The 48,865-nt window shown below is 42.1% G+C and carries 44 protein-coding genes; 16 read left to right on the plus strand and 28 right to left on the minus strand.

Features of this window, described 5'->3' with window-relative positions; translation table 11 throughout:
• The first annotated feature begins 13 nt into the window (after positions 1-13).
• From dhbC to MKZ05_RS18710, 10 genes are all read left to right on the plus strand, one after another.
• Entirely contained in the window at positions 14-1,195 is a 1,182-nt protein-coding gene (gene dhbC, locus MKZ05_RS18665; RefSeq protein WP_137054101.1) for an isochorismate synthase DhbC, read from the plus strand.
• Positions 1,196-1,219: 24 nt separating this feature from the next.
• A complete protein-coding gene (locus MKZ05_RS18670; RefSeq protein WP_137054100.1) occupies positions 1,220-2,839 on the plus strand; it encodes a (2,3-dihydroxybenzoyl)adenylate synthase in 1,620 nt (539 codons plus the stop codon).
• A gap of 19 nt (positions 2,840-2,858) precedes the next feature.
• Positions 2,859-3,767: an isochorismatase family protein gene (locus tag MKZ05_RS18675; protein WP_113387537.1), complete on the plus strand. Its 909-nt coding sequence runs from the start codon at positions 2,859-2,861 to the stop codon at positions 3,765-3,767.
• 15 nt (positions 3,768-3,782) lie between these two features.
• A complete protein-coding gene (locus tag MKZ05_RS18680; protein ID WP_339160856.1) occupies positions 3,783-10,931 on the plus strand; it encodes an amino acid adenylation domain-containing protein in 7,149 nt (2,382 codons plus the stop codon).
• Positions 10,932-10,951: 20 nt separating this feature from the next.
• The gene (locus MKZ05_RS18685) at positions 10,952-11,179 is read left to right on the plus strand and encodes an MbtH family protein (protein WP_003215360.1); all 228 of its coding nucleotides are present in this window, start codon (positions 10,952-10,954) and stop codon (positions 11,177-11,179) included.
• A 124-nt stretch (positions 11,180-11,303) separates the two neighbouring features.
• Entirely contained in the window at positions 11,304-12,926 is a 1,623-nt protein-coding gene (locus MKZ05_RS18690; protein ID WP_339160858.1) for a helix-turn-helix domain-containing protein, read from the plus strand.
• A 98-nt stretch (positions 12,927-13,024) separates the two neighbouring features.
• Positions 13,025-13,990 carry an ABC transporter substrate-binding protein gene (locus MKZ05_RS18695; RefSeq protein WP_003215121.1) on the plus strand — a complete coding sequence of 322 codons (966 nt, stop codon included), beginning with the start codon at positions 13,025-13,027 and terminating at the stop codon, positions 13,988-13,990.
• A 78-nt stretch (positions 13,991-14,068) separates the two neighbouring features.
• Positions 14,069-14,803 (plus strand): alpha/beta hydrolase-fold protein, encoded by a 735-nt coding sequence (locus MKZ05_RS18700; protein WP_137054095.1) that lies wholly within the window; start codon positions 14,069-14,071, stop codon positions 14,801-14,803.
• Between the two features lie 72 nt (positions 14,804-14,875).
• A complete protein-coding gene (locus tag MKZ05_RS18705; protein ID WP_003214589.1) occupies positions 14,876-15,022 on the plus strand; it encodes a YycC family protein in 147 nt (48 codons plus the stop codon).
• A gap of 22 nt (positions 15,023-15,044) precedes the next feature.
• Positions 15,045-16,259, plus strand: coding sequence for an MFS transporter (locus tag MKZ05_RS18710; RefSeq protein WP_339160860.1), 1,215 nt, complete (start codon positions 15,045-15,047; stop codon positions 16,257-16,259).
• A 40-nt stretch (positions 16,260-16,299) separates the two neighbouring features.
• Here MKZ05_RS18710 and rplI read toward each other — a convergent pair whose 3' ends face one another.
• Genes rplI through MKZ05_RS18725 form a run of 3 tightly spaced genes read right to left on the minus strand, consistent with a single transcriptional unit; the run spans position 16,300 to position 19,694 of the window.
• Positions 16,300-16,749: a 50S ribosomal protein L9 gene (gene rplI, locus MKZ05_RS18715; RefSeq protein ID WP_044139055.1), complete on the minus strand. Its 450-nt coding sequence runs from the start codon at positions 16,747-16,749 to the stop codon at positions 16,300-16,302.
• Complete coding sequence (locus tag MKZ05_RS18720) at positions 16,746-18,725, minus strand: DHH family phosphoesterase (RefSeq protein ID WP_003214961.1); 1,980 nt, start codon at positions 18,723-18,725, stop codon at positions 16,746-16,748. The genes rplI and MKZ05_RS18720 overlap by 4 nt, the downstream gene beginning before the upstream one ends.
• 30 nt (positions 18,726-18,755) lie before the next feature.
• Complete coding sequence (locus tag MKZ05_RS18725; RefSeq protein WP_339160862.1) at positions 18,756-19,694, minus strand: YybS family protein; 939 nt, start codon at positions 19,692-19,694, stop codon at positions 18,756-18,758.
• 302 nt (positions 19,695-19,996) lie between these two features.
• Here MKZ05_RS18725 and MKZ05_RS18730 point away from each other — a divergent pair, with 302 nt between their 5' ends.
• A complete protein-coding gene (locus tag MKZ05_RS18730; RefSeq protein WP_212046510.1) occupies positions 19,997-20,926 on the plus strand; it encodes a manganese-dependent inorganic pyrophosphatase in 930 nt (309 codons plus the stop codon).
• 44 nt (positions 20,927-20,970) lie between these two features.
• Here MKZ05_RS18730 and MKZ05_RS18735 read toward each other — a convergent pair whose 3' ends face one another.
• The 3 genes from MKZ05_RS18735 to MKZ05_RS18745 all read right to left on the minus strand — a co-directional run bounded on the left by MKZ05_RS18735 (position 20,971) and on the right by MKZ05_RS18745 (position 23,128).
• On the minus strand, positions 20,971-21,828 hold the full coding sequence (locus tag MKZ05_RS18735) for a DUF3298 and DUF4163 domain-containing protein (RefSeq protein WP_050944665.1): 858 nt from the start codon (positions 21,826-21,828) through the stop codon (positions 20,971-20,973).
• Entirely contained in the window at positions 21,829-22,323 is a 495-nt protein-coding gene (locus MKZ05_RS18740; protein ID WP_050944666.1) for an RNA polymerase sigma factor, read from the minus strand. It abuts the gene before it with no gap.
• 148 nt (positions 22,324-22,471) lie between these two features.
• Positions 22,472-23,128 carry a hypothetical protein gene (locus tag MKZ05_RS18745; RefSeq protein ID WP_339160865.1) on the minus strand — a complete coding sequence of 219 codons (657 nt, stop codon included), beginning with the start codon at positions 23,126-23,128 and terminating at the stop codon, positions 22,472-22,474.
• Positions 23,129-23,232: 104 nt separating this feature from the next.
• On the opposite strand from MKZ05_RS18745, the gene katX reads away from it, so the two are divergent.
• A complete protein-coding gene (gene katX / locus MKZ05_RS18750) occupies positions 23,233-24,822 on the plus strand; it encodes a catalase KatX (protein WP_335353059.1) in 1,590 nt (529 codons plus the stop codon).
• 48 nt (positions 24,823-24,870) lie between these two features.
• Here katX and wrbA read toward each other — a convergent pair whose 3' ends face one another.
• The 10 genes from wrbA to MKZ05_RS18800 form a co-directional block, all read right to left on the minus strand.
• A complete protein-coding gene (wrbA, locus tag MKZ05_RS18755; protein WP_339160868.1) occupies positions 24,871-25,539 on the minus strand; it encodes an NAD(P)H:quinone oxidoreductase in 669 nt (222 codons plus the stop codon).
• An 18-nt stretch (positions 25,540-25,557) separates the two neighbouring features.
• Positions 25,558-26,166, minus strand: coding sequence for an alpha/beta hydrolase (locus tag MKZ05_RS18760; RefSeq protein ID WP_339160870.1), 609 nt, complete (start codon positions 26,164-26,166; stop codon positions 25,558-25,560).
• Positions 26,163-27,134, minus strand: coding sequence for a ring-cleaving dioxygenase (locus tag MKZ05_RS18765; RefSeq protein WP_339160872.1), 972 nt, complete (start codon positions 27,132-27,134; stop codon positions 26,163-26,165). The genes MKZ05_RS18760 and MKZ05_RS18765 overlap by 4 nt, the downstream gene beginning before the upstream one ends.
• Before the next feature lie 191 nt (positions 27,135-27,325).
• A complete protein-coding gene (locus tag MKZ05_RS18770) occupies positions 27,326-28,843 on the minus strand; it encodes an ABC transporter permease/substrate-binding protein (RefSeq protein WP_339160875.1) in 1,518 nt (505 codons plus the stop codon).
• Complete coding sequence (locus MKZ05_RS18775) at positions 28,836-29,801, minus strand: ABC transporter ATP-binding protein (RefSeq protein WP_339160878.1); 966 nt, start codon at positions 29,799-29,801, stop codon at positions 28,836-28,838. The genes MKZ05_RS18770 and MKZ05_RS18775 overlap by 8 nt, the downstream gene beginning before the upstream one ends.
• A gap of 211 nt (positions 29,802-30,012) precedes the next feature.
• Positions 30,013-30,252 carry a 30S ribosomal protein S18 gene (rpsR, locus tag MKZ05_RS18780; RefSeq protein ID WP_008347556.1) on the minus strand — a complete coding sequence of 80 codons (240 nt, stop codon included), beginning with the start codon at positions 30,250-30,252 and terminating at the stop codon, positions 30,013-30,015.
• A gap of 40 nt (positions 30,253-30,292) precedes the next feature.
• The gene (gene ssbA / locus MKZ05_RS18785) at positions 30,293-30,838 is read right to left on the minus strand and encodes a single-stranded DNA-binding protein SsbA (protein WP_003215157.1); all 546 of its coding nucleotides are present in this window, start codon (positions 30,836-30,838) and stop codon (positions 30,293-30,295) included.
• A gap of 36 nt (positions 30,839-30,874) precedes the next feature.
• Positions 30,875-31,162 carry a 30S ribosomal protein S6 gene (gene rpsF, locus MKZ05_RS18790; RefSeq protein WP_003215073.1) on the minus strand — a complete coding sequence of 96 codons (288 nt, stop codon included), beginning with the start codon at positions 31,160-31,162 and terminating at the stop codon, positions 30,875-30,877.
• A 108-nt stretch (positions 31,163-31,270) separates the two neighbouring features.
• Positions 31,271-32,371 (minus strand): redox-regulated ATPase YchF, encoded by a 1,101-nt coding sequence (gene ychF / locus MKZ05_RS18795; RefSeq protein ID WP_268459986.1) that lies wholly within the window; start codon positions 32,369-32,371, stop codon positions 31,271-31,273.
• Positions 32,372-32,587: 216 nt separating this feature from the next.
• The gene (locus MKZ05_RS18800) at positions 32,588-32,794 is read right to left on the minus strand and encodes a DUF951 domain-containing protein (protein WP_012011910.1); all 207 of its coding nucleotides are present in this window, start codon (positions 32,792-32,794) and stop codon (positions 32,588-32,590) included.
• Positions 32,795-33,088: 294 nt separating this feature from the next.
• Between MKZ05_RS18800 and MKZ05_RS18805 the strand changes: the two genes are divergently transcribed.
• Together MKZ05_RS18805 and MKZ05_RS18810 are read left to right on the plus strand one after the other, a co-directional pair.
• Positions 33,089-34,408 carry a hydrolase gene (locus MKZ05_RS18805; protein ID WP_339160885.1) on the plus strand — a complete coding sequence of 440 codons (1,320 nt, stop codon included), beginning with the start codon at positions 33,089-33,091 and terminating at the stop codon, positions 34,406-34,408.
• A gap of 15 nt (positions 34,409-34,423) precedes the next feature.
• A complete protein-coding gene (locus MKZ05_RS18810) occupies positions 34,424-34,828 on the plus strand; it encodes a hypothetical protein (RefSeq protein ID WP_339160887.1) in 405 nt (134 codons plus the stop codon).
• 25 nt (positions 34,829-34,853) lie between these two features.
• Here MKZ05_RS18810 and MKZ05_RS18815 read toward each other — a convergent pair whose 3' ends face one another.
• Positions 34,854-35,909, minus strand: coding sequence for a hypothetical protein (locus MKZ05_RS18815; RefSeq protein WP_339160890.1), 1,056 nt, complete (start codon positions 35,907-35,909; stop codon positions 34,854-34,856).
• A 72-nt stretch (positions 35,910-35,981) separates the two neighbouring features.
• On the opposite strand from MKZ05_RS18815, the gene yyaC reads away from it, so the two are divergent.
• The gene (gene yyaC / locus MKZ05_RS18820; protein WP_003215235.1) at positions 35,982-36,608 is read left to right on the plus strand and encodes a spore protease YyaC; all 627 of its coding nucleotides are present in this window, start codon (positions 35,982-35,984) and stop codon (positions 36,606-36,608) included.
• Between the two features lie 25 nt (positions 36,609-36,633).
• Here the strand turns inward: yyaC and MKZ05_RS18825 are convergent, their stop codons facing one another.
• The 3 genes from MKZ05_RS18825 to MKZ05_RS18835 all read right to left on the minus strand — a co-directional run bounded on the left by MKZ05_RS18825 (position 36,634) and on the right by MKZ05_RS18835 (position 39,303).
• A complete protein-coding gene (locus MKZ05_RS18825; RefSeq protein ID WP_003214953.1) occupies positions 36,634-37,488 on the minus strand; it encodes a ParB/RepB/Spo0J family partition protein in 855 nt (284 codons plus the stop codon).
• Entirely contained in the window at positions 37,481-38,242 is a 762-nt protein-coding gene (gene soj / locus MKZ05_RS18830) for a sporulation initiation inhibitor protein Soj (protein ID WP_034620351.1), read from the minus strand. Before soj ends, MKZ05_RS18825 begins: the two co-directional genes overlap by 8 nt.
• Positions 38,243-38,478: 236 nt before the next feature.
• A complete protein-coding gene (locus MKZ05_RS18835; protein ID WP_339160893.1) occupies positions 38,479-39,303 on the minus strand; it encodes an orthopoxovirus pf05708 family protein in 825 nt (274 codons plus the stop codon).
• 200 nt (positions 39,304-39,503) lie between these two features.
• On the opposite strand from MKZ05_RS18835, the gene MKZ05_RS18840 reads away from it, so the two are divergent.
• A protein-coding gene (locus tag MKZ05_RS18840) for an IS3 family transposase (RefSeq protein ID WP_339160451.1) occupies positions 39,504-40,654 on the plus strand; the annotation gives its coding sequence in 2 pieces (ribosomal slippage) (positions 39,504-39,777 and positions 39,777-40,654; 1,152 coding nt in all).
• A gap of 57 nt (positions 40,655-40,711) precedes the next feature.
• Here MKZ05_RS18840 and noc read toward each other — a convergent pair.
• The 8 genes from noc to rpmH form a co-directional block, all read right to left on the minus strand.
• Complete coding sequence (gene noc / locus MKZ05_RS18845) at positions 40,712-41,587, minus strand: nucleoid occlusion protein (RefSeq protein ID WP_003214896.1); 876 nt, start codon at positions 41,585-41,587, stop codon at positions 40,712-40,714.
• Positions 41,588-41,692: 105 nt separating this feature from the next.
• The gene (gene rsmG / locus MKZ05_RS18850; RefSeq protein ID WP_003215161.1) at positions 41,693-42,412 is read right to left on the minus strand and encodes a 16S rRNA (guanine(527)-N(7))-methyltransferase RsmG; all 720 of its coding nucleotides are present in this window, start codon (positions 42,410-42,412) and stop codon (positions 41,693-41,695) included.
• Positions 42,413-42,425: 13 nt separating this feature from the next.
• Entirely contained in the window at positions 42,426-44,312 is a 1,887-nt protein-coding gene (gene mnmG / locus MKZ05_RS18855) for a tRNA uridine-5-carboxymethylaminomethyl(34) synthesis enzyme MnmG (RefSeq protein ID WP_003215396.1), read from the minus strand.
• 17 nt (positions 44,313-44,329) lie between these two features.
• Positions 44,330-45,709: a tRNA uridine-5-carboxymethylaminomethyl(34) synthesis GTPase MnmE gene (mnmE, locus tag MKZ05_RS18860; protein ID WP_253621942.1), complete on the minus strand. Its 1,380-nt coding sequence runs from the start codon at positions 45,707-45,709 to the stop codon at positions 44,330-44,332.
• A 402-nt stretch (positions 45,710-46,111) separates the two neighbouring features.
• Positions 46,112-46,735: an RNA-binding cell elongation regulator Jag/EloR gene (jag, locus tag MKZ05_RS18865; RefSeq protein WP_212046500.1), complete on the minus strand. Its 624-nt coding sequence runs from the start codon at positions 46,733-46,735 to the stop codon at positions 46,112-46,114.
• A complete protein-coding gene (gene spoIIIJ / locus MKZ05_RS18870) occupies positions 46,732-47,514 on the minus strand; it encodes a YidC family membrane integrase SpoIIIJ (protein ID WP_095117972.1) in 783 nt (260 codons plus the stop codon). The genes jag and spoIIIJ overlap by 4 nt, the downstream gene beginning before the upstream one ends.
• A 158-nt stretch (positions 47,515-47,672) precedes the next feature.
• Complete coding sequence (rnpA, locus tag MKZ05_RS18875) at positions 47,673-48,032, minus strand: ribonuclease P protein component (protein ID WP_003214983.1); 360 nt, start codon at positions 48,030-48,032, stop codon at positions 47,673-47,675.
• A gap of 78 nt (positions 48,033-48,110) precedes the next feature.
• Complete coding sequence (gene rpmH, locus MKZ05_RS18880; RefSeq protein ID WP_008360908.1) at positions 48,111-48,245, minus strand: 50S ribosomal protein L34; 135 nt, start codon at positions 48,243-48,245, stop codon at positions 48,111-48,113.
• Positions 48,246-48,865: the final 620 nt, after the last annotated feature.

Genomic DNA, 48,865 nt, shown 5'->3' on the forward strand with positions numbered 1-48,865 from the left:
AGGAGGCCTTTTCATGAAACATTCATTATTGCCGTCAGAAGAAAAAGTACAGTTGATTCAAGACTATCAGCCAGGCGCTTTTTTCCTTGCTTCCCCTAAACGTACAATACTTGCAGAAGGGATTTTCCAGCATATTGAAACCAATCAGCTCAATGAACTCTCCACAAGGGTAGCGCACGTATTTGACACTGCCAAACAAGCTGGTATTCAATCACCAATTATTGCTGGTGCTGTTCCGTTTGATCCGGCGCAACCCGTTCGTTTAAATGTGCCAATCCATGTACAGTTTAGTGATCCACTCGAATTTCATCAAGGTGATGAGGAATCGGAAGTGACATCGCCATCCTATGAGGTGACACCTGTCCCTTCTCCTGAAGTCTACATGAATGGTGTGAACGAAGGGTTAGCTAAAATTGAAAAAGGAGAGCTTAGCAAAATCGTCATTTCTCGATCTCTCCATCTCAAATCAAATCAAGACATTCATACGAAAGCAATACTCGAACGGCTGGCTCGTCACAATACGACTGGCTATACGTTTGCTGCAAATGTAGCTGATCCGAAATCTCCCCAAAAGCGCACACTTCTTGGGGCAAGTCCTGAGCTGCTTCTTTCAAAAATGGGCTCATCTGTGATTTCCAATCCACTCGCTGGTTCTCGGCCGCGTAGTTCAGATCCAGTAGAAGACCAGCGCCGTCACGATGAACTCCTTACTTCAGCGAAGGATTTACACGAGCATGCAGTGGTTGTCGACGCTGTCACTAAAGCGCTTGCTCCTTACTGTCGTAAGTTAGATGTGCCTGTATCACCATCCGTCATACAAACAGAAACGATGTGGCATTTATCTACTGTCGTAAAAGGTGAATTAGCAGATTCCAGTGTATCCTCAATTGATTTAGCGCTGAGCCTTCATCCAACACCCGCAGTATGCGGAACACCTACAGCAGATGCACGTGAAGCAATCCAAGCAATTGAACCCTTCGATCGAGGATTTTTCACAGGAATGATCGGCTGGGCAGATGCAAATGGTGATGGTGATTGGATTGTCACCATTCGTTGTGCAGAAGCTGAGGGTCAATCCCTTCGCCTCTTTGCTGGTGCAGGAGTGGTCAAAGGATCTAAGGCAGAAGAAGAGCTAGCCGAAACATCTGCAAAATTTAACACGATGCTTCGTGCGATGGGCATCCATCAGCTATAAAAATACATAGGAGATGACAAAAACATGTTTGTTCAACCACCTACATGGCCAGAAGAATTTGCAAAACGCTACCGTGAAAACGGCTGTTGGCGTGGAGAAACCTTTGGCGGTATGCTTCGTGAACGCGCCGTATCGTTAAGGAATAAAACTGCGATTACATACGCTGATACGCACATGAGCTACCAAGAACTTGATGAGCGCGTCAGCAGTCTTGCCGCCGGTTTCCATCAGCTTGGAATTCAAAAGGGCAGTCGAGTTGTCGTGCAGCTTCCTAACATTCCTGCTTTTTTTGAAGTCATTTTCGCTTTATTTCGAATCGGTGCTTTACCCGTCTTCTCACTGCCATCTCATAGAAGCAGCGAAATCACTTATTTTATTGAGTTTGCCGAAGCAGACGCATATGTCATACCAGATATCCATGATGGCTTTGATTATCGATCACTCGCACGTCAAGTGAAAGAAAAGCTTCCCTCATTACCTCATGTCATTGTTGCAGGGAAGGCTGAGGAATTCCTTGACTTGGATGATCTGCGCAAGGACCCAGCACTTGATCCTCAAATTCATGTAGAGGCAAGTGATATTGCATTTCTTCAGTTATCAGGAGGTAGCACAGGCCTTTCTAAGCTCATACCTCGTACACATGATGACTATATGTATAGTCTTTGGAAAAGCAATGAGGTGTGCGAGCTCACAAAAGATAGTGTGTATTTAGCTACACTTCCAGTTGCGCACAACTATCCATTAAGCTCGCCTGGAGTCCTTGGGACGTTATACGCAGGTGGAAGAGTCGTTCTTGCACCGGGATCAAGTCCTGATGTCGTCTTTCCACTCATTGAAAAAGAACGGGCAACAATTACCGCAGTCGTTCCGCCTATTGCATTGATCTGGCTAGAAGCCGCTCCACATCGATCAGATGACTTATCGAGTCTTGAGGTTTTACAAGTCGGTGGTGCTAAATTAAGCGCCGAGGCAGCAAAACGAGTGATGCCTGCCCTTGGGTGTAAGTTACAGCAAGTTTTTGGCATGGCAGAAGGTCTGGTCAACTATACCAGATTGAATGATCCTGAACATGTCATTATTCACACACAAGGACGCCCGATGTCTGAATATGATGAGGTACTAGTGGTAGATGAGGAGGACAAGCCCGTCCCGAATGAAGTGGCTGGACACCTTTTAACAAGAGGACCTTATACGATTCGCGGCTACTATAAAGCCGATGAACAAAACAAGAAAGCATTTACAGCCGATGGCTTTTACAGAACAGGTGACATCGTGCGATTAACAAAAGAAGGCAATGTGGTAGTAGAAGGCAGAGACAAGGATCAAATCAATCGTGGCGGCGAAAAGGTTGCCGCTGAAGAAGTTGAAAATCATTTACTTGCGCATCCTGACATTCATGATGCCGCCATGGTGTCCATGCCAGATCCGTTTCTTGGCGAACGCTCATGTGCCTTTGTTATTGCGAAAGGAAACAACAAGCCAGCACCACACGCCTTAAAGTCATTTCTAAGAGAACGCGGGCTCGCTGCCTATAAAATTCCCGACCGCATTGAATGGATCGATGCGTTCCCACAAACAGGTGTAGGCAAAGTCAGTAAAAAAGCATTAAGAGAATTAGCTTCAATCCATACTGCCAACGTATAAAAAAAGAGGAGTGAAAACCATGGCAATCCCTACTATTCCTGCGTATCCAATGCCAAGCATACAAGATTTACCCGAAAATAAAGTGAACTGGATCCCTGATCCGAAACGTGCTGTCCTGCTAATACATGACATGCAGCAATATTTTTTAAATGCATTTCAACAAGATACATCACCGATCACAGAGTTAGTGCAGCATATTGAACAATTACGTGATACATGCAAAGAACTTGGCATTCCTGTCGTCTATACAGCTCAACCTGGTGACCAAGACCCGAAGGATCGGGCCTTATTAACAGATTTTTGGGGGCCTGGACTTGGTGATGATGAAGCATTGACAAAAATCATTGATCAGCTTGCTCCATCTGAAGCAGATACAATGCTGACAAAATGGCGTTATAGCGCATTCAAAAAATCCAATTTTTTAGATATTCTTCACGAAGGCGGGCGTGATCAACTGATCATTACTGGCGTATATGCACATATTGGCTGTATGCTGACAGCCGCAGAAGCATTCATGCTCGATATTGAAACCTTTTTTGTCGCCGATGCCGTCGCTGACTTTTCACTTAAGCATCACAAAATGGCAATGACCTATGCAGCTGAACGCTGTGCGGTGACCACAACGACAAGCCAAATCATTAGTCGTTTAACAGGACAGGAAGCAGACGGTGATGATCTATCCTTTGATGCTATCGTTCACCAAGTAGCTGAGTATATCCAAATCGAGCCGAATGAAATACCGTTTGACGAGAATCTCGTCTATCTTGGACTTGATTCTATTCGAATGATGAGTCTAGCGGAAAAATGGAGACAGCAAGGAGCGACAGTCAATTTCGTTGAGCTTGCAGCTAATCCAACGCTCACGTCTTGGCGAGCTCTTCTTTTCCCAGAAAAACAGCCATCTATCCCAAATATCGATTACTTGTAAAGGAGGTATAGACCCTTGTCGATCCAGTCAGTCGATTCATTCCCACTAACCGGTGCCCAATCAGGCATTTGGTATGCGCAGCAGCTTGATCCATCTAATCCTATTTTCAATACAGCTGAGTATATAGATATTAAAGGTCCTATTGATCCCGTACACTTTGAAGCAGCCATTAGAAAAACTGTCTTAGAAGCAGATTCCTTGTATATGCGCTTCGTTGAGGATACTGACGGTCCAAAGCAATGGTTGATATCTAAGAAAGAGATTCCATTTCAATCTATCAATTTACAAAATGAAAAACAGCCGCTTGATGCGGCTATAGCATGGATGAAGACAGACCTTGCAACACCAGTCTCTTTAGAGAAAGATGTATTATTCCGTGAAGTACTTTTTCAACTTGCTGACGACCGTTTTATCTGGTATCAGCGCATTCATCACATTGCCATTGATGGATTCGCCTTTTCGCTCATTGCACGTCGTGTTGCTGAGGTCTATTCAGCCCTATCGAAAGGGACACCTGTGCCTCCTCAAACATTTGGATCCTTACATGACGTAGTCCAAGAGGAGATCACCTATCAACAGTCCAATCGGTATGAAGATGATCGAGTTTTTTGGAAAAATCGCTTTGCTGATCAACCTGAAATTGTCAGCCTTGCTGAGCTTGCCCCAAGAACGTCGGATCATTTTATCCGCAAAACGGCTAGCTTCGATGCCGAAAAGGTAAGCAAAATGAAAAAAAATGCTCAATTTTTCGGTGGTACGTGGCATGAAATGATTCTTGCGGCATCCGCTCTATATATGCATCGTATGATTGGTGCACATGATATTGTTTTAGGATTACCTGTTATGATGCGCCTTGGATCGTGCGCCTTGCAAACACCCGGAATGGTCATGAACCTGGTACCGCTTCGTTTAACATGCAAACCAGAAATGACGCTCTCAGCACTTGTTCGCCAAGTATCTGATGAACTGAAAGCCATTCGTCCTCATCAAAGATATCGTCATGAAGACATGCGGAGAGACTTTAAACTCATCGGAAGAAATCAACGATTATTCGGCCCGCAGATCAATATCATGCCATTTGATTATGATCTCATGTTCGATCAGAGCATTGGTCAAGCACATAATCTTTCAGCAGGACCCGTAGATGATATATCGATCAACATATACGACCGCGCAGATGGGAACGGATTTCAAATCGACTTTGATGCAAACCCTGCCGTTTACAAAGAGCAAACAGTTGACGCTCATCAGCAGCGTTTTCTTCAATTGCTGGAGGAAATAACCGGACTAGAGCAAGATCAGACGATCAGTCAATTCAACCTTCTTTTGTCTGAAGAAAAAGAGAACATTCTCAAGCACTGGAATGATACAAAACGAGAATTACCAAAAGAATCTTTACGGGAACTATTTGAAAAACAAGTCAGCAAAACACCACAAGCAAAAGCATTACAGTTTGAAGAAATCACTTTGACCTACGAAGAGTTGAATCAGCGGGCAAATCAATTGGCTCATTATTTGAAAAAGCGCGGCATTGGACCAGAACAATTTGTCGCAATTGCTCTGCCTCGTTCCATCGATATGGTCGTAAGTCTATTAGCCGTTATCAAGACAGGAGCCGCATATCTGCCACTAGACCCTGATTACCCTAACGATCGTGTCGCCTATATGCTAGAAGATGCCAAACCGGCGTGCTTGCTCACAGTCAAAGAGACAGCAGACGGTTTGGAGCATCCGCACATCGTTCAACTGGATGATTCAATTGTTCATCAGGAGATAGCAGGCAGCCCGCATCTCAATCCGACTTGGAGCGAAGGCTCCCCGCATCACCCGGCTTACATCCTCTACACGTCAGGATCGACAGGCAAACCAAAGGGTGTTGTTGTAACAAAACGAAATGTGATCAACTTTATATTGTCCATGCAAGATTCATTTTTATTAGATCAAGGGGACCAGCTTTTAGCGGTAACGACCATTGCCTTTGATATTTCCGGGCTAGAAATGTTCCTCCCGCTTTTACATGGTGCCGCTATATTATTAGCAAAAAAAGAAACGATACAAGAACCAGCAAAGCTTTCAGACATGATTCGTTCTCATCATGTCACAATCATGCAGGCAACACCAACGTTGTGGCATGCGTTAGCAGATGATTACCCTGACGTGATAACAGGTATGCGTGTTCTTGTTGGAGGAGAAGCACTCCCTGCCTCCCTTTTGCACACATTACAATCTCTTCAATGCGACATTACCAATTTGTACGGACCTACAGAAACGACGATTTGGTCTACCATGGAAAATGTCACAGCACATCGAGAGAATAGTGGACCGGCGATTGGCAAACCCATTTGGAATACGAGCATTTACATTTTAGATGAAGGACTAAACCCAGTCCCAGCAGGATCAATCGGTGAACTTTATATTGCAGGTGAAGGAGTATCCAGAGGATATCTTGGACGATATGACTTAACGGCTGAACGATTTGTCGCTGATCCATTCGGCACAAAAGGCACGAGAATGTATCGCACTGGTGATTTAGCCAGATGGCGTGAGAATGGCTCGATTGATTATATTAGCCGTGCTGATCATCAAATTAAAATTCGCGGCTTCCGTATTGAACTAGGTGAAATTGAAACAGTTATTATGCAGCACCCAGCCATAAAGCATACATCCGTTATCGTTCGGGAGGATCAACCTGGACAACAGCTGCTTTGTGCGTATGTTGTGCTGACAGACGACTCTTCTCTTCACCCTTCAGAGCTTAGGCAGTTTGTGGCTGCGTTACTTCCAGACTACATGGTGCCTTCTGCTGTTGTCTTTTTGCCGGAACTTCCACTTACACCAAACGGCAAAATCGATCGCAAAGCATTGCCAGTGCCAAATATGTCTTTAGTTAGTTCTGAGCGTACACCTAGAACACCCCAAGAAGACATGTTATGTAGTTTATTTGCAGAAACCCTTGGCGTATCTCAAATTGGCATAGATGATAGTTTCTTTGATTTAGGCGGACATTCTTTACTTGCCGCTCGTCTGCTTAGACGTATACGCGATACATTCGGTGCAGACCTAAGCATGAGCACCATTTTTGAATCACCTCGAGTCGCTGAACTTGCACAGCACTTAGACAAAGCAAAGGACATTCGGCCGCCGCTTCAGGTAGAAAAAAAGCCCGATGAAATTCCATTATCCTTTGCCCAAAAACGGCTCTGGTTCCTTCATTGCCTTGAAGGGCCAAGTCCAACTTACAATATTCCACTTGTCATTCAGCTGACAGGTACATTAGATCAAAAAGCTCTCATTGGTGCTTTAGCAGATATCACTGAAAAACATGAAACCCTTAGAACCATCTTTCCAAATAAGAACGGCATGCCAAGACAGGTTATTTTACACCCGAAAAGTGTTCAGCCTGAACTCCACGTCACAGCTTCAAGTGATCAACAAATTGATAATCAGTTAAACGAAGCCATTCGCTATAGCTTTAATATTGAAGAAGAGCCTGCACTTCGAGCTGAATTATTCATACTTGATGCAAATCGATCCGTGCTGCTTCTATTGCTGCATCATATCGCTGGTGACGGCTGGTCACTTGCACCATTGACACGTGACTTAGCTGCTGCTTACGAAGCCCGTATACAAGGAAAATCAATCTCCTTGCCAGCCGAACCTGTTCAATATGCTGACTATGCTATTTGGCAGCAGAAGCTGTTGGGCAGTGAAGAAGAGACGGATAGTCTATTTGCCAAGCAGCTTACCTATTGGACAGGTGCCTTACATGACCTGCCTGAAGAACTGGAGCTTCCCTATGACTACCCGCGTCCACAGGAAGGAAGCTTCAACGGTGCTACGATCGACTTTACGATTGAGCCCGCTTTACACCAGCTGCTCCTTGAACTTGCAAAGCAGCATCAGGTGAGCTTGTTCATGGTGCTTCAAGCATCACTTGCAGCATTACTGACACGTCTTGGAGCGGGAACAGATATCCCTATTGGCAGTCCAATTGCTGGGCGGAATGACGATGCACTTGACGACATTGTGGGATTGTTTGTGAATACACTAGTATTACGTACAAATACAGCTGGTAATCCAACCTTTAGTGAGCTATTGAAGCGAGTGCGAGACGTTGACTTAGCAGCCTATGAGCATCAGGATCTGCCATTTGAACGGCTAGTGGAAATTCTAAATCCAAACCGCTCCAGATCACGCAATCCATTGTTCCAGGTCATGCTTGCCTTCCAAAATACACCGAAGGCGGAAATGAAGCTGACACAACTTGACTCAGACCTCTACGTGAAACCAGTAGGATCAGCTAAATTTGATCTGACCATCGAATTAACAGAACAAAGAACTGAAACTGGGTCAGCAGCAGGATTAACAGGATTGTTTGAATTCAGCACAGATGTATTTAAACAAAGTACCATTCAAGCAATCGCTGCCAGAATGAAGCGCTTTTTAACAGAGATAGCTGAGCGCCCACATCTGCCGATTGGTCATGTGAACATTTTATCAGATAAAGAGCGGCAAACATTTCTACCTGACAAAAAGACATTCGCTCAGTTAGACCAAGCACTTCGTCTCCCGACCTTATTTGAAAAAACGGTGCAGCAATATCCTGATCGAGTGGCAGTAACGGATGGCAAGTGGCAGCTTACCTATGAAGAGTTAAACAACAAAGCCAATCGTCTTGCTCATTTATTAATAGAAAGAGGCGTTGGACCAGAACAGTTCGTTGCACTTGCCCTGCCTAGATCAATCGATATGCTCGTCAGCCTATTAGCCGTTCATAAAGCAGGCGCAGCCTATGTTCCGCTTGATCCTGATTATCCAGCAGACAGGCTGGCATACATGATACAAGATGCCAAACCAGTTTGCAGCATCACAACAAAAGCAGCTGCATTGCATCTCCCTGCTGATTGCGATTTGATTTTGTTAGACGAAAAAGAAACAAATGATCAATTACAGATTACGCCAAATCACAATCCGGCTGATATAGACAGAATTGAGCCGCTATCTCCTCTGCATCCGGCCTATATTATTTATACATCCGGATCTACAGGGAAACCAAAAGGAGTGGTCATCCCACACCAAAATGTCATCCGTCTTCTGACATCTACTGAACATTGGTTCCATTTCGATGAAGAGGATGTTTGGACAATGTTCCATTCGTATGCCTTTGACTTTTCAGTTTGGGAAATATGGGGGCCCCTTTTATATGGCGGTCGGCTTGTCATTGTTCCTCATACCATCTCTCGTTCTCCAGAAGAGATGCTGCAGCTTCTAGTCGATGAAGGTGTGACTGTGCTTAATCAAACACCTTCTGCCTTCTATCAGCTCATGCAGATAGACAAGGAACAACAAACACTTGGTCAAGCATTATCACTCCGCTATGTCATCTTTGGCGGTGAAGCATTAGAGCTTAGCAGATTAGAAGATTGGTACAGCCGTCACTCAGACTGCAAGCCAAAGCTAATTAACATGTACGGCATTACAGAAACCACCGTACACGTTACGTACAATGTACTCAATCGAGACATGATCGCAAAGAAATCCAGCAGCTTAATAGGCAAACCGATTCCTGATTTACACGTGTACGTACTTGATGAATACCTACAGCCTGTTCCACCTGGGACGACAGGTGAAATGTATGTAGCTGGAGCTGGTTTGGCTAGAGGTTATCTAGGCAGGCCTGACCTGACATCAGATCGATTCCCTGCCGATCCTTATGGAGCACCTGGCACAAGGATGTATCGAACTGGCGACCTCGCTCGCTGGACAGAAGAAGGGGCACTTGATTACATTGGCAGAGCAGATCATCAAATTAAAATACGCGGGTTTAGAATTGAACTTGGAGAAATCGAAGCCGTTCTATCACGCCACGACGCAGTTGCACAAGTTGCCGTGATTATGAGAGAGGATCAGCCTGGTGACAAACGCTTAGTCGCATACATCGTCACAACTGAAGAAGACCGTTTCGATACAGAGACCCTTCGCCATTTTGCGTCAGCCAGTCTTCCTGATTACATGGTGCCTGCGGCTTATGTACAGATTGATACGATGCCACTTACAGCAAACGGGAAGCTTGATCAAAAATCACTACCGGCACCTCAATTGCATATACAGCAAACGGATGGCCGCGGCCCAAGAAACCCGAAAGAGGAAGTTCTATGCCACCTCTTTGAAGAGGTGCTTGATTTGCCAAAAATCAGCATTGACGATCGCTTTTTTGATATTGGCGGGCACTCATTACTTGCGGTTCGTTTAATCAGCCGCATTCGTGATGCACTTGGTGTCAAACTAAGCATCGGAACGTTGTTTGAAGCACCAAATGTTGCAAGTTTGGCAGAGAAACTAGAAACAGGAAGCGATGAAAACGCACTAGAAATCCTGCTGCCGCTACGAACAAATGGAGAAAGATATCCTCTCTTCTGTGTTCACCCAGCTGGTGGTCTTAGCTGGTGCTATGCAGGTCTCTTGAATACATTAGAGAAAGACATCCCTATTTATGGATTACAGGCAAGGGGAATCGCAAGAAAAGATGACTACCCGCACACACTAGATGATATGGCTGCGGATTACATCAAGCACATCCAAACGATTCAGCCAAAAGGCCCTTATCATCTTCTTGGCTGGTCACTAGGCGGAAACGTTGTACAGGCAATGGCTACACAGCTCCAGCAGCAAGGTGAAGAAATCGCTCTCGTTGCGATGCTCGATGCCTATCCAAACCATTTCTTACCGATTAAAGAAGCACCCGATGAAGAAGAAGCACTAATCGCTCTTCTTGCACTCGGGGGTTATGATCCAGATACCTTAACAGGTGAACCGCTCACGATGAAAAGTGCTGTCGACATCTTGAAGAAAGACGGCAGTGCACTAGCAAGCTTAAATGAAGATGCCATTAGAAATCTAAAGGAAACCTATGTCAATTCAGTTCGATTGCTCGGAGAATATCAGCCAAAAACTTATCATGGGGACATATTATTCTTTAGATCTACCATTATCCCAGATTGGTTTACACCAATTGATCCCGAAGCATGGGCACCTTATATCAACGGAACCATTGAACAGCACGACATTCATTGCCGGCACAAAGACATGTGCCAGCCTAAACCCCTAGCAGAAATTGGTGTCATCTTAGACAACTCTCTGCATCGGGTCAAACAAAAGCACTAAGAATAAAGGAGAGATGACAAATGACAAATCCCTTTGATCGTGAAGACGGTGTATTTCTTGTGCTTGTCAATGAACAAGGACAGCATTCACTTTGGCCATCATTTGCACCAGTGCCAGATGGGTGGGAAAAGGTCTTTGGTGAAGACACTAGAAATGCCTGCATCGATTATATCCAGACACACTGGCAGGACTTACGGCCATTAAGCTTAACAAAAGAACCTGCGCTAGCACATGGAAAAACAGACTAAATCATCGCGCCCTGATCTGAATCAGGGTGCTTTTTTGACAGAATAAACATCACCATCTTTCCAGCTCTTTCTGCTACAATTTAATTGAGAATGTTTATCAACAAATAAGAGATCAGGTGGTTTTATGGGAAACAATCAATTACGTACAATGGCAAATGCCGAACAATTCATCTATCGATTGACATTTGCTGAAAAAATAAAGAATGCAGAGCTTCCGCATAAGGAGCAGCAATTATCAGATACATTTTGCCTCCTCGTTAGCATAAGCAGCAGCGGCTTACTCACGCTGAACGATCAAAAATGGCGATTGAAAAATCTAACGCTCTATACAATTCTGTCTGATGAGACATTTATGTTAAAAACAAAGCCTTATCAAAAACACGAGCTCTATCTGCTTCGCTTTCAAATGTACACGCCGCAAGGTCAACACATAGAAGAAGTATCAACTGAACATGCCCGGTCTTTACTGAATGTATGGCAATTTATCGATATTAGCTCAATTGAACAAATTCATTCTTTACTGTCCGAAATGACAGAGGAATGGAAAAGACATGAATCCGTTAGCTTTTTTAGAAGCCAAACCCTTTTTCAACAGCTCATCCTGCAGCTTTTCACACTGCATAATGAAGATATTTGTGACACGACACATGCCCTTTTCAAAACAAAACAATATATTGATCAACATTCCGAAGAACCCCTCAGCCTTACAAGTCTATCTCAAATGGCTGGCATCAGCGCCAATCATTACAGTGAGCTATTTAAAAAGCATTTTAATGTGAGTGTCACTGATTATATCACCAAGAAAAGGATGGCTAGAGCCAAACAGCTAATGGCAAAAGGCAACGCAAAGCTCAAAGACATTGCACTGGAAATCGGCTATCAAGATCCCTATTACTTTAGCCGCATCTTTAAGAAAAAAACGGGCATGACCCCTTCTACTTATATGAAAAGCCGTCAGCGGAAAATTGCAGCCTATGGCCATTCCATACTCGGTCAGCTCACACCCATTCATATCATCCCGTATGCTGCCCCTCTTCACCCTAAATGGACAGCACATGATTTTGAGCATCATGCAGAAGAAATCCCGATTCACCTGAGTGCACATCGGATCAATGAGCACGCTGAAGCCAATTTACAGCAATTAAAGGAAACAAAACCTGAGCTGATCATTGCCAATGATCATGTGACAGAGGAAGAAAAACAAGTGTTGAAAACCATCTGTCCTGTTCACTTTGTTCCATTCACCCATTTGGATTGGCGCACTCAATTCAGACAAACAGCTATGTTCCTAAACGAAGCGAAGGATGCAGAAGAATGGTTGATTCATTATGAGGAGCTCGTCATTCAGGCGAAAAAGACATGCCTTTTTGATCATTCACCAAAAACCGTCCTGCCTCTTCGTATCTTTCAAGATCAACTCTACTTGTCTGTAAATCGCACCATGTCAGAAGTGATTTTTCATGATATTGGTCTTCTGCCAGCTTTTCAGAATGATGGACAGCTAATAGAAAAGAAAATCACCATTCACTCCATACAACAGCTAGATCCAGACGCCATCTTCCTCTACTTGCATAAGGAGCCAAAAACCCTTGCTTTTTATCAAAAGTTAAAGCAACAGGAAGATTGGCAAAATCTCAAAGCTGTGACGCAACAAGCAGTCTATCCACTAGCATCTGACCCTTGGCGTGAATACACAGCAGCCAGTCATAAACGAGTCATTCAGGACCTTTTATCTTTTTTTCCGTAAAAAGTCCATCATTTGACAGAGAATTGTCTATGGATAAAAGGACAAAAGCCTAATACAATCTTTAATTGAGAACAATTATCAGTTAAAGGAGAAAACAAATGAAAAAATGGTTAGCATTGCTTATCCTTTGTATCATGACGATCACCACAGCTGCCTGTGGTGCTGCAGAAAATAAACCTGCTTCAAACACAACCAAAAGCAAGTCAGCTGAAATAGCAGAAACAAACATCAATTACTTAGATCAAACGTACAAACTCAAAACGCCAGTGAAACGAATTGTCATTGCTGGAAGCCTAGAATCAATGGAAGATGCCAAATTACTTAATATCGAGCCTATTGGTGCTTCTACAGTAGGCGGCACATTCCCTGAATTATTTAAAGACATCACAGCGAAAACAGAAGGCATCGGTGAAAAAACAGAACCGAATCTAGAAAAAATCTTAAAACTAAAACCAGACGTGATACTCGGATCAACAAAGTTTCCACCTGCAACAATTAAAAAATTGGATAAAGTCCAAACAACGATCCCAGTATCCCATGTCTCTTCTGACTGGGAAAGCAATCTTTTATTGCTCGGTACACTTACTGGAAAAAGTGAAGAAGCGAAAAACATCATTTCTGATTATCAGAAAGACCTCAAACAAGCGAAAGAAACCCTGAAAGACAAAAGCAGCAACAAAACAGCTGTCATTTTACGCATTAGACAAGGCGACCTGTACGTGTACCCTGAAGACGTATACTTCAACTCTACCTTATATGGGGACTTAGGATTTACAGCACCAAGTGATATCAAAAAAGCCAAAGCACAAGCATTGATTTCATTGGAGCGCCTGGGCGAACTCAATCCTGACTATATTTTCGTTCAGTTCTCTAAAGAGGAAAACTCATCGAAACCTAACGCATTAAAGGACTTAGAGGAAAATAAAATTTGGACAAGCCTAAAAGCTGTGAAAAATGGGCACATCAATGAAAATGTCGTTGATCCTATGCTTCAAGGAGGAACTGCACTAAGCAAAACAACCTTCCTTGATAAGGCCGTCAAATGGTTAGAGAAAAACAACTAAAAAAAGAAGACAAAGGGTTAATGTTTAGCCCTTTGTCTTCTTTTCAGCTTATTTGAGAATCTTGAGGAGTGAATACATATGAACGGAACGTTTCTATATGACGAGTTTAACGGGCGTCAGCTTGATATTTACGTTCCACAGGACACCTCTATTAATGTTCCAGCTGTCTTTGTACAAGATGGCTCTTCTTTGTTTAGAACACACCTGCTAGAGATCGAAAGACTGATCGAAGCCAAAACCATCTCTCCAATCATCATTGTCGGCATACACCCCTTCAATCGACTTGACGAGTATACACCATGGAAGGCGTCATCACTGCACTCTGGGTTTCCTGACTTTAAAGGCGAGGCACAGACGTATGTGTCATTTTTAGCGAATGACTTGCTCCCATATATCAAAAGAAAATATCCAGTCAAACAGACCTGTCATGAACATAGTCACATAGGTGCTTCATTAGGTGGGCTATTTGCAATTTATACTTTATTGATGTACCCTGCTCTTTTTAAAAACATCGCATCTATCTCTGGGTCATTTTGGTATCAAGATTTTCTGCCGTTTGCTAAACAACAAAGCATTCAGTATGTGGATCACCTTATTTATTTGTCTGTGGGCAGTGAAGAAGGTAAAGGCAAAACATCTGCTCAACAGCACATGTCTTTATTCAATAAACAACTACATGATCTTTTATTACAGAAAGGGATGCAGGAATGGCAGCTGCACTATCACATCGAACAAGGGGAGGGCCATCATCTGAAACAATTTCAAAAAAATTTCTTATCAGCCCTAAAGTGGTTTTATCAAAGAGAACTCTAATTTTTTATCTGCAAGGCACAAAGCCGATATGATATATTGGAACCTATAGATTGAAAGAGGAGGGATTTGCGTATGAGACCTTTACAAATCTCAGCCGATACAGCACAAAAACTTGCGGCATCACTTAATGTACCCATTGAACAAATCATGCATATGCCGCAGCATATCTTAATCGCTAAACTAGCAGAACTTGAACAGAAGAAAGATCGTTCTTCTTAAAGAAATAAAGGAGTTTACATTCATGGAACAACAACTAGAACAACCAACATCACATCCCCGCAGCAAGGGACAAACCATCCTGCTGATTGCTGGGATTTTACTCATTGCATTTAACCTGCGGCCTGCCATTACGTCCGTCGGCCCTCTCATCGGCGCCATTCGTTCCGATTTGCAGCTTTCAAATGGACTTGCGGGTTTTCTCACCACTTTACCACTGCTCTCATTCGCATTGCTTTCTCCAATTGCACCTAAAATCGGAAAGCGTCTTGGCAATGAACGAACCCTTTGGCTTGGGCTTGCTGTCCTTCTATTTGGGATTGTGATTCGCTCGTTTGGCTCGATCACCTTCTTAATGGTGGGAACCGCGCTTGTCGGTGTCGGGATTGCGATATGTAATGTGCTTTTACCGGGGCTTGTGAAGCATAAATTTCCTGCACATGCTGGTTTGATGACGAGCGTGTATACGACTTCGATGTCCGTCTTTGCGGCACTTGCATCAGGTGTCAGTGTTCCGCTCAGCCATGCAATGCCTGGCGGCTGGAATACTTCATTCCTCGTATGGGCTGGCCTTGCACTTCTCGCGATGATGGGCTGGGCGCCGCAGCTTCTTCATCAGAACACAGCGGCCGTCAAAAGCATTTCGCTCACAGAGCAGCCGATATGGCGTTCGCGTGTCGCATGGCAGGTGACCTTTTTTATGGGCTTGCAGTCATTCCTTTTTTATAGCAGCATCGCCTGGTTTCCTGATATTTTAACATCACATGGAATGAACCTGTCGACAGCCGGCTGGATGCTGTCCATTATGCAGTTTGCTGGGCTGCCATCCACCTTTTTAACGCCTGTTTTCGCGGAAAAATTAAAAACACAAAGACCGCTTGTCTTCGGTCTTGTCCTTGTGTATTTACTTGGCATGATCGGGCTTCTTCTCGGAGGATCGACGCCTATTCTTGTGATCTCTGTTTTATTGATCGGCATTGGACAAGGTGCCAGCATCAGTCTGGCGCTCACTTTTATCGGATTACGGACGACCAATATGGAGCAAGCCGCTGCCCTTTCCGGAATGGCGCAGTCTCTCGGTTATTTATTAGCCGCCGTTGGTCCTTTCATGATCGGTATCCTTTTTGATCTCACACATACATGGACGCCATCCATTATCATCTTTATCATCATCCTATTTTTCATGTTTATATCCGGTATGCGAGCCGGACGAAGCGTCTATATTTCAGATCCATCATAAAAAAAGAACCCGCCTCCTCATGAGACGGGTTCTTTTCGGTTTATGCTTGTTCTGTCACGTGTACCTTTAATGTTGCTTGTACCTCTGGATGAAGCTTCACCGGTACATTTGTGTAACCTAATGCACGGATGGCGTCATTCAGCTCGATTTTGCGCTTATCGACTTTGATTTGATGATCTTTTTGCAATTTATCAGCAATTTGTTTGCTTGTAATAGATCCAAACAGACGGCCGCCTTCACCTGATTTTGCTGTTAGTTCCACTGTTAGCGCCTCAAGTGTTTCTTTTAATTGTTTCGCTTGTTCAAGCTCTTGGATGGCATTCTTTTTCTCTTTGTTCTTCTGCCCTTCCAATGCGCTTAGGTTCGTTGGGTTTGCTTCAACTGCTAACCCTTGTTTGATGAGAAAGTTGTGAGCGTATCCGTCAGCTACATTCTTGACTTCGCCTTTTTTCCCTTTGCCTTTTACGTCTTTTAGAAAGATGACTTTCATCTTTGAACCCCTCCTTCGAAATATTCATCAATGGCAGCTTTTAACTGCTCTACCGCTTCTTCAATGGTTATACCATACATTTGGGTGGCAGCGTTAGTTAAATGACCGCCGCCATCTAACGCTTCCATGATAATTTGGACGTTGATATCTCCTAATGATCTCGCACTAATGCACACCGTGTTGTCATCTCGTCTAGCGACAGCAAAGGACGCTTCTACCTCACTCATTGACAACAGGGAATCTGCCGTCTGGGCAATCGTGATTTGATCATAATACTCCGAGCTGTCTGACGGTAATGAAGCAATCGCCACCTGATTTTGATACAGATCTGTATGCTGAATGAGCTTTGCCCGTTTGATGTAATGATCGACGGTCTCTTTTAGGAATTTTTGCACAAGGACAGGATCTGCCCCCTTCGCACGAAGATAGGATGCTGCATCAAACGTTCTTGATCCCGTTCTCAGCGAGAAACTCTTCGTATCAACGATGATCCCTGCGAGAAGCGCAGTAGCTTCAATCATGTTAATGCGCAATTTCTTCGGCTGATACTCTAAAAGCTCTGTCACAAGCTCTGCTGTGGATGAAGCATACGGCTCCATATAGACAAGTAATGGGTCACGGATAAACTCCTCGCCGCGTCTATGATGGTCAATGACCACGATATTTTCAATTTTATTGAGTAGTCGTTCTTCCATGACGAGAGACGGTTTATGTGTATCCACGACCACAAGCAGCGTGTCGTCCTTCGCAAGCTCCATGGCTTCCTCTGGGGTGATAAAACGTGACCAAAGATCTTCATAATTCTTAATTTCACTAATCAAACGTTGAACACTGTCCCCAATCTGGTTGGCATCAATGACAATATAGCCTTCTTTCCCATTAGCCTGGGCGACCTTTAAAATCCCAATGGATGCACCGATTGAGTCCATGTCTGGGAACTTATGCCCCATAATCATGACATTTCCGCTTTCAGAAACAATTTCTTTTAAAGCATGAGAAATGACTCGTGCGCGTACACGTGTCCGTTTCTCCATTGGATTCGTTTTCCCGCCGTAGAATTTCACTTTTCCATTCGGCTGCTTAATGGCTACCTGATCCCCGCCTCGTCCGAGGGCAAGATCAAGACTCGACTGCGCAAGTGCCCCAAGCTCTTTTAAAGAAGGTACGGATGCACCGATCCCGATACTCAAGGTAAGCGTCGCACTATGCGCTCCTGTTTTCTCACGGACCTCGTCTAGAATAGAGAATTTCGACGCTTCCAGCTCTGCTAAAATGCTCTCATTTAGAACCGCCATAAATCGTTCGGACGAAATTCGCTTCAGGAAAATGCCATATTCCTGTGCCCAATTGTTTAAAAGAGACGTCACTTCACTATTAATGGTGCTGCGCACCTGATCGTCAAGACCCTGCGTGACATCATCGTAATTGTCTAAAAAGATATAAGATAACACCGTTCGTTCATTTTCGTACTGTCTTTCAATTTGTACCTGTTCTGTGACATCAAAGAAATATAAAAGGCGCTCTGACCGTTTAATAATGACTTTGAATTTTCGGTCATTCAGCGTCACATTTTCTGTCTCGACCTCTTGTTTAATAAGAGGCACAATGGACTCGAATGTATCATACAAGGATCTGCCGACAAGCGTGCTTTCATGAAAACACGAAGCGAGAAATGGATTTGTCCATTCGATATAATACTGGTCATTAAACAGCATAATACCAATTGGCATTTCCATTAATGCTTCTTCTCCAACCTTTTTGACTCGATAGGATAATGTTGAAATATATGAATCAATCTCTTTTTGCACTTGCGTATCTGCCCACTTTAAGAAGTAGAGCACACCTGCAAGGACTAAAAGACCAACCGCTCCTATGATCCAATTATAATAAAGGTTGAGGAGGACTGTGACCACCGCAAGGAAAATCAAAGCGATGATCGGATACTTGATGACAGGTTTTCTATAGAAGCTTGGCACTGATATCAACTCCTCAACATTCAGAGTGAATTATTTGTTTTTTACTTTTTCTCTTAAATCAAAGCCTATGTCAGCAATCCCTATAATACGCACAATCACAGCGACTGGCGGATAGAGAACCCCTAACACGATAGCGAAAATGGGCACCGCTTTTGAGATGCTTTTTTCGTGGCAATAATAGAAGATAAAAGAAAATCCCTGAATAAGCACCAGTATATATAAAATTTGAAACGCACTCGTTTGAACGAGCGATAAAAAGCTGCCTTTTTCCGTCTGAATCAGCATCAAAAGCAGTGTGAGTAAATAATACCATACCATGCTTTTTGGCAGCCGCATATCCTTAAATTTCTTCAAGGCTGGCATGTCTTTGACAAACCGTTTGATCAGAGGCTTCACAAACCAGTGGTTCACGAACGCCGTCAGCGTAACTAACATCAACAGCGCGACAGGTAAAGCACTCAATGCAGTATCCTGCATCTCTCTGAACTGCTTCAGCTGCTTCGCAATGTCCTGCTCAGAAGCGCCGGATTGCTTTAAGACACTCTCTAACATCGGAATCATTTGCTCAATCGACTCTTTCGCGATACCCATGATATCGACTTGAAAAAGCTGAACACTGACAACAAAGGAGATAAGGAAACTGAATAAATAGATCAGCGCACCTGCAATGATGGCATTCCCAGGCTGCCGTCTGCTGTAGAAAACACCCATGCCTAATCCGACAGCAATCAGAATTGGTGCCGTCATGAGTCCATTAATAGATCCAATTAAAAAGCTGATCACTATCCCAATAGCGCCAGCAGCAATTCCTTTTTTCAAGCCGTGCCTGATTGTATAGAGGATGATCGGAATCGGAGCAGCTAGAAAGAAAATAATGGATAATAGCGGCACATACAAATAAAACAGCGTCATGACAGAGAAAATACTGATCATGATAGCGCCCTCTACTAACGCTTTTGTTTGTTTCACACCTTCACCTCTATCTAATCCTTTTACTATATCTTGCTCAATGTGTCCTTCTATGTATACGTACGATGTAAGCTACACCATGTCTTACCCCAACCTTTATTTTACCATAGCGGTAAATCGCAAGTAAAATGCAGGCTATCTTAGGAGCGTTTCACGTGGAACACTGATATCGATTCGTACATGCAACTTTTCAAACAGCATGTTACAATTTTTTAGATTATTCTTAGCTATAAACCCTGAATTCAAGGTCAAAAGCTGTTAGAATAGAAACATCATCAATAAATGTAAGAAGGAGAATTCACATGGGAAAAACACTCGTATTCGGACACAAAAACCCTGACACAGACACGATTTGCTCTGCTATCGCTTACGCTGATCTAAAAAACAAAATCGGCGTCGAAGCAGAAGCCGTCAGACTTGGAGAAATCAATGGAGAAACACAATACGCATTAGATTTCTTTAAACAAGAAGCACCTCGTTTCATTGAAACGGCTGCAAACGAAACAAAGCAAGTCATTCTTGTCGATCATAACGAATTCCAACAAAGTGTAAGCGATATTGATCAAGTACAAGTGACTGAGGTCATTGACCATCACCGTATTGCCAACTTTGAAACAAGTGAACCTCTATACTATCGCGCTGAGCCTGTTGGCTGTACAGCAACAATCTTAAACAAAATGTACAAAGAGAACCAAGTGAAGATTGAAAAAGAAATCGCTGGTTTACTTTTATCTGCAATCATTTCTGATTCCTTGCTATTCAAATCACCAACATGCACACAACAAGACATTGATGCTGCGCATGAGCTCGCAAAAATCGCAGGGGTAGATCCAGAAGTTTACGGCCTAGACATGCTAAAAGCTGGCGCTGACCTAAGCCAAAAAACGGTTCAAGAACTAATTACAATTGATGCAAAAGAATTCGCACTAGGAAATAGCAAAGTGGAAATTGCGCAAGTCAATACAGTAGATATCGCAGAAGTTACAGCAAGACAGGCTGATATTGAAGCGAAAATCAATGAAGTCATCGCAGCGAAAGGTCTTGATCTATTCGTTCTAGTGATCACAGACATCCTAGAAAATGACTCTCTTGCACTTGCACTCGGTGCCGAAGCTGCAAAAGTAGAAAAAGCATTTAACGTCACACTTGAAAACAACACCGCTTTACTAAAAGGTGTTGTATCAAGAAAGAAACAAGTCGTACCTGCACTGACAGACGCACTTTCTTCATAAACACAACAAGACTGCTGACATGTTCAGCAGTCTTGTTTCTTCTTTTAATGAATGTACATATCACTTACAAGGACATCCTTTAACACACTTGTTGGAATCGTAAATTCCACTACACCCATGTAACCAGGCGCCACATCATATTCATTAAAGGAAATCACCAGTTTGCCTTTTGAATTGATATAGAAGCTTTGATCTGGCTGAATCTTCTTAAACGGATCAACCGTATCTTGCTTGGTAATCCAATAAATCTTATTTGAATCCTCTTTCATCTGTTTCTTCATTTGGTCTTTAATATTTTCACTAATCACATCAATATAACGGTCATCTTTAAACAAGCTTGGTAATGTAATGAGTACATGATTTTTCTTATCCACCGTATCATACGTCATTTCCTCTGCCGCAGAAGCTTGAGTCGTCACCTTGTATCGACCTAGTGAAAGAATTTGATCATTGTTTGTTCTCACTTCATATCCGCTCTCTACACTTAAATGACCATTTTTATAACCCTTTGTTTCCTTCTCAAAATCTTGATACAGCTTTTTATTTTCAGCTAAATATTTTTGATTCAGGCTGTCTTGTAATTTTCCGTCCCCAAGCCCTGAAACGTGTGGTGTTTTAAGGTCAATATTCGTTCCTTGATCGCTCTTTTTAAATTCTGTGAATGTCACGACTTTCACCAGCTCGCCAATGACAGGTATTTCCGAAATCGCTCTTGCCGCCTGTGGACTGACATTCACAGTCGTGACAAATAGAGCAGCCGCAGCAACAAGTCCGATCGTCCATTGCTGAAAATGAGGTTTTTTGTTTTTTCGTTTTAATGTCCGTTCAACCATAGCATCATATTCCGGCGGAATAGGGATTTCTAAATATTCCTCTTTTAACTGTTCCAAATGCTTATCCATTTATATTTCCTCCTGCGATAATTCTACTTTTAAAAGCCGCAACGCCTTATATAATCTTGTTTTGATGGTGTTTTCGTTTTCTTCGAGAATGTGGGCGATGTCCTCTAGTTTTAAATCTTCAAAGAATCTCAAGATAATGATGACCCGGTACATGTCGGGCAAATCCTCTATGGCTCGTCTGACATCTTGATCTTCATATACATCTGATTCACCCTGTGATAAGAATTCAAGCGTGTCATCATCTGTCACCTGCACCCGCTTCTTCTTTCGTAAAAAGTCAAGGGCAGCATTCACCACGATTTTATAAAACCAGCTATGCATCTTGGTCGCATCCTCTAATCGGTGAACAGATTTGAGTGCTTTATGAATCGCCTCTTGAACGACATCCATCGCATCTTCTGGGTTTTTGACATAACTATAGGACAATCGATAAAAACTGTGTTTATGCTCCATTACGTAATCAGCAAATTGATCCTCTATTTTTCGTTTCTTCATTTTACAAAGAGCTCCTTTATCTTAAATGCGCATCGGTTATTTCTTACAATGGATAGACGCGCACCTTTTGAAAATAGTTTGCGCTCGATTATTTTTTAACATGTCATCCCATTTCCGTTTCTATACAAAAAGAGCGAACCAGACAGGTTCACTCCTTCAAAGCGGATATTGTTTGATGGACAAACTGTTTAAGTGGGGAAAGCGGATGAATGATCGGAATGCCTGTCTCCTTTTCCATCTGCTGTGCCGCATAAACCATCGATAGCTGCATCACGCAAATGTCTCCACTTTTTTTCATACATCTTCTGAGCTGCTTTTTAATTTGCTCCTCATAAGCATGCATGTCACCGTTTAGGCAAAGGTGAAAGATATCCTCCATCACCATAACCTCTGCATCAATCTGTTTGCCGTGCTCTTTTGCATATGATTCAAGCCGCTCCATTGTCCCATCCACTGTATCCGGGTTTGAAAACACAAGTTGAAGAGGCCCTTTTCTCTGACAAATCAGTTCAAATAACGGTTCATCAATCGGAACAATCGGTTGCTTAAAGAGATGCTGCTGATCACCCAAGGCGGCAATGTATTGTGTACACGTGAGCAGAATGATGTCGGCTTCATCTTCTTTCATCAATTTGTTGATGGCATAGGTTTGCTGCTTGTGAGGATTAAAATCGGGATCTTGTGTAGCACGTTCTATAAATGATGAATCGACCGTGTGATGCAACTCAATATCTGTATCACCAAACACCTCTTCTATATAGGACTGATTAGACGGATGGGCATGAAGGCAGTGTAATCGAATCATCAGGTTCGCTCCTCGTGAAAGTTTTCAATCATTATATCAATCCTTGTATGAAATAGGGAGAAAGATGACCATATTGTTAGGGAGATATTGAAGGAGGGATTTAATTGAAAGAAGATCAACACCCTAAACCATCTTCAGAGTCAGAAGACACTTTAACAAATCGTCAAGGTCATCCCGTAACAGACAATCAAAATATGAGAACCGTTGGGAATAGAGGGCCCACTACGCTTGAAAACTACGATTTCCTAGAGAAAATCAGTCATTTTGATCGCGAACGTATTCCTGAACGTGTCGTCCATGCGCGCGGGGCCGGAGCTCACGGTTATTTTGAAGCCTATGGCACATTCGGTGACGAGCCCATTTCCACTTATACAAGAGCGAAGTTATTTCAGGAAAAAGGAAAAAAGACTCCTGTTTTCGTTCGTTTTTCTTCTGTCATTCACGGCGGTCATTCGCCAGAAACGTTGCGCGATCCGAGAGGGTTTGCGATTAAATTTTATACAGAAGAAGGCAACTGGGACCTCGTTGGAAACAACCTGAAAATTTTCTTTATTCGAGATGCTTTGAAGTTTCCAGATTTGGTTCATGCCTTTAAGCCTGATCCTGTCACCAATCGGCAGGACGGCGAGCGTATTTTCGACTTCGTTTCGCAATCTCCTGAAGCGACGCATATGGTGACATTTCTCTTCTCACCTTGGGGCATCCCAGCAACCTATCGCCACATGCAAGGCTCAGGTGTCCATGCGTACAAATGGGTGAACCATGAAGGAAAAGCAGTGCTGGTCAAATATCACTTTGAACCGAAGCAAGGGATTCGCAACCTGACGCAAGAACAGGCTCAAGCGATACAAGGTGAAAACTTTAATCATGCCACACAGGATTTATATGAAGCCATTGAGCAAGGAGATCATCCTGAATGGGAGGTCTATGCGCAGATCATGGAAGATGATGCCCACCCTCACCTCGATTTTGATCCGCTTGATCCGACAAAGCTTTGGTACAAGGATGACTATCCATGGAAACCGATCGGACGGATGGTATTAAATAAAAATCCAGAAAATTATTTCGCAGAAGTTGAGCAGGTTGCCTTTGGGACTGGCGTTCTCGTAGACGGTTTGGATTTCTCAGATGATAAGTTGCTTCAAGGGCGCACCTTCTCTTACTCTGATACGCAGCGATATCGTGTGGGACCGAACTATTTACAGCTGCCGATCAATGCACCGAAAAAGCATGTCGCCACGAATCAAAGAGATGGGCAAATGGAATACCAGGTCGATCAAGGCAAAGGACAAAATCCTCATGTGAATTATGAACCATCGATCCTCGGCGGATTAAAAGAAGCAAAGCAGGCTGGAGAGGATCATACGCCTTTTGTAGAGGGTGACGTCAAACGGGAAGCCATTGACCGCCCGAACAACTTCGGACAAGCCGGAGAAACGTATCGCCGCTTCAATGATTGGGAACGTGAAGAATTGATTAAGAACTTAGTCAACACCCTTGCGACCTGTCAAAAAGACATTCAAGAGCAAATGATCGAAAACTTTACAAAGGCTGACCCTGATTACGGAAAGCGTGTCGCTGACGGCTTAAAAGCCTTCAAACAAGAACAGCCAAGCGGACCTATAGGATCTACAGGCGCCGCACAAGCTGTAGACGAAGCGATCAACAACAGCACACCATCAGATCCTTATTAAATAAAAAAGAATGCAGCGCCTAGGCTGCATTCTTTTTGTATTCATTGATTAAGCGTTTTGACCTTTTTTGATCCATTCTGCTACATTGACTGTACGTTTTGCTTGATGTTTTGCAGCAGCTTCTGCGTCCTCTTGGATCTTTCCATTTTGATCAACAGTGACACTCACGCCGTAAGGGTTGCCCCCTGCACCGTATAATGAGTCATCTGTGTATCCAGGAGCGGCAATAATCGCTCCCCAGTGGAACATCGTTGTGTAAAGACTGAGAATGGTCTGCTCCTGCCCACCATTTGGGTTTTGTGCAGAGGTCATCGCACTCACTGCTTTGTTTGCCAATTTCCCTTGGAACCATAAGCCACCAGTTGTGTCTAAGAATTGCTTCATTTGAGCCGGTAGGTTACCAAAACGTGTTGGCATGCTAAAGATGATGGCATCTGCCCACTCTAAATCACTTAATTGAACCTCTGGGACATCCTTTGTTTCGTCTAAATGTGCTTTCCATGCTGGATTTGATGCTACAACTGCTTCTGGTGCCAATTCAGCAACCTTTAATACTTTCACTTCAGCGCCAGCTTCTTTCGCTCCAGCCTCTGCCCATTTTGCCATCTGATAGTTTGTACCTGTTGAACTATAATAAATAATTGCTACTTTTACGTTTTCCATTTGTTCCATCTCCTTTTGTTTGGTTTGCCCAAAAAGCTTCTGTAAAAATCCCATCTATATTCCCTACCTTCATTAAAATTGACGACGATACCATAATGCCGCAGCATCGACTTCTTCTCTCGTTAGCTGATGTCCGCGTTTTTCCCAATGTAGTGTGACCGAAGCGCCTGCGCCTTGCAGCAATTGCTCAAGCTCCTGTGATTCCTCTGGACGGCACATTGGGTCATTTTCACCAGCTGCGATAAAGACTTGTTTCCCCGCCAATGAAGGCAATGAAACTCCGCGTCTTGGAACCATTGGATGATGCAGGATCGCTCCTTTTAACGCATCCTTGTAATGGAATAAAAGACTTCCTGCAATGTTCGCCCCATTGGAATATCCGAGAGCGACGACATTGTGACGATCGAACCCATATTCATCTGCTGCTTCTCCGATAAATGTATACAGTTCCTCTGTCCGCTCAATTAAATCCTGCTCATCGAAAACACCCTCTGCTAAACGTCTGAAAAAGCGCGGCATACCGTTTTCCAACACATTCCCTCTCACACTAAGAACGGATGCGTCAGCATCTACTAAATCGGCAAGCGGCAATAAATCTTCTTCCGTCCCGCCAGTACCATGCAGTAATAACAAAACAGGTCTTTGTTCATTCTTTCCTTTTCGAAAAAGATGTTTCATCATAAATCTCCTTTCCCTTTGATTTCTCTTACCTCAATAGGCAGCACAATTTGTTCAATCTGACTGCGCTGCGCCTCATATTGCGGTGGCAGTTTCAATGCTTCACCCATAGTTTCCACTGATTCATCGTGTGCAAACCCTGGAGGATCAGTCGCAATTTCAAATAATATACCGCCAAGCTCTCTAAAATAAATGGCATTGAAGTAATTTCGATCTTGCACAGGTGTCACTTGATACCCGCTTTGCGCAATATGTCTTTGCCAATCTAATTGATCCTGATCATCTGTCGCTCTCCATGCAATATGATGCACAACCCCAACACCCATACGTCCGCGTGCAACAGGTGTCTTGTTCACATCAATGACATTGCCGATCTCACCAAACGAACGGAATCTCACATAGTCCTCTTCTTCTCCAACGCGTTCAAAACCCATTGTTTGTTCGAGCAGCTGCATCGTTTGCTCTGGCTGTGATGTTAATAAAACAGCTCCCCCAAACCCTTTTATCGCAACATCTGGCGTAACGCCGTTAAATGTCCAATCATTTTGTTTCCCTTCCGCACGCTCTACAAGCTCAATCAACAAGCCGTGTGGATCTTCAAGTGAGAGAAAGGCTTCACCAAAGCGTTCAACCATTTCATAAGAAATATCAAATTGCTCAAGACGTTCCTTCCAGAAAGAGAAAGCGCCTGGCGGTACGACATATGTCGTCACGCCCACTTGACCTGCGCCAATTTGTCCCTTTTGAGCACCTGGCCAAGGGAAAAACGTGATAATCGTTCCCGGAGATCCTCCTTCATTTCCAAAATATAAATGGTAAGTACCTGGATCATCAAAATTCACGGTCTTCTTCACGAGACGAAGTCCTAAAACACCTGCATAAAAATCAACGTTCTCCTGAGGATGCCCTACAATTGCAGTGATATGGTGAATTCCTTCTGTTTTCTTCACTTCTAATGACCTCCTAATCATGAAGTAACAAGCCTCTATTCATTATGTCTTTACTGACGTCTTTATATTATCTCGAATTCGAGATATTAAAACGAAAAAATATATTTATCTCGAATTAAGGATATGATGTTTTTAAATAAAAGTCAACGATTTTTGTTTTTCCTTTTAAAAAAGCAGGTCTGCTTTTACATAACAGACCTGCTCTTCCATGATTATCGCAGTAATTTTTTCTTTTTTAAATAGGCTTTCGCTACCTGAAATGCATCCTTACCTTTCACATTCACTTCATAATTCATTTCTCTCATTTCATCGTCTGTGATTTGACCACCAAGCTTATTGAGAGAAGCCTCAATCTCAGGGTACTCCGTTAAAGTCTCCTGCCTTAACATCGGTGCTCCTTGATATGGCGGGAAAACATGCTGATCATCATCAAGCACCTTTAATTTGTATTGCCTCAATTCACTGTCTGTCGAATACGCATCGACTAAATTGATATCTCCTTTTTGAATCGCTCGATACCGAAGCTTCGGTTCCATCGTCACTACATCATCAAAGGAAAATTGATAGGTTTTTTGAATACCTCGATACCCGTCCTGTCGATCAGAAAATTCTAAGGTGAATCCAGCCTTTATGCGATTCTTGATTTTAGCTAGATCAGAAATATTGGATACATCATATTGATCAGCCAGCGACTGAGGCACGGCTAAAGCATACGTATTGTTGTAAGCCATCGGCTCAAGAAGGCGGAGCTGAAAGGATGATTCCAAACCGCGCCGCGCTTGCTCATACACTTTTTCTTTATCTGTGCTTTTCGCTGTTTGTTTAAGGAACTCAGAAATTGCAGTACCCGTAAACTCAGGATAAATGTCAATATCACCAGAACGTAAAGCTTGAAAAACAAAAGACGTCTTGCCAAGACCAGGCTTAAGATTGACTTGAATATCCGTATCCTGTTCAATTAAAAGCTTATACATCGAGATCAGAATTTCAGGCTCTGATCCTAGCTTTCCACCGATGGTGATTTCTTTTTTTTCTTGTTGAAAAAGTGCTGGGCCCGCGACAATAGCTCCTGCAATCACAGCAAAAACCGTCACAGAAATCACAGTCTTTTTAAAAGAAATTTTCTCAAATGTACGCAGCACCACATCAAATAAGAGTGCGAGTAAGGCTGCTGGTATAGCGCCAATGACAATGAGTGACATATCATTTCGGTCAATTCCCAGCAAAATCAGACTTCCTAATCCCCCAGCTCCGATCAGTGCGGCAAGAGTGGCAGTTCCCACAATGAGAACCATCCCGGTTCGGATACCTGCCATGATAACTGGCATGGCCAGAGGCAGTTCCACCTTTAATAACCGTTTACGATGATTCATTCCCATGGCAAGCGCCGCTTCCCTCAGGGAAGGATCGACCTCCTGAATACCTGTATATGTATTTCTTAAAATAGGGAGTAGGGCATAAACGACAAGCGCAATAATCGCAGGCACTTGCCCAATCCCAACGAGAGGAATCAGCAAGCCAAGCAGCGCAAGCGACGGGATTGTTTGCAAGACCGCCGTCACCCCAATCACCCATTCTGCAAGCTTTGGCACCCTCGTTAAATAGATACCTAAGGGAATGGCAATCAAAATGGCTAAAAATAAAGCAATAAACGAAATTTGAATATGCTCAAGCAAGGCGTGTCCCAATTGTTCTTTTCGATCCAATAACACACTGATCCAATCATTCATGTGACTCGCCCCTCTCTCTAGGAGAATCAGCTAAAAACTGAATCACCGCTTGACGATTCACTAGTCCAATTCGCTCCCCATCCTTTTCCACAGCCAATTCCTCATGCTTTGCCAATTGGGATAAGACCTCATCCAGCGTGGTATGTGCTGTGATCACTTCATAGCCTAAAAGAGCCTCGTGAGCCATTGGTCTAGCCAAGACTTCTAGCTCAAACGCTTGTTGTCCTACATGGCGAGCAGCCCCGGAGACAAACTCCCGAACAAAAGCATTGACTGGGTGTTGAACCAATTCCTCTGGACGACCAATCTGCACCACTTTCCCTTCCTTCATGATACAAATTCGATCACCAAGCCTCATCGCCTCCTGCATATCATGCGTCACGAAAACAATGGTCTTTTGAATACGGCGCTGCAAATCAAGCAGATCATCCTGCAATTTCTCCCTCGTTAGTGGATCTAACGCACTAAATGGTTCATCCATCAGAATAATCTCAGGATCAGCTGCAAGTGCACGTGCCACACCGATACGCTGCTGCTGTCCACCAGATAGCTCTGACGGCTTCCGATGTCGATACATAGCAGGATCAAGCCCAACCATCTGCATCAATTCATCCACTCGCTTTTTAATCTCGTTCCGACTCCATTGCTTGAGCTCTGGCACCACAGCGATATTTTCTTCAATGGTCATATGAGGAAAAAGAGCAATTTGCTGCAGAACATACCCAATATCCCAGCGCAGTTCATACATATCATAATCGTTTATTTTTTGACCCTTTATGTAAATCTCACCTTCTGTTGAAGAAATGAGACGATTGATCATTTTCAATGTTGTCGTTTTCCCGCTTCCACTAGGTCCAATGAAAACAAAAAACTCACCTTTCTGAATCTCTAAATCAACCGATTGAACGGCATAGCGCTCATCAGAAAATTGCATCGATACCTTCTTAAATTCAATCATCATCCCACGCCCTGACTGCAATTATTTTCTAGACTACCAATATGACAGATCGACCCCGTATTTGTATAGAACAAACTGTCACTTTTACTCTCTTTTACATACTTCCCCTAAGGTGCCCGCCAAAAACAGCTCTAGCCAAATCGGATGAGATTCTTCGTGAGACAATAAAAAAAGCGAAGAGCTCGAGGCTCTCCGCTTTTAAGTCAACGACTTACTCACCAGTAACGTATGGAAGTAATGCCATTTGACGTGATTTTTTAATCGCTAATGTCAATTTACGTTGATACTTAGCGCTAGTTCCTGTTACACGACGAGGTAAAATTTTACCACGCTCAGAAACAAACTTTCTAAGAAGATCAACATCTTTGTAATCGATGTGCGTGATACCGTTAGAAGTAAAGAAACATACCTTACGACGTTTCGCACGACCGCCTCTGCGTCCACCTGCCATTTGTTTTCACACCTTTCCTTTAGTCAATTTTTCAGATCAATTAGAATGGCAAATCATCATCGGAGATGTCAATCGGTTTACCATCATTCGCAAATGGGTCATCATTGAAGCTATTTCCCTGATTACGATTTTGTTGGTTGCTTTGATTGCCATATGGATTTTGACTTGGTTCATTTCCAAATGGATTCTGATCGTTTTGGCTACCGCCATAATACTGGCCTCCGCTATTGCCACCGCCGCTGTATCCACCTGAACCAGCACCGCCGCTCTTAGGCTCAAGAAATTGAACACTTTCAGCTTGAACTTCTGTCACGAAGACACGCTGTCCTTGCTGATTTTCATAGTTTCTTGTCTGCAAACGACCGTCTACACCGGCAAGACTTCCTTTTTTCAAGAAATTAGCCACGTTCTCGGCTTGTCTTCTCCAAGTAACACAGTTAATGAAATCGGCTTCACGCTCTCCAGATTGATTCGTAAACGTACGATTCACAGCTAGAGTAAACGTGGCTACAGCCGCACCATTAGGCGTGTAGCGAAGCTCAGGGTCTTTTGTTAGTCTTCCGACCAATACAACACGGTTTAGCATATTGAAAGACCACCTTTAAATATATATTTCAATGATTTATACTTCTTCTTTAACAACAATGTGGCGAATGATATCGTCACTGATCTTAGCTAAGCGGTCAAATTCTTGAACTGCTGCAGCGTCAGATTGAACGTTTACGATTTGGTAGAAGCCTTCACGGAAATCGTTGATTTCGTATGCAAGACGACGTTTACCCCAATCCTTTGTTCCAGTGATCTCCGCACCGTTTGAAGTTAACACGTTATTGAAACGCTCGATAACTGCTTTTTTAGCCTCATCGTCAACTGTTGGGCGGATGATGTACATAACTTCGTACTTTCTCATCTGATTGCACCTCCTTTTGGTCTAAGCGGCCCTATACGGGCAAGGAGCAATAAATTATATTACTCACAATTGTATATTATAACAAATTACTTGGCCTATGACAAGAACCTATACATTAAAACGGAAATGAATGACGTCTCCATCTTTCACTACATATTCTTTACCTTCTAGACGGACTTTTCCAGCCTCTTTTGCAGCAGACATGCTTCCACCAGCAAGTAAATCTTCATATGCAACCGTTTCAGCACGAATAAACCCACGTTCAAAGTCCGTATGAATGATTCCAGCACATTCCGGTGCCTTCATTCCCTTTTTAAACGTCCAAGCGCGTACTTCCTGCTCACCTGCTGTGAAATAAGTAGCTAAACCAAGAAGTGAATAAGATGCTTGAATCAGCTGATCTAGACCTGACTCTTTGATGCCAAGCTCTTCAAGGAACATCTGCTTCTCTTCTCCTTCAAGCTCTGCAATTTCAGACTCGATCTTCGCACATACGACGATGACTTCAGCATTTTCACTAGAAGCAAACTCACGGATTTGCTGCACATATTCGTTGCCGTCATGATCTGCTACTTCATCCTCACTCACATTTGCTACATAAAGAACTGGTTTAGATGTGAGTAAATGAAGCTGTTTCACAAGCTTTTGCTGCTCATCTGTAAATTCTACAGATCTTGCCGATTTCCCAGCTTCAAATGCGTGCATTAGCTTCGACAAAATATCAAATTCAGCTACCGCTTCCTTATCCTTTTGTTTTGCAAGCTTACTCACACGAGCCAAACGTTTTTCAACTGTTTCTAAATCAGCCAAAATCAACTCTAAATTAATGGTTTCGATATCTGACACAGGGTCAACCTTACCTGATACGTGTGTGATGTTATCATCTGCAAAAGCTCTCACCACGTGACAGATCGCATCTACTTGACGAATGTGAGAAAGGAATTTATTCCCTAAACCTTCACCTTTTGAAGCCCCTTTGACAATACCAGCAATATCAGTGAATTCAAAAGCAGTCGGAACTGTCTTTTTCGGCTGCACCAATTCTGTTAGTTTTTGCAAACGTTCGTCTGGAACTTCTACAATTCCGACGTTTGGATCAATGGTACAAAACGGATAGTTAGCAGACTCCGCTCCAGCCTGTGTAATTGCATTAAATAGCGTTGACTTCCCGACGTTAGGTAAGCCAACAATACCAGCTGTTAAAGCCATTCTTTCATCTCCTCTATATCAAACGTGCTCGTTATACTGCGTAATATGAACCTAGAGCAATTATAAGTAGGTTTACATGAAAAGACAAGCTAACCGTTATGCATTATCAATAGAAGAAACATTGCCAAAAAGAATAAATCAATCCTTCAAAACGGGAATTTGCATCTAATTCTTCTATACAAAAGAAGAATTTCATCAAAAAAGCATGAGGCCTACTTAAGCAGTTGGCTCCTCATGCTTGACGAGAATTTTCTTCATTTTTCGTTCAAAGTCTCTTCTTGGGATCATGACGCTATGCCCGCAGCCTTCACATTTAATGCGAATATCCATGCCCAACCGAATCACTTTCCACCGATTGACACCACATGGATGGGGCTTTTTCATTTCAACGACGTCATGTAACCCAAACGCTTTGTCTGCCATCAGCTTTCACCTCTCTTGCTCACTTCATTGAATCTATTGTACAAAAAAACGGCGATGAAGAGCAATGCACAAAGCAAAGACCCTCTTTCAATCGTTCATCCTATTCTTTTTTATAGAAAAAACCCTTCTTTTAGATCATTTTATTTGTGACCAATAGTTACTTAAACTCCGCTTTTTTTCAATATTGTCACAAACACCGTAGGTCAAAAGGTTTTTATTGGTAGAACGCTGTGGTTTTTCCATATTTTTTGATTTATGATATCTGCATAAATGTTATGTGAGGGAGCAGGTACGATGGTCAATCGAAAGGATAGATTAACTGATAAAGAATATAAAATCATATCCGATCATGCTGGAAACATAGGCAATTACCAGCAGCACCATACGATAGAAATAGGTCAGCAAACGCTCACTGTCCATGATTTTCTCAAGGTCGATCATCAATTATATGGTTTAACGATGCAGCCGGAACAAACAGACGAGTTCATCGTCGCTTTTCACTGTCCGATGCCAAATCAAATGCCAGTGACCTCGCCACAAGATGTACACACCGCGGCACAGTCATTGCTCAAAACGGATTATGCCTATCCCATTGAAAGGAAGTCCCTTGATAGCAATCAAGATCATGTCTTTTTTAAAGGGAAGGAATACATAGAGCAAGTCAGCCAGAAGCATCCCAATGCAGGTATCTATCTCACTGGACAAGCCCTTGCCGGTGCTGTTTGTGCTTATGTTGCAACAGAACAGCCAGCTGTCAAAAAAGCCGTCACCTTTGATAGCCCAAATATATGGAGCAGTCTGGCGCCTTCGATTCAGCAGAAAGCGCAGCAAGGTCAATATAAACGGATCTTGACTGAATATATTCAACCTAGTCATTATGTAGGTTTACTCAATCGCCATGATCATGGAGTTGGTCAAGTGAAGTACACCGTACCGCCAAGGCAGCAAAGCGACGCCCAACAATCCGTTAAATATAAACAAAGAGAAATTGACACCTTTTTAAAATCAGCTTTTGCGTCTATGAATATAGAATGGAACGAATCCTTTGATACAAATGCCTTTTTAGCTCTTATTTCTGGGAGTTTAAAAGGAAATGGGTATTCATTCCACAAAGATGGATCTGCCCGGATTTTAGATGAACAGCTTGATCATAATACAAGTTTTACAGCCTTGCTGTTGCAAGAAATCCATTCTGGACGTGCATATGCACAAAGCGGTCTAGAAATTATCATAAAATCCCATTTACTGAAAAATTCATCCTACGATCTCCAAAGTGTGATTGAACATGAAGTACACACTATATTTGATAAAATCGATGGGATCGATGAAAGTGTAAAAGACGCCGTCCAGCATGTAAAACAAGAGCTCAAAGGACTCGTCGGCTTTGGCCACTATGATTTATTAAGTTCAAGCGATGTGGAAGCACTGGTAGAAGAAGTGAGGATGGAACAACATCATTCCTCCTTTTATTCACACGAAAAACAACTGAATGCCCTGTACACCTTGAGAGATTACGAACAAGAACTTTCTTCCCTTTCAAGACATATGTACACAATGGGTGATGATTACGCCAAGGCAGATAGGCGCCTTGCGATGCAAATGGGTATTCATTAAGAAAGGAGCCGCCGCATGATCAATCAAAATAAACCTCCTAGTGACGCCCAGCGTTTCTTGCAAAATGTGAGTACCCGCCGATCCATGTCTGTATTTGAAAATCAATCGGCACCACAAACGCAGTCCCCAGAAGAAATAGCCGCAATTCAGGCCCTACGAAGAGAAGGACAGCGAAAAGATCTAAAACGGCTGCTCAAAATGCGACTGCATGACGAATTAGCAAACACTCGCGTGCACTTGGAGTATCAATTGTCTAAAACCGAAGACATGATCAACCAGACGACCATTGTCAAGCAACACATCTCCCAGCATTTAAAGGGACAAGCCATTTCAGAATTAGAGGAACGCCTTCAGCGTCTCAAGCAAATGCCAGTCTATGATGATATCAAAGACGCCATTGACTCTATTCGGATAAAATAAGCACAGCTCTGACAAAGAGAGGTGCTTATTTTATTTTATCAATATAATTTTTAGGGAGAGAAAATATCTTTTTACTTAAAATCGGATATAGCATTAAACAGACAAGCAAATAAAGATTCAGCAAGCTGTATATCGGATACAAGAAAGCAATTAAATCGGCAAACCCAAGAGATGTCAAAGGCGCCATCAACAGAAGCATCACGAACACAACCAGCCAGCGGGGCAATGGTACAAAAGAGAGCATTCGGCTCGATAAACCAAATAAACCTGCCGCTGTCGTCGTATAAATGGCTAGACAAAGGACAACAGTCATAAACACAAACAATGATGTCGGCGCTCCTTCTAATACTGTAAACAAAGGAATGCCTTCTGCTGATAGGCTCCCAGAAATATCAACCAGTATTTCGTTATACACGTACGAGATGACCCCAAAAATCAGGCCGCTTAATATACTCGCCACTTTTGCCTCGCCAAGCCCCTTCATTTCTTTTCCAACCGAAGACAGCACTGCGACTACAGATAATATATTCAAAGAAGCAAAGACAATGCTGGCAGGCCAATTGTACTGCTGCCCAAAATCAATCCGCCACATATGATCATGGTTCATATAATAAAAAACAAATGCATAGATGAGCCCCGCCACCAAAATTGGTATAATGAAAGCATTCACAGATAAAAGCCCTTTCACATCCCAGAAAAAAATCATAAATGAAAACAGACAAAATGCACCGATGCCAATCCAAAATGGCACATGATACATCTCGAGTGTCACCCCGCCACCGGCAATCATGACTGTCGTTGTCGTGAATAAATAAAGGACAATTAAAACATCATACACTTTAGCCAGCCATGGACCGACAAGCCGCTCTAGCACTGGCACAAAGTGATCGGCACGTACCTCATAACTGATTTTCAACACCACATAGGTAGACAACATAAACATCAATGTAAACAGTAGAATGGCTAGTCCACTATCAATGCCAAAAAACTGCCAAATTTCTTGGCCGGAAGCATACCCCGCTCCTATTAAGCTTCCTAAAATTAAAAGCGTCCACCTTGAACCAGCCTTCCACACAATCATCACCTCATAGGTATAGAATTAAGCTTGTTTCCGTATACTGTTACTAACTACTATGACAAGGAAGTGAGACCTATGAATAGCAAGAACGGTCTTTTTTTTAGAAATAGGGTGAAAGAATACGTGTCCCATACGGATACAAACGCCATTCAACAGCTTAAAAGTATTTTATTCTCGCATCTTCAGAAAGCAGGAAAAAGACCCGTTGCCATCGTTTGTATTGGAACAGACCGCTCAACTGGCGACTCTCTAGGTCCACTTGTTGGTACAAAGCTTTCAGGTCTTGATTTGAAAAAGCTTCATGTATATGGCACGCTCTCTGACCCAGTTCATGCGGTCAATTTAAAAGAAAAGCTCGCCGAAATTGAACAAGCTCATAAACATCCGTTTATTGTAGCGATTGATGCCTGTTTAGGAAGAGTGAAAAGTGTAGGCTCCTTCCAAATTGGAGATGGACCGTTAAAGCCTGGAGCAGGTGTACAAAAGGAGCTGCCAGAGGTAGGAGATATTCATATTAATGGGATCGTCAATGTGAGCGGCTTTATGGAATACTTCGTTCTCCAAAACACACGCCTTCATCTTGTCATGTCTATGGCCAATACACTTTCTGAAAGTCTATCTCATATTGATCAAATGGATTGGACAAGAGAAAAAAGCCGTTCTCTCTTCGCTCCTATTCAAAATATCACTGGGAGAATATAAAAAAGACCATCTCGTATCAAGATGGTCACTCTGATGATTCTCTCGTAGAAAGCAATTCGAGAATTCTTTCTAAATCTTCGTTGGAGAGAAATTCAATCTCTATTTTTCCTTTTTTCTTCTGTTTCTTGATCGACACTGAAGTGCCAAAGTAGTTTTGTAAGAAAGACTCTCTTTCTTTCAACACTCGATCCTTTGGTGCTTCTTTTTTCTTTGTTTCACGTGGAACATTTTCGTTTAATTGCTGAACAAGTTTCTCAACCTGACGGACGTTTAACCCCTCGTCCACAATTTTCTTTACCAATGGCGCCAGCTTATTTTTGTTTTTCAAGCTAAGCAATGTTCTTCCATGACCCATCGATAACTTTCCATCTGCAATCAGCTTTTGTACTTCATCCGGTAAAGTCAAAAGACGGAGATGGTTCGCAATATGCGGTCTGCTCTTCCCTAATCGCTTTGCTAATTCCTCTTGCGTCACACTTAGGTGATCTAGTAAGGAAGCATAGGCTTCCGCTTCTTCTAATGGAGATAAATCCTCGCGTTGCAGATTTTCTAAAAGGGCAATCTCTCTCATCAGCGTTTCTGAAAATTCTCTGACGATCGCAGGAATCGTTGTCAGACCAGCTTGTTGTGCTGCACGGAAACGACGTTCACCTGCTACAATGTCATATCCTTTAATCGATTTACGGACAATGATCGGCTGTAAAACACCGTGCTGCTGAATGGATTCTTTGAGATCAGACAATGCATCTTCATCAAACGTTTTCCTTGGCTGATACGGGTTTGGACGCAAATCCTTTATTTTGATTTCTTCAACCGTTTCTTCATTTGAGTCTACAGTGTTAAATAGTGCATTAATACCCTTTCCAAGACCTTTAGCCATTCGCATCCACTTCCTTTGCTAAGTCTAAATAGACATCTGCACCTCTTGAACGTGGATCATACAAGATAATCGGTTTCCCATGACTAGGCGCTTCACTCAGTCTTACATTTCGCGGAATCACGGTCTGATAGACTTTATCTCTAAAGTATTTCTTCACTTCTTCGATGACTTGAATCCCAAGATTTGTTCGTGCATCAAGCATTGTCAGCAGGACACCTTCAATGGCGAGATCCGTATTTAAATGTTTCTGCACGAGACGAACGGTGTTTAACAACTGGCTCAATCCTTCAAGCGCATAATATTCGCACTGTACCGGGATTAAAACGGAATCGGATGCTGTTAACGCATTAATCGTCAGTAATCCGAGTGATGGCGGGCAGTCAATAATCATATAATCATAATTTTGCTTAACAGATTCAAGTGCTCTCTTCAATCTCACTTCACGTGAAATCGTAGGCACAAGCTCTATTTCAGCCCCTGCAAGCTGTATCGTCGCAGGAATGACATCAAGATTTTCGACCTCTGTCGTCTTAATCACATCAAGAACATCTGCATCATCAACTAAAATATCGTACACGCACTTCTCTACGTCGGCCTTCTCAATCCCAATACCACTCGTGGCATTGCCCTGCGGATCAATATCAACTAACAACACTCGTTTACCTATGTATGCTAAACACGCACTCAAATTAACAGAAGTTGTCGTCTTCCCGACGCCGCCCTTCTGGTTGGTAATCGCTATGATTTTTCCCACGATGTCACCCACTTTCAACTTAACAAGTTTCTCATTCATTCATACTTCCTATTCTATCAAAAAAAGTATGAAACGTTTGCTTTTTTTGTTTCTCCATTATATATTCGTCAGCAAATGTCTATTTTCGTACATGAAAAGACGAACTTAAACGTAGTAAAAAATATATCAATATATCTTTTTGAAGAAAAAGATATGCATAAAAAACCCTCACTTCCATCATAAGTGAGGGGCACTTGTCAAAAATGTAATCCACCAATTGTACGGCCTTCGTTCACAATAATCTTAGGGGTCACCGTTTTATAGCTTCTCTTTTTTAAGAATCCATAGGGGGTCTTAATGGTAAATGTCGCATGTCCTACAGCATCGCCTGTTTTGGCATAGGCCTGCCACACAATCTTTGAACAATAAGTCGGGTCCAGTGATTGAATAGACATGGTGATGGAGTATCGAGCCTTTGGATGAGCTTTCACATAATCGCGCGCCCATTCCCCAGCTAGGTCTGCTGTTTCCTCTTGATTAATACGAATGACCTTTGTATTGGCATTATAGCGAAACCAATTAAGAATGGAATCAAGCTGAGGATGCTGTCGAAACCCTGGAATAGAAGCAAAGCTCTTCTCATTAATGACGATACCTGCATGTCCAACGATGCCCTTCAAAGCATCAGTGTTTGTCACCAATATATCCCCTTTTTTAGGAAAAATATCGGTACCAGGATACGGCTTTCCTAAAAGGCGCTTGATGGTGTGCGGCTTTTCATCCGTCACAAACTCATCCTGCTTGTTTTGTTGTAAGCCATAAGCCTTCAAATGATCGCCAGCTGAAATCAGGTCAATTGTGTCGTCCTGAGACTCATGCTCATGATTTAATTGATCTAAAGTGATCTCCTTCGAAACAACACCTTGTTTCTTCAGGACGTTCAGTTCTTTTTTGGTCAGTGGACTTTCTTCTGCAGGAACCGTTGGCGAATTCACAGCAAATGTGGTTGTTTCATTTGTAAAAAGAGAAAAAGAAAATAGTAAATAACAAATAATAACAAAATTCGTCTTTTTCATTTTCATCGAGTCATGTCACCTCCTTTCCTCTATGAAAATCATATTTTACCAGTTTGTGAATAATAAGTAAATATAAAGTAGAACCAATAAAAAAAGCTGACGAGTGGCTCGGGGACTGACCCCGTAAGATGAGACAAATAAAAAACACCTTCAAGTTTGAAAATGGATCGTTGTGATCCGAAATAAAACATGGAGGTGTTTTTTCTATGGGGACAAGAGTGAGTTATCCGGTTGAAGTCAAACAGAAGGCTGTAGAAATGAGATTGGCAGGCGTACCTATGAAAGAGATCATGCAGAAATTGAATATCAAGAATAAGACGCAGGTTCAGACATGGGTGAGGTGGCATAAGGCTGGGGATACACACCGGTTCGAACAGCCTGTTGGAAAACAATATACCTATGGAAAGGGTCCCGAGTACTCTTCCGAATTAGAGAGACTGCAGGCAGAAAATCGCTATTTGAGTCAACAGAATGAAGTGTTAAAAAAGTACAACGAATTGGAAAGGAAGTTGATAAGGAAACGTCAATCAAACTGGTAGAAGAATTTCACAAAACGATGACGGTACAGGACATCTGTGTCCATTTAGGCATCTTACGTACTTCGTATTATAGATGGAAAAAGGATCTGACTCAGAATCATTCTAAAAGACAACTAGAGAAACAGGTCGGCACGTTGTGCCGAAAGCACAAATATCGATATGGTTATCGAAAAATCACAGCCATACTAAAAATGAGAATGCGTATTAACCATAAAACTGTTCAACGTATCATGCAGAAAAACCAGTGGCAATGCCGGGTTAAAATGAAAAAGCGTAAGAAGAATGGGCAGCCCTATGCCGTGGCCGGTAACATACTGGATCGGAACTTTCAGTCTGATCGCCCTCTTGAAAAACTAGTAACGGACATCACGTATTTGCCTTATGGACAGAAACAATTGTACCTTTCCAGTATATTGGATTTATATAATGGAGAAGTGATTGCTTTTACGATTGGTGATAAGCAGGACACAGACTTTATCTTAAACACACTTAATCAGCTCCCAGCACTGCCTGAGAATTGCGTGTTACATAGCGATCAAGGTTCTGTATATACATCTTACGAGTATCAGAAAGCTGTTCATATAAAAGGCATTACCATGAGCATGTCCCGTAAAGGGACGCCCGCTGATAATGCCTCCATCGAATCGTTTCATTCCTCACTAAAGTCTGAAACGTTCTATCTTAACAGGATTGACCGCACTACGACCAGCATCGTAGAACGCACTGTCAAAGAATACATTTATTATTATAACAACATTCGTATTCAAACGAAACTAAACAACCAATCACCGATAAACTATCGGCAATTGGCTGTATAAAGGTGTTTTGATCCCTGTCTCAAAAACGGGGGTCAGTCCCCTCTCATCAGCTTTTTTCTATTTAGGAATCCGAATTGTTAATTGGATATATTCCTCAAATTCTTCTTCCTCGGTATTTATTTTAAGCCCGCTGTCTTCTACCATATGGAGAGACTGACGAATGGTATTCATCGCAATTCGTGTATCACGACTAAACGCCTTACGTTTTGGCTTCGGTTTGCGATCTGTTTTTTGTTCAAGCATTTTCACTACACGCTCTTCAGTCTGTTTTACATTCAGCTGCTTTTCGATGATTTCCTGCAATAGCGCGATTTGTAATTCTGGAAGCTTTAGGGGTACAAGTGAACGTGCATGCCTTTCAGAGATTTTTTTCTCTAGGATGGCCTGTTGTACCTCTTCAGGCAACTTTAAAAGTCTTAATTTGTTTGCAACAGTTGATTGTCCCTTACCTAGACGCTGAGCAAGCGCTTCCTGTGTTAAATCATGAAGCTCTAAAAGACGTGCATAGGCATGAGCCTCTTCAATAGCAGACAGCTCTTCTCTTTGCAAATTTTCAATCAATGCCACAGATGCCGTTTCCGTATCAGTAAAATCTTTTATAATAGCAGGGATTTTCTCCCAGTGAAGAGTCTGTACCGCTCTCCAACGTCTTTCGCCGGCGATCAGTTCATATTTTCCTTCTTCTTCTGTCGGTCTGACAACAATAGGTTGAATAATGCCATGGGTATGAATCGTCGTGGCCAGCTCATGTATCTTTTCTTCTGAAAAAATGGTGCGTGGCTGAAAACGGTTTGGCATAATTGTGTCGACCGGGAGCTCCTGTATCTCTTCCTTTAATGTATCATGCTCAGCAATCTCTGCCTCTATTTCGGTTTCACGCTCAGGATGTTCTTTGTCACCAAGCCCGAAGAAGCGTGAGAGTGAATGCTTCATGAACCTACACCACCTTTAAAAACTACCTTTTTATAATTCTATTTTCTCATGTTTTTTCCTTCTGTAAAATCTTAAATATTGAAGAAAAACCGACCTTTTACATGATCAACCTTCTATTGGTGATTTATTAGGTGTTCCTGGTTTTCTAGGATATTTTTTTGGTGTTTGCTTTTTCTTTTCAATGACAATGATGTTCCGTTCGCTTTCTTCTAAAGGAAGAACAAAGGAATGCTTTTCAACAACCTCTCCTCCGAGGACAGTAACGGCTTTCTTCCCTGCTTGCATTTCTTCATCAGCAGCAGATGCTTTTAATGCCACAAACAATCCTTCCTTTTTTACAAGGGGCAGACATAGTTCGCTCAAGACGGATAAACGCGCAACCGCTCTAGCAGTGACAAGATCATAGCTTTCACGCTTTTCCTTACGTTGTCCAAACGTCTCCGCACGATCATGATAAAAAGTAGTATCTTGTAAGTTTAACCCTTTTGCTAACTCATTGAGAAACGTAATTCGTTTCTGAAGAGAATCAACAATGGTCACATGTAGATGAGGGAAGCAAATTTTAAGAGGAATGCTTGGGAAACCAGCACCAGCTCCTATATCGCAAATCGTCGTTACTTTGTGAAAATCAATGAAAAATGATGCGGAAATTGAATCATAAAAATGCTTTAAATACACTTCTTCCTTTTCAGTAATGGACGTCAAATTCATTTTCTCGTTCCATTCTACAAGCATGCGGAAGTAAGTTTCAAATTGTTCAAGCTGCACAGGAGAAAGGGTCATCCCTTTCTCCTCTAGTGCTGCTGTAAATTGTTCAATGTTCATGCCGACATCCTTTCTATTCTGCTATCTTCGCAATACGTCCCTGCTCTAAATATACTAAAAGGATAGAAATATCAGCAGGGTTAACGCCTGAAATACGAGAAGCCTGTGCAACAGAAAGCGGTCGGACTTCTTTCAGCTTTTGTTTCGCTTCAGTTGCAATCCCTTTGATGGCGTCATAATCAATACGATCAGGAATCTTTTTGTTCTCCATCTTTTTCAGCTTTTCAACTTGTTGGAGTGACTTTTCAATATAACCTTCGTATTTAATTTGAATCTCTACCTGCTCACACACATCAGAAGGAAGCTGTGTTTCAGCAGGAGCTAACGTCACAACAGATTCATAGTTCATTTCTGGACGCTTCATCAAATCACTTGCACGAATACCGTCCTTCAGCTCACTTCCACCAAGTGAACGAATAAATTCTTGTGTCTCTGCTGTGGGTTTAATGATGACAGAATATAAACGTTTTTTCTCTGCTTCAATGGCTTCTTTTTTCTGCTGGTATGCCTGGAATCTTTCTTGAGAAATTAATCCAATATGATAGCCAAGTTCAGTTAATCTTAAATCCGCATTGTCATGACGAAGAAGCAAACGATACTCTGCACGGGATGTCAAAAGACGGTAAGGTTCATTTGTTCCCTTTGTGACAAGGTCATCAATGAGAACACCGATATATGCATCAGATCGGCTTAAAATGACTTCTTCTTTACCCAATGCTTTTCTTCCTGCATTAATACCTGCCATAATCCCTTGACCTGCTGCTTCCTCATAGCCTGACGTACCATTAATTTGGCCGGCTGTATATAATCCAGAAATTTTCTTCGTCTCAAGTGTAGGCCACAACTGAGTAGGCACAATTGCATCATACTCAATGGCATAACCCGCTCTCATCATTTGTACATTTTCGAGCCCTGGGATGGTGGAAAGCATGCGCTGCTGTACATCCTCTGGAAGACTTGTAGATAATCCTTGAACATACACTTCCTGCGTATTACGACCTTCTGGCTCTAAGAAAATTTGATGTCTTGGTTTGTCATTGAAACGAACCACTTTATCTTCAATGGAAGGGCAGTATCTAGGACCAGTTCCTTTAATCATACCTGAATACATTGGAGAACGGTGAAGATTCTCATCAATAATTTGATGTGTTTCTAAACTCGTATAAGTTAACCAGCATGGCAGTTGATCTGTAATATATTCAACCGTTTCATAGGAAAACGCCCGCGGAACGTCATCACCTGGTTGAATTTCTGTTTTACTATAGTCAATCGAGTGACTATTCACTCGAGGAGGTGTTCCTGTTTTAAAGCGAACCAAATCGAATCCTAACTCTGCTAGGTGATCCGATAATTTGATGGATGGCTGCTGGTTATTTGGACCACTTGAATAAGATAGATCCCCTAAAATAATGCGGCCTTTTAAGAAAGTCCCAGTCGTTAATACAACAGACTTCGCACGATAGTTTGCTCCTGTTTGGGTAACGACACCTTTACATTCATCATCTTCTACAATTAAATGATCCACCATCCCTTGAAGCATTGTCAGGTTCGGTTCATTTTCCATTGTTTTTTTCATTTCATGCTGATATTGGAACTTATCTGCTTGCGCTCTTAACGCACGGACAGCAGGTCCTTTCCCCGTATTCAGCATGCGCATTTGGATATGCGTCTTATCTATATTTCGTGCCATTTCTCCGCCCAGTGCATCAATTTCTCTAACGACAATCCCTTTTGCAGGACCGCCTACGGACGGATTACATGGCATAAAAGCAACCATATCGAGGTTGATAGTCAATACAAGTGTTTTGGCGCCCTGTCTTGCAGAAGCAAGAGCAGCCTCAACCCCAGCATGACCGGCACCCACGACGATGACGTCATAATTGCCAGCTTCATAACCCATTTCTTATGTTCCTCCCTTTACTTTCCTAAACAGAATTGAGAGAATAACTGATCAATCAAGCTTTCATGAACAGCATCTCCTATAATTTCACCGAGCTGTTCCCAGCAGCGTGTTAAATCTATTTGAACAATGTCGATCGGTACGTCCATTGCAATTCCTTCAAGAGCATCCTCAATTGACTGTTTTGCTGCCTGAAGTAAGGCAATATGCCTTGTATTACTTACATACGTTAAATCTCCACTTTCAATTGATCCAGTGAAGAACAGTGATTGAATCGCCATTTCTAGCTCATCAATGCCCTTTTCTTGTAATAATGATGTAGTGACCACCGGACGATCCTTCGCTAACTGCTTGACCTTTTCTACATCAAGCTTAGGCTCAAGGTCTGTCTTATTCACAATTACGATGATATCCATACCTGAGACAGCCTCAAAAAGCTTAATATCTTCTTCTGATAATTCTTCGCTATAATTGAGCACAAGTAAAATCAGGTCAGCTTCTTTTAAGACCTGTCTAGATCGTTCAACCCCTATACGCTCAACAATGTCCTCAGTCTCACGTATACCCGCAGTATCGACTAGACGGAGAGGTACACCTCTTACATTCACATATTCCTCAATGACATCTCTCGTAGTTCCAGGAATATCTGTGACAATCGCCTTTGTTTCCTGTACAAGGCTATTCAGCAAGGAAGACTTACCAACATTCGGCCTTCCTATAATTACAGTGGATAAGCCCTCTCGAAGGATTTTCCCCTGCTGAGAGGTCGAGAGCAGCGACTCAATTTCTTTTTTGACCGATGTCGCTTTTTCCACTAAAACGCGATGTGTCATTTCTTCAACATCGTCATACTCTGGGTAGTCAATATTGACTTCAATATGCGCCAGTGTTTCTAGGATCTCGCCGCGCAGTCGCTGAACCAAACCGGAGAGTCGTCCCTCCATTTGAGTGATTGCTACATTCATCGCACGATCCGTCTTTGCCCGAATCAAATCCATGACAGCCTCTGCTTGCGATAGATCTATTCTTCCATTTAAGAAAGCACGCTTTGTGAACTCACCTGGCTCCGCTAATCTTGCTCCTTCTCTTAAAGCAAGCTGCAATACTTTATTGACCGTTACAATTCCGCCATGGCAGTTAATCTCAATAACGTCTTCTCTCGTAAATGTTTTTGGCGCTCGAAGTACTGACACCATGACCTCTTCTATTACTTGATCAGTCTTTGAATCCACGATATGACCATAATGAATGGTATGAGAATCCACTGATACAAGTTTTTTCTCCTTAGGCCCTTTATACATCCGATCAGCGATCTGTACCGCTTCAGGCCCACTTAAACGAATAATCGCAATTGCTCCTTCACCCATCGGTGTCGAAATGGCTGCAATTGTATCCATCGCTCAATCACCTCTTTCTCTACTTAATAGACAGTCTTTTATCTATTAAATGGACGTTGTCCATCTCTATATCAAAAACGCTTAATCCAAAATTTAAAGATACCATAAATGAAAGCGAAGTGAAAGTATCCTCCATCTAATTATCCACAGCTTGGCATCCTATCTATTTTAACACTTAACTTATCCACATGTGAATAACGACGTTCTCAACTTATCTTCACATCTTACACCGAAACCCAATAAATTTAAACGCCCCGATGCCTTTGTTTACTTGTGAAAATGGCATTTTCCACTCAAATTACACCCTAACTTTTTAGAAATAAAGGATGAATTTTCTATAGAAACACAATTTTTCAATAAAAAAAGACTAAAATCCAGCTTTGCTGAATTCTAGCCTTTCTGTTATTTTTTATACAGCACCACAACATGACGCTTGCTGCCTGTATCTTCCGATGCCGTTGCTAGTTCTTTAGAAAAAGCAGCGATCGTATCATGAATTACTTTTCGTTCGTTCGAAGGCATTGGTTCTAAATGAACCTTTCTCTTCGTTTTTAAAACTTTGTTTGCTGTCTTGACGGCATATTGTTCAAGTGCTTCTTGTCGCTTCTTCCTATAATCTCCAATATCAATGGTAATATGATGATACTGATCAGAATAGCGATTAAACACTAACTGTACCAAGGTTTCTAAAGAGTACAAAGTTTGACCTCTTTTTCCAATCATTAATGACGTTTTATCTCCATCAATGTGGAAAGAAATCTTTTTCGGTTCCTGTTTGGAAACAATCTTCGCTTTAGGATCAATTGATTTAACAATATTATCTAAATACTGTGTAGCTAATTTAAGAGCATTTCTCTTTTCTATCAATTTGACTACAGCTTGTCTTTTGCCAAATAATCCTAAGAACCCTTTATTTCCTTCATCAACTATTGTGATATCTACTTCTTCTTTTAGAAGCTGCATTTGTTTAAGTCCGGAAACTACTGCTTCTTCGATTGTGCGACCGACAGCAGTTATTTCCTTCATTTTTTATTCCCGCCAGCTTTTTCTTTTGTATCTAATTTTACTTGAGGAGTTTTAATCACTAATGTTTGGATGATCATGAAAATGTTACCTACAACCCAGTACAATGAAAGTGCTGCTGGGAAACTAATAGCAAATACAATGATCATAATCGGCATAACCCACAGCATGATCGCCATTTGAGGGTTGTCCGAAGGATTTCCAGCCATCATCAGTTTTTGCTGAATGAAAGTAGCTACCCCCGCAATGATCGGTAATAGGAACAATGGATCTGGACTGCCTAAGTCAAACCATAAGAATGTATGCTTTTTAATTTCTGCTGTTCTCATAATCGCATGATAAAAACCGATTAGGATTGGCATCTGAATTAAAATTGGGAAACAGCCAGCCAATGGATTGACGCCATTCTTTTGGAAAAGGGCCATTGTTTCCTGCTGAAGCTGCTGCTGAGTTTTTTGATCTTTAGAGCTATATTTTTCACGAAGTTTTTTCAATTCAGGCTGCAATGCTTGCATTGCTTTTGTACTTCTTAACTGCTTAATCATTAATGGTAAAATGAGCAAACGGATTAACAGTGTCACAATAATGATCGCAACCCCGTAGTTTTCACCAGTCAAATTTGCCATGTACGTGATTAATTGAGATAGCGGGTAAACAATATATGAGTTCCAGAATCCCTTACTATCTGATGTGATTGGTTCATTAATCTGTGTACATCCTGCCAATAGAACCAATGCGCCAATCAAGCTAAATATTAGTAATAATCGCCTTTTCAACAAGATTCCTCCCATTACTTCAAACTTTATTTAAGTTGGAATTGATTACGAAAGTGACTCACCTAATCAGTATGGTAACATTTTTTCATTACAAAGTGGTGGTTTCATTTTAATTCACTAGATGAAGGAAGCGCTTTTAAAAATTGATTCAACGAAAGTTTCTATTACGAAGACTTTTTCGGTTGTTGTTGATAAACAGCGGATTTTCTAAATAAATGTTGGAGAGACTTCTTTGTTTCTTCAAAGGTCAATTCACTTGCTGGTTTTCTTGCAATGACAATGTAGTCTTTTTCTTGCTTTAACTTATGACCTTCCTCTAAAAACACCTGGCGGATCAGTCGTTTAATACGATTTCTCATCACTGCATTACCAATCTTCTTACTGACAGACAATCCTAAACGCAGTTCATCTTGATTTGGTTGATCCAGCTGGTAAATAACGAATTGGCGGTTCGCCATTGATTGACCTTTTTTGAACACCTTTTGAAACTCTTCATTTTTTTTTAGCCTGTTTCGCTTCTTCATGTTTTCTTCCACTCCGATAAAAACTGACAGTTCAATTACGATTTTATGTAAAAAAGACCACTGACATTATTCAGTGGCCTAAGCTGATAATTTTTTTCTACCTTTGCTGCGGCGTCGCTTTAAAACTAGACGTCCGTTTTTAGAACTCATACGGCTGCGGAAGCCATGAACTTTACTACGCTTACGGTTATTTGGTTGAAACGTTCTTTTCATTTATGACACCTCCCTGAGGAATAGCTGTTTAAGACAGTCTAACTCATTATATTTGTGTAACCCATCGATTGTCAATATCAATGATAAAACTCTTATTATCAACCTTATAAGCATAACATAATTTATCAAACGAAGAAACCTTCTTTTTCAGTTTCCAACATTTTATTCTTTTTTTCCTCCTAAAAAGCCTCCAAAACAAGGGTGTGGATATTTTTCCGGCATATTTAGACTATCCACATCCATTATCGACATTTTTTTCACACAAATAACCGATGTGGATAATTATTTGTCAACAGGATGTAAAGTGTGTGGATAAGTTTGTGACACCCATTGCACCATCTCGTTTATTTTGATATTATATTTGTGTTTTAACTCTTAATTACTTATCTGACCTATTTGCGTTATCCACATTCTGTGGATAAGCTGTGGAAAGATATTACACAGGTTGTTGAATTGTTTATCCACAGGCTGTGTAATTTGTCGAAAAGACGTTTTTCTACTATATTATTTGTTTTCAACAATGTATGTGCACGAATGGTGATGACCATTTGCTCTTTTTCGTGTTCTATAACAGTTTGATACTGGTCATTTTAAAAAGAAAAGGAGGGGGGAGAAGCCTT

Source organism: Bacillus sp. FSL M8-0277 (assembly GCF_037975305.1).
In the GTDB taxonomy this organism is placed as follows: Bacteria; Bacillota; Bacilli; order Bacillales; family Bacillaceae; genus Bacillus; species Bacillus pumilus.

What these genes read in the sequence shown, in the direction of transcription:
- MKZ05_RS18775 (WP_339160878.1), bottom strand. Translation starts at nt 29,801, where the DNA reads ATGATTGAATTTAAGAAGGTATCGATGCAATTTTCTGATGAGCGCTAT.
- MKZ05_RS18770 (WP_339160875.1), bottom strand. Translation starts at nt 28,843, where the DNA reads ATGAATGATTGGATCAGTGTGTTATTGGATCGAAAAGAACAATTGGGA.
- dhbC (WP_137054101.1), top strand. Translation starts at nt 14, where the DNA reads ATGAAACATTCATTATTGCCGTCAGAAGAAAAAGTACAGTTGATTCAA.
- yyaC (WP_003215235.1), top strand. Translation starts at nt 35,982, where the DNA reads ATGAATAGCAAGAACGGTCTTTTTTTTAGAAATAGGGTGAAAGAATAC.
- MKZ05_RS18735 (WP_050944665.1), bottom strand. Translation starts at nt 21,828, where the DNA reads ATGGATAAGCATTTGGAACAGTTAAAAGAGGAATATTTAGAAATCCCT.
- MKZ05_RS18730 (WP_212046510.1), top strand. Translation starts at nt 19,997, where the DNA reads ATGGGAAAAACACTCGTATTCGGACACAAAAACCCTGACACAGACACG.
- MKZ05_RS18685 (WP_003215360.1), top strand. Translation starts at nt 10,952, where the DNA reads ATGACAAATCCCTTTGATCGTGAAGACGGTGTATTTCTTGTGCTTGTC.
- MKZ05_RS18800 (WP_012011910.1), bottom strand. Translation starts at nt 32,794, where the DNA reads ATGGCAGACAAAGCGTTTGGGTTACATGACGTCGTTGAAATGAAAAAG.
- ssbA (WP_003215157.1), bottom strand. Translation starts at nt 30,838, where the DNA reads ATGCTAAACCGTGTTGTATTGGTCGGAAGACTAACAAAAGACCCTGAG.
- MKZ05_RS18805 (WP_339160885.1), top strand. Translation starts at nt 33,089, where the DNA reads ATGGTCAATCGAAAGGATAGATTAACTGATAAAGAATATAAAATCATA.
- MKZ05_RS18825 (WP_003214953.1), bottom strand. Translation starts at nt 37,488, where the DNA reads ATGGCTAAAGGTCTTGGAAAGGGTATTAATGCACTATTTAACACTGTA.
- MKZ05_RS18765 (WP_339160872.1), bottom strand. Translation starts at nt 27,134, where the DNA reads ATGATTAGGAGGTCATTAGAAGTGAAGAAAACAGAAGGAATTCACCAT.
- MKZ05_RS18760 (WP_339160870.1), bottom strand. Translation starts at nt 26,166, where the DNA reads ATGATGAAACATCTTTTTCGAAAAGGAAAGAATGAACAAAGACCTGTT.
- rpsR (WP_008347556.1), bottom strand. Translation starts at nt 30,252, where the DNA reads ATGGCAGGTGGACGCAGAGGCGGTCGTGCGAAACGTCGTAAGGTATGT.
- rpsF (WP_003215073.1), bottom strand. Translation starts at nt 31,162, where the DNA reads ATGAGAAAGTACGAAGTTATGTACATCATCCGCCCAACAGTTGACGAT.
- mnmE (WP_253621942.1), bottom strand. Translation starts at nt 45,709, where the DNA reads ATGGATACAATTGCAGCCATTTCGACACCGATGGGTGAAGGAGCAATT.
- noc (WP_003214896.1), bottom strand. Translation starts at nt 41,587, where the DNA reads ATGAAGCATTCACTCTCACGCTTCTTCGGGCTTGGTGACAAAGAACAT.
- MKZ05_RS18815 (WP_339160890.1), bottom strand. Translation starts at nt 35,909, where the DNA reads ATGATTGTGTGGAAGGCTGGTTCAAGGTGGACGCTTTTAATTTTAGGA.
- MKZ05_RS18810 (WP_339160887.1), top strand. Translation starts at nt 34,424, where the DNA reads ATGATCAATCAAAATAAACCTCCTAGTGACGCCCAGCGTTTCTTGCAA.
- rnpA (WP_003214983.1), bottom strand. Translation starts at nt 48,032, where the DNA reads ATGAAGAAGCGAAACAGGCTAAAAAAAAATGAAGAGTTTCAAAAGGTG.
- jag (WP_212046500.1), bottom strand. Translation starts at nt 46,735, where the DNA reads ATGAAGGAAATAACTGCTGTCGGTCGCACAATCGAAGAAGCAGTAGTT.
- MKZ05_RS18710 (WP_339160860.1), top strand. Translation starts at nt 15,045, where the DNA reads ATGGAACAACAACTAGAACAACCAACATCACATCCCCGCAGCAAGGGA.
- MKZ05_RS18695 (WP_003215121.1), top strand. Translation starts at nt 13,025, where the DNA reads ATGAAAAAATGGTTAGCATTGCTTATCCTTTGTATCATGACGATCACC.
- mnmG (WP_003215396.1), bottom strand. Translation starts at nt 44,312, where the DNA reads ATGGGTTATGAAGCTGGCAATTATGACGTCATCGTCGTGGGTGCCGGT.
- MKZ05_RS18835 (WP_339160893.1), bottom strand. Translation starts at nt 39,303, where the DNA reads ATGAAAATGAAAAAGACGAATTTTGTTATTATTTGTTATTTACTATTT.
- rpmH (WP_008360908.1), bottom strand. Translation starts at nt 48,245, where the DNA reads ATGAAAAGAACGTTTCAACCAAATAACCGTAAGCGTAGTAAAGTTCAT.
- wrbA (WP_339160868.1), bottom strand. Translation starts at nt 25,539, where the DNA reads ATGGGATTTTTACAGAAGCTTTTTGGGCAAACCAAACAAAAGGAGATG.
- rplI (WP_044139055.1), bottom strand. Translation starts at nt 16,749, where the DNA reads ATGAAAGTCATCTTTCTAAAAGACGTAAAAGGCAAAGGGAAAAAAGGC.
- MKZ05_RS18740 (WP_050944666.1), bottom strand. Translation starts at nt 22,323, where the DNA reads ATGAAGAAACGAAAAATAGAGGATCAATTTGCTGATTACGTAATGGAG.
- ychF (WP_268459986.1), bottom strand. Translation starts at nt 32,371, where the DNA reads ATGGCTTTAACAGCTGGTATTGTTGGCTTACCTAACGTCGGGAAGTCA.
- MKZ05_RS18705 (WP_003214589.1), top strand. Translation starts at nt 14,876, where the DNA reads ATGAGACCTTTACAAATCTCAGCCGATACAGCACAAAAACTTGCGGCA.
- MKZ05_RS18675 (WP_113387537.1), top strand. Translation starts at nt 2,859, where the DNA reads ATGGCAATCCCTACTATTCCTGCGTATCCAATGCCAAGCATACAAGAT.
- MKZ05_RS18670 (WP_137054100.1), top strand. Translation starts at nt 1,220, where the DNA reads ATGTTTGTTCAACCACCTACATGGCCAGAAGAATTTGCAAAACGCTAC.
- MKZ05_RS18700 (WP_137054095.1), top strand. Translation starts at nt 14,069, where the DNA reads ATGAACGGAACGTTTCTATATGACGAGTTTAACGGGCGTCAGCTTGAT.
- MKZ05_RS18690 (WP_339160858.1), top strand. Translation starts at nt 11,304, where the DNA reads ATGGGAAACAATCAATTACGTACAATGGCAAATGCCGAACAATTCATC.
- MKZ05_RS18745 (WP_339160865.1), bottom strand. Translation starts at nt 23,128, where the DNA reads ATGATTCGATTACACTGCCTTCATGCCCATCCGTCTAATCAGTCCTAT.
- rsmG (WP_003215161.1), bottom strand. Translation starts at nt 42,412, where the DNA reads ATGAACATTGAACAATTTACAGCAGCACTAGAGGAGAAAGGGATGACC.